Origin of the sequence: Zavarzinia marina, from assembly GCF_021568905.1 — a bacterium.
Taxonomy (GTDB): domain Bacteria; phylum Pseudomonadota; class Alphaproteobacteria; order Zavarziniales; family Zavarziniaceae; genus Zavarzinia; species Zavarzinia marina.
The window spans coordinates 161906-219273 of sequence record NZ_JAKGSB010000004.1 but is presented as its reverse complement, the minus strand read 5'-3'; the positions used below and the strand labels follow the sequence as shown (position 1 = coordinate 219273).

The 57368-nt window shown below is 67.7% G+C and carries 47 protein-coding genes and 2 tRNA genes (2 of these 49 running past the window's edge); 33 read left to right on the top strand and 16 right to left on the bottom strand.

What is annotated here, in order from left to right; translation table 11 throughout:
• The 3 genes from hflK to L2U69_RS12340 form a co-directional block, all read left to right on the top strand.
• Positions 1–598: the 3' portion of an FtsH protease activity modulator HflK gene (gene hflK / locus L2U69_RS12350; protein WP_236107311.1), read on the top strand. The gene continues 512 nt to the left of window position 1, outside the view; only the last 598 of its 1110 coding nucleotides appear in the window; the start codon falls outside the window, past its left edge; it ends in the stop codon at positions 596–598.
• Positions 598–1509 (top strand): protease modulator HflC, encoded by a 912-nt coding sequence (hflC, locus tag L2U69_RS12345; RefSeq protein WP_236107309.1) that lies wholly within the window; start codon positions 598–600, stop codon positions 1507–1509. The genes hflK and hflC overlap by 1 nt, the downstream gene beginning before the upstream one ends.
• Positions 1510–1739: 230 nt before the next feature.
• Complete coding sequence (locus L2U69_RS12340; RefSeq protein ID WP_236107307.1) at positions 1740–3275, top strand: DegQ family serine endoprotease; 1536 nt, start codon at positions 1740–1742, stop codon at positions 3273–3275.
• Between the two features lie 69 nt (positions 3276–3344).
• Here L2U69_RS12340 and L2U69_RS12335 read toward each other — a convergent pair whose 3' ends face one another.
• On the bottom strand, positions 3345–4763 hold the full coding sequence (locus L2U69_RS12335; protein ID WP_236107305.1) for a WS/DGAT/MGAT family O-acyltransferase: 1419 nt from the start codon (positions 4761–4763) through the stop codon (positions 3345–3347).
• Positions 4764–4946: 183 nt separating this feature from the next.
• Between L2U69_RS12335 and L2U69_RS12330 the strand changes: the two genes are divergently transcribed.
• From L2U69_RS12330 to L2U69_RS12305, 6 genes are all read left to right on the top strand, one after another.
• Entirely contained in the window at positions 4947–5786 is an 840-nt protein-coding gene (locus L2U69_RS12330) for a MipA/OmpV family protein (RefSeq protein WP_236107303.1), read from the top strand.
• A 16-nt stretch (positions 5787–5802) separates the two neighbouring features.
• Positions 5803–6504, top strand: coding sequence for a PAQR family membrane homeostasis protein TrhA (gene trhA, locus L2U69_RS12325; RefSeq protein WP_236107301.1), 702 nt, complete (start codon positions 5803–5805; stop codon positions 6502–6504).
• Positions 6505–6664: 160 nt separating this feature from the next.
• Positions 6665–7111, top strand: a complete 447-nt coding sequence (locus L2U69_RS12320) for a TadE/TadG family type IV pilus assembly protein (protein WP_236107299.1) — start codon at positions 6665–6667, stop codon at positions 7109–7111.
• A 44-nt stretch (positions 7112–7155) separates the two neighbouring features.
• Complete coding sequence (locus tag L2U69_RS12315; protein ID WP_236107297.1) at positions 7156–9594, top strand: pilus assembly protein TadG-related protein; 2439 nt, start codon at positions 7156–7158, stop codon at positions 9592–9594.
• Positions 9595–9659: 65 nt separating this feature from the next.
• The gene (locus tag L2U69_RS12310) at positions 9660–10136 is read left to right on the top strand and encodes a TadE/TadG family type IV pilus assembly protein (protein WP_236107294.1); all 477 of its coding nucleotides are present in this window, start codon (positions 9660–9662) and stop codon (positions 10134–10136) included.
• 117 nt (positions 10137–10253) lie between these two features.
• Complete coding sequence (locus L2U69_RS12305; protein ID WP_236107292.1) at positions 10254–12443, top strand: pilus assembly protein TadG-related protein; 2190 nt, start codon at positions 10254–10256, stop codon at positions 12441–12443.
• A 9-nt stretch (positions 12444–12452) separates the two neighbouring features.
• Here L2U69_RS12305 and L2U69_RS12300 read toward each other — a convergent pair whose 3' ends face one another.
• Positions 12453–12635, bottom strand: a complete 183-nt coding sequence (locus tag L2U69_RS12300) for a hypothetical protein (protein ID WP_236107290.1) — start codon at positions 12633–12635, stop codon at positions 12453–12455.
• Positions 12636–12736: 101 nt separating this feature from the next.
• Entirely contained in the window at positions 12737–13510 is a 774-nt protein-coding gene (locus tag L2U69_RS12295; protein WP_236107288.1) for an N-formylglutamate amidohydrolase, read from the bottom strand.
• A gap of 231 nt (positions 13511–13741) precedes the next feature.
• Here L2U69_RS12295 and L2U69_RS12290 point away from each other — a divergent pair, with 231 nt between their 5' ends.
• Complete coding sequence (locus L2U69_RS12290; protein WP_236107286.1) at positions 13742–14842, top strand: CHAP domain-containing protein; 1101 nt, start codon at positions 13742–13744, stop codon at positions 14840–14842.
• Positions 14843–15023: 181 nt separating this feature from the next.
• Positions 15024–16556 (top strand): WS/DGAT/MGAT family O-acyltransferase, encoded by a 1533-nt coding sequence (locus tag L2U69_RS12285; RefSeq protein ID WP_236107285.1) that lies wholly within the window; start codon positions 15024–15026, stop codon positions 16554–16556.
• A gap of 6 nt (positions 16557–16562) precedes the next feature.
• Here the strand turns inward: L2U69_RS12285 and L2U69_RS12280 are convergent, their stop codons facing one another.
• Positions 16563–17006: a GtrA family protein gene (locus L2U69_RS12280; RefSeq protein ID WP_236107284.1), complete on the bottom strand. Its 444-nt coding sequence runs from the start codon at positions 17004–17006 to the stop codon at positions 16563–16565.
• On the bottom strand, positions 17006–19723 hold the full coding sequence (locus L2U69_RS12275; RefSeq protein ID WP_236107282.1) for a glycosyltransferase: 2718 nt from the start codon (positions 19721–19723) through the stop codon (positions 17006–17008). The genes L2U69_RS12280 and L2U69_RS12275 overlap by 1 nt, the downstream gene beginning before the upstream one ends.
• 168 nt (positions 19724–19891) lie before the next feature.
• On the opposite strand from L2U69_RS12275, the gene L2U69_RS12270 reads away from it, so the two are divergent.
• The 5 genes from L2U69_RS12270 (at position 19892) to gabT (ending at position 25172) form a co-directional block, all read left to right on the top strand.
• Positions 19892–20797, top strand: coding sequence for a LysR substrate-binding domain-containing protein (locus tag L2U69_RS12270; RefSeq protein WP_236107280.1), 906 nt, complete (start codon positions 19892–19894; stop codon positions 20795–20797).
• Between the two features lie 119 nt (positions 20798–20916).
• A complete protein-coding gene (locus L2U69_RS12265; protein WP_236107279.1) occupies positions 20917–21792 on the top strand; it encodes a hypothetical protein in 876 nt (291 codons plus the stop codon).
• Positions 21793–21839: 47 nt separating this feature from the next.
• On the top strand, positions 21840–22724 hold the full coding sequence (locus L2U69_RS12260) for a hypothetical protein (RefSeq protein ID WP_236107277.1): 885 nt from the start codon (positions 21840–21842) through the stop codon (positions 22722–22724).
• Between the two features lie 97 nt (positions 22725–22821).
• Positions 22822–23766 (top strand): calcium/sodium antiporter, encoded by a 945-nt coding sequence (locus L2U69_RS12255; RefSeq protein ID WP_236107274.1) that lies wholly within the window; start codon positions 22822–22824, stop codon positions 23764–23766.
• Positions 23767–23882: 116 nt separating this feature from the next.
• Positions 23883–25172, top strand: a complete 1290-nt coding sequence (gabT, locus tag L2U69_RS12250) for a 4-aminobutyrate--2-oxoglutarate transaminase (protein ID WP_236107272.1) — start codon at positions 23883–23885, stop codon at positions 25170–25172.
• Between the two features lie 21 nt (positions 25173–25193).
• On the opposite strand, the gene L2U69_RS12245 is transcribed toward gabT, so the two are convergent.
• The 4 genes from L2U69_RS12245 to L2U69_RS12230 form a co-directional block, all read right to left on the bottom strand.
• Positions 25194–26444 (bottom strand): capsule biosynthesis protein, encoded by a 1251-nt coding sequence (locus L2U69_RS12245; RefSeq protein ID WP_236107271.1) that lies wholly within the window; start codon positions 26442–26444, stop codon positions 25194–25196.
• Positions 26445–26576: 132 nt separating this feature from the next.
• A tRNA-Arg gene (locus tag L2U69_RS12240) sits at positions 26577–26653 on the bottom strand.
• Positions 26654–26714: 61 nt separating this feature from the next.
• Positions 26715–27863, bottom strand: coding sequence for a hypothetical protein (locus tag L2U69_RS12235; protein ID WP_236107269.1), 1149 nt, complete (start codon positions 27861–27863; stop codon positions 26715–26717).
• Positions 27864–28158: 295 nt separating this feature from the next.
• Complete coding sequence (locus tag L2U69_RS12230; protein WP_236107268.1) at positions 28159–28911, bottom strand: Coq4 family protein; 753 nt, start codon at positions 28909–28911, stop codon at positions 28159–28161.
• 153 nt (positions 28912–29064) lie between these two features.
• On the opposite strand from L2U69_RS12230, the gene L2U69_RS12225 reads away from it, so the two are divergent.
• Positions 29065–29781 carry a TetR/AcrR family transcriptional regulator gene (locus tag L2U69_RS12225; protein ID WP_236107266.1) on the top strand — a complete coding sequence of 239 codons (717 nt, stop codon included), beginning with the start codon at positions 29065–29067 and terminating at the stop codon, positions 29779–29781.
• On the opposite strand, the gene L2U69_RS12220 is transcribed toward L2U69_RS12225, so the two are convergent.
• The 3 genes from L2U69_RS12220 to L2U69_RS12210 form a co-directional block, all read right to left on the bottom strand.
• The gene (locus tag L2U69_RS12220; protein ID WP_236107264.1) at positions 29748–30416 is read right to left on the bottom strand and encodes a class I SAM-dependent methyltransferase; all 669 of its coding nucleotides are present in this window, start codon (positions 30414–30416) and stop codon (positions 29748–29750) included. The genes L2U69_RS12225 and L2U69_RS12220 overlap by 34 nt on opposite strands.
• Positions 30417–30823: 407 nt before the next feature.
• Positions 30824–31495 (bottom strand): SDR family oxidoreductase, encoded by a 672-nt coding sequence (locus L2U69_RS12215; protein ID WP_236107263.1) that lies wholly within the window; start codon positions 31493–31495, stop codon positions 30824–30826.
• 33 nt (positions 31496–31528) lie between these two features.
• On the bottom strand, positions 31529–35110 hold the full coding sequence (locus L2U69_RS12210; protein WP_236107261.1) for a hydantoinase B/oxoprolinase family protein: 3582 nt from the start codon (positions 35108–35110) through the stop codon (positions 31529–31531).
• Between the two features lie 98 nt (positions 35111–35208).
• Here L2U69_RS12210 and L2U69_RS12205 point away from each other — a divergent pair, with 98 nt between their 5' ends.
• Positions 35209–35955, top strand: a complete 747-nt coding sequence (locus tag L2U69_RS12205; RefSeq protein WP_236107259.1) for a TerB family tellurite resistance protein — start codon at positions 35209–35211, stop codon at positions 35953–35955.
• Between the two features lie 10 nt (positions 35956–35965).
• On the opposite strand, the gene L2U69_RS12200 is transcribed toward L2U69_RS12205, so the two are convergent.
• Complete coding sequence (locus L2U69_RS12200) at positions 35966–36874, bottom strand: response regulator transcription factor (protein WP_236107257.1); 909 nt, start codon at positions 36872–36874, stop codon at positions 35966–35968.
• The gene (locus tag L2U69_RS12195) at positions 36861–40271 is read right to left on the bottom strand and encodes a hybrid sensor histidine kinase/response regulator (protein WP_236107255.1); all 3411 of its coding nucleotides are present in this window, start codon (positions 40269–40271) and stop codon (positions 36861–36863) included. The genes L2U69_RS12200 and L2U69_RS12195 overlap by 14 nt, the downstream gene beginning before the upstream one ends.
• Positions 40272–40517: 246 nt before the next feature.
• Here L2U69_RS12195 and urtA point away from each other — a divergent pair, with 246 nt between their 5' ends.
• From urtA to L2U69_RS12135, 12 genes are all read left to right on the top strand, one after another.
• Entirely contained in the window at positions 40518–41789 is a 1272-nt protein-coding gene (urtA, locus tag L2U69_RS12190; RefSeq protein WP_236107253.1) for an urea ABC transporter substrate-binding protein, read from the top strand.
• A gap of 144 nt (positions 41790–41933) precedes the next feature.
• On the top strand, positions 41934–42857 hold the full coding sequence (gene urtB, locus L2U69_RS12185; RefSeq protein WP_236107251.1) for an urea ABC transporter permease subunit UrtB: 924 nt from the start codon (positions 41934–41936) through the stop codon (positions 42855–42857).
• 5 nt (positions 42858–42862) lie between these two features.
• The gene (gene urtC, locus L2U69_RS12180) at positions 42863–43996 is read left to right on the top strand and encodes an urea ABC transporter permease subunit UrtC (protein ID WP_236107249.1); all 1134 of its coding nucleotides are present in this window, start codon (positions 42863–42865) and stop codon (positions 43994–43996) included.
• Positions 43997–44008: 12 nt separating this feature from the next.
• Positions 44009–44770, top strand: a complete 762-nt coding sequence (gene urtD / locus L2U69_RS12175; RefSeq protein WP_236107247.1) for an urea ABC transporter ATP-binding protein UrtD — start codon at positions 44009–44011, stop codon at positions 44768–44770.
• Positions 44771–44785: 15 nt separating this feature from the next.
• Positions 44786–45475: an urea ABC transporter ATP-binding subunit UrtE gene (gene urtE / locus L2U69_RS12170; RefSeq protein WP_236107245.1), complete on the top strand. Its 690-nt coding sequence runs from the start codon at positions 44786–44788 to the stop codon at positions 45473–45475.
• Between the two features lie 32 nt (positions 45476–45507).
• Positions 45508–46737, top strand: coding sequence for a formamidase (fmdA, locus tag L2U69_RS12165; protein WP_236107243.1), 1230 nt, complete (start codon positions 45508–45510; stop codon positions 46735–46737).
• A gap of 80 nt (positions 46738–46817) precedes the next feature.
• Positions 46818–47177 carry an FmdB family zinc ribbon protein gene (locus tag L2U69_RS12160; RefSeq protein ID WP_268967369.1) on the top strand — a complete coding sequence of 120 codons (360 nt, stop codon included), beginning with the start codon at positions 46818–46820 and terminating at the stop codon, positions 47175–47177.
• 88 nt (positions 47178–47265) lie between these two features.
• Positions 47266–48246 (top strand): alpha/beta fold hydrolase, encoded by a 981-nt coding sequence (locus tag L2U69_RS12155; RefSeq protein WP_236107241.1) that lies wholly within the window; start codon positions 47266–47268, stop codon positions 48244–48246.
• A 153-nt stretch (positions 48247–48399) separates the two neighbouring features.
• Positions 48400–49383, top strand: coding sequence for a hypothetical protein (locus tag L2U69_RS12150; RefSeq protein WP_236107239.1), 984 nt, complete (start codon positions 48400–48402; stop codon positions 49381–49383).
• 173 nt (positions 49384–49556) lie between these two features.
• A complete protein-coding gene (locus L2U69_RS12145) occupies positions 49557–51365 on the top strand; it encodes an SLC13 family permease (RefSeq protein WP_236107236.1) in 1809 nt (602 codons plus the stop codon).
• Between the two features lie 93 nt (positions 51366–51458).
• Positions 51459–51725: an antitoxin gene (locus tag L2U69_RS12140; protein WP_236107234.1), complete on the top strand. Its 267-nt coding sequence runs from the start codon at positions 51459–51461 to the stop codon at positions 51723–51725.
• Between the two features lies 1 nt (position 51726).
• Positions 51727–52044 carry a type II toxin-antitoxin system RelE/ParE family toxin gene (locus tag L2U69_RS12135; protein WP_236107232.1) on the top strand — a complete coding sequence of 106 codons (318 nt, stop codon included), beginning with the start codon at positions 51727–51729 and terminating at the stop codon, positions 52042–52044.
• 26 nt (positions 52045–52070) lie between these two features.
• Here the strand turns inward: L2U69_RS12135 and L2U69_RS12130 are convergent.
• Both L2U69_RS12130 and gph read right to left on the bottom strand, forming a co-directional pair.
• Positions 52071–52145: transfer RNA gene (locus L2U69_RS12130), tRNA-Val, on the bottom strand.
• Between the two features lie 21 nt (positions 52146–52166).
• Positions 52167–52892 (bottom strand): phosphoglycolate phosphatase, encoded by a 726-nt coding sequence (gene gph, locus L2U69_RS12125; protein ID WP_236107230.1) that lies wholly within the window; start codon positions 52890–52892, stop codon positions 52167–52169.
• Positions 52893–53006: 114 nt separating this feature from the next.
• Between gph and glmU the strand changes: the two genes are divergently transcribed.
• The 3 genes from glmU to L2U69_RS12110 form a co-directional block, all read left to right on the top strand.
• Positions 53007–54374, top strand: coding sequence for a bifunctional UDP-N-acetylglucosamine diphosphorylase/glucosamine-1-phosphate N-acetyltransferase GlmU (gene glmU, locus L2U69_RS12120; protein ID WP_236107228.1), 1368 nt, complete (start codon positions 53007–53009; stop codon positions 54372–54374).
• A 7-nt stretch (positions 54375–54381) separates the two neighbouring features.
• Entirely contained in the window at positions 54382–56205 is a 1824-nt protein-coding gene (glmS, locus tag L2U69_RS12115) for a glutamine--fructose-6-phosphate transaminase (isomerizing) (protein ID WP_236107225.1), read from the top strand.
• A 114-nt stretch (positions 56206–56319) separates the two neighbouring features.
• Positions 56320–57368, top strand: the 5' portion of a protein-coding gene (locus tag L2U69_RS12110; protein WP_236107223.1) for a diguanylate cyclase. It continues 739 nt past the right edge of the window; 1049 of the gene's 1788 nt are visible here — the first part of the coding sequence; its start codon is at positions 56320–56322; its stop codon lies beyond the right edge, outside the window.

The following is a 57368-nucleotide window of genomic DNA, read 5'->3' as shown; positions in this document are numbered from 1 at the left end:
CTTCAACATCGAGAACCCGGACGACACGGTGCGCGCCGTCGCCATTTCCGCCATGCGCGAGGTGATCGGCCGCTCGCGCCTGCAGGACGCCCAGACCGAGGGTCGCGAGCGCGTCGCGCGCGAAGCCCGCGAACTGATCCAGTCGGTGCTGAATGCCTATGGCGCGGGTGTCCAGATCACCCAGCTCCAGCTCCACCGGGTCGACCCGCCGGCCGCCGTGATCGAAGCCTACCGCGACGTCCAGGCCGCCCGCGCGAACCAGGAGCAGTACCGCAACGAGGCGGAAGCCTATTACAACGACAAGGTGCCCCAGGCCCGCGGCCAGGCCCAGAAGATCCTCCAGGAATCCGAAGGCTACCGCCAGCAGGTGGTGGCGGATGCCCAGGGTCAGGCGTCGCGCTTCCAGTCGGTGCTCACCGCCTATAACGCGGCCAAGGACGTCACCGTGCAGCGCATCTACATCGAGACGATGGAAGGCATCCTGCGCAACATGAACAAGATGATTCTCGATGGCGGCAATCAGACCCAGGGCGTGCTGCCCTATCTGCCGCTGCCCGAACTCGGCCGTGCGCCGGGCAACCCCGCGGGAGGCCAGTGATGAACCGTCTCGTCATCGCCGGCGTCGTCGTCGTCGCCATTCTGGTCGTCGCGCTGTCGTCCGTCTTCACCGTGTCCATGACCCAGCAGGCCATGGTCCTGCAGTTCGGCGAACCGAAGAAGATGGTCGCGGACCCCGGCCTGCACTTCAAGATCCCGTTCTTCCAGAACGTCGTCTACATCGACAAGCGCGTGCTGGTGGTCGACGCCCCGGCCGAGGAATTGATCGCGGCCGACCAGAAGCGCGTCGTCATCGACAGTTTCGCGCGCTGGCGCATCGTCGATCCGCTGAAGTACTACCAGCGCCTGCGCAACGAGGACAACGCGAGGCGCCAGCTGGCGACCTTCATCTCGTCGACCTTGCGCGACGTCGTCGGCCGCGAACCGCTGACCGCCCTGCTGATCGACCCGCGCGCCGAATCCCACGGCGGCCTCAGGGCGGAGATCATGCGCAACATCAGCCAGCTCGTCGACGCCAAGGCCAAGGAGAACGGGGTCGAGATCGTCGACGTCCGTATCCGCCGCGCCGATCTGCCGGAAGCCAACAGCCAGGCGATCTTCCAGCGCATGCGCACCGAGCGCGAGCAGGAAGCCAAGCTGATCCGCGCCACCGGCCAGGAAGCGGCCCAGAAGCGCCGCGCCGAGGCGGACCGCGAAGCGACGGTCATCATCGCCAACGCCAAGCGCGACAGCGAGATCAAGCGCGGCGAGGGCGATGCCCAGGCGATCAAGATCTTCGCCGACGCCTTCGGCAAGGATCCGGCCTTCTTCGCCTTCTATCGCTCCATGCAGGCCTATCGCGAGGCCCTGAGCGACAGGACGACCACCATGGTGCTGTCGCCCAACAGCGATTTCTTCCGCTATCTCGACAATGTGGCGGGGGCGATCTCGGGCGTGCCGGCGTCGCGGTAATCGGGGAACCGCGCGGCCGGCGCGCAGTAAGCACCGGCCGCGCGAAAAGTTCCCGCCGGTCGCGGAATGGCCTCATTTGATCCCGTGACCGTGCTATTTCGGTCACATTGCGTCCACAATCGGCGCCTAAACCCCGACCGACGGCCGCTTTCATGGCCGGTCTCGAATCTGTTGCAGGAAACGCCGTGGCGGCCCGTCGCCGTCCCGGCACAGCATGGAGCCGTCAGGTGATGGATCTCAATCAACAACGGGGCCTCCTGCCGAAGAGCGCGCTGCGCGCTCGTGCGCTGGTCCGCTCGGGAGACGATGCCGCCCTGCATCGCCGCGTGTTTCTCTTCTTCACCGCCCTCCTTCTGCTGGCGGTCATGCTCGGCAGCCAGGCGGCGCAGGCGCGCAGCGCCCCCGACAGTTTCGCCGATCTGGCCGAGAAACTGTCGCCAGCGGTGGTGAACATCTCGACCACCCAGACGGTTTCCGGCGGCGACGGCGAAGTGCCGATGCCCCAGTTCCCGCCCGGCTCGCCCTTCGAGGAATTCTTCAAGGACTTCCTGGAGCGCCAGGGCCGGGGCAACGCCGAACCGCGCAAGGTCACCTCGCTCGGCTCGGGCTTCATCATCGACGCCTCGGGCGTGATCGTGACCAACAATCACGTCATTCAGGGCGCCGAGGAAATCACGGTGACCCTGTCGGACGGTACACAGCTTCCGGCGGAACTGCGCGGTCACGACGAGAAGACCGATGTCGCGGTGCTGACGGTGAAGCCGTCCAAGCCGCTGCCCTACGTCAACTTCGGCGACAGCGACGCGATCCGTGTCGGCGACTGGGTGATGGCCATCGGCAACCCCTTCGGTCTCGGCGGCTCGGTCACGGCGGGCATCGTCTCGGCGCGTAACCGCGACATCAACGCCGGTCCCTATGACGACTTCATCCAGACCGATGCCGCGATCAACCGGGGCAATTCGGGCGGTCCGCTGTTCAACATGGATGGCGAGGTGATCGGCATCAACACCGCGATCTATTCGCCTTCCGGCGGTTCGGTGGGCATCGGCTTCTCGGTGCCGTCGGCGCTGGCGAAGCAGGTCGTCGCCCAGCTTCGGGAATTCGGCGAAACCCGGCGCGGCTGGCTCGGCGTCCGCATCCAGACGGTGACCGACGAGATCGCCGAGAGCCTGAACCTCGACAAGGCGCGCGGCGCCCTGGTCGTCGGCGTCGACGAGAAGGGCCCGGCGGCGGACGGCGGTATCGAGGTCGGCGACGTCATCCTCGGCTTCGACGGCAAGGACGTGCCCGACATGCGCAGCCTGCCCCGCGTCGTCGCGGAGACCAAGATCGGCGCCAAGGTCGACGTCGACATCTGGCGCGACGGCAAGCAGCAGACGGTCGAGATCCAGGTCGGCCAGATGGACGAGACGGCGGTCGCCGCCGCCGCCGAAGGCAGCGACAAGGGCAGCAGCAGCCCGGCCAAGGCCCAGGTCGTTCTGGGCATGAGCCTCGCGCCGCTCGGCGACGCCCAGCGCGAGCGCTTCTCCCTGCCGGACGACGTGAACGGCGTCGTCGTGGTCGATGTCGAAGGCGACAGCCAGGCGGCCGAAAAGGGCATGCGGCCGGGCGACGTGATCGTCGAGGTCGCGCAGTCCAAGGTCGAAACCCCGGCGGAAGTCAGCGACAAGATCAAGGCCGAGAAGGCGGACGGCAAGAAATCGGTGCTGTTCCTGGTCTCGCGCGAAGGCGACCTCAGCTTCGTTGCATTGCGCGTAGACAAGTAATCCGACGGATTGCGCAAAAAGGCCCGGTCGCAGCGATGCGGCCGGGCCTTTTCTCTTGTCGCGCCCGCTCTAGCCCGCCTTCTTCTTTCGCGCTTTCAGGGCGGCTTCGAGATCGGCCAGGGCGGCGGGCATCTGTTCCATCATGCGTTCGATGTCGGGAACCGCCTCGCGGTCGGCGGTCAGGCCGATCGCGACCTCGTCGCGGTAGGACATGATGGTGATGTTGAGGGCGATGCCCTCGATCGCCAGCGAGATGGGATATGAATGCACCAGCTCCGCCCCCGCCAGATAGAGCGGGAAGGGCGGGCCGGGCACGTTCGAGATGATGACGTTGTAGGGCGGGCGATGCATGTCCGCGACCTTGTAACGCGAATAGAGCCGTGCCGCCTGGGCCGCCACCAGCGGGGCCGCGAAGGCCGACCAGTCCTGCAGCATGTTGGCGGGCAGGGCCTTCAGGGCTTCCTTGGCCTGCACCGTATGGCCCTTGATCGCCTCGATCCGTTCGAGGGGATCGTCGATGTCGGTCGCCAGCGAGACGAACATGGCCGAGACCGCGTTGTTGGCCGCGTTCTCTCCCTCCGTCCGGACCGAGACCGGGCAGACCGCCAGCAGGGGTTCGGCCGGCAATTCGTTCCGCAGTTCGAGATAGCGGCGCAGCGCCCCGGCGCACATGGCGAGGATGACGTCGTTCACCGTGACGCCCACCGCGTTCTTCAGCGCCTTCACGCGGTCGAGCGAAACCTCGCCCACGGCATAGCGCCGATGCGGCGTCAGCGCCCGGTTGAAGGGGGTCTTCGGAGCCTGGAAGGGGGCGGCGGGCATGGCTTCGGTCCGGGCCAGGGCGCGGCGCCCGAAGGCGACGCCTGCGCCGACCACCTTGGGCAGGCGGCGCAGGCTGCGCAGCGGCGAGACGACGCTGTGGACCGAGGCGCGCAGCAGCACCTCGATGTCGCTCGGCGCCCGTTCCGGCACCCAGGGTCTTTCGGGCGGCGGCACCTCGCGCGGTTCGGGCCCGAAATCGAGCAGCGAGACCATGAGTTCCGTCCCCGCCATGCCGTCGATGCAGCAATGGTGGATCTTGATGTAGACCGCCACCTGGTCGTCGGGCAGGCCCTCGATGACATAGAGTTCCCAGAGCGGGCGGCTGCGGTCCAGCGGGCGCGAATGCAGGCGCGCCACCTGTTCCAGCAGCTTGTGGCGGTCGCCCGGCGGCGGCACCGCGATATGGCGCAGGTGGAAGTCCAGGTCGAAATCCGGATCCTCGATCCAGATCGGATGGTCGACGTCGAAGGGCACCTGAACCAGGCGCCGGCGATAGGTCTTGGAGAGATGCAGGCGGCCTTCCATCAGCCTGCGCACGGCCGCGAAATAGCCGCCGGGCGCCGTCGTCTCGGGGCGCTTCAGGATCCACAGCATGCCGATATGCATGTGGTTGTTCGGGGTCTCGATATAGAGGAAGGAGGCGTCGATGCCCTTCAGCCGTTCCATCAGAAGGCTCCCTGTGGGTTTGCGATGGTGTTCGGCAAAGCCACAAGCGCCGATGTCGCGCCGAACCTAGCGGCATCGGGCCTGCAACGGATCGACCGAATGGACTATCGCCCGCGCGCGGCTCGATTGCACTGGCGAGGGGGCGACGCGATGTTATCCTGTCGCCGCGACAGGGAGGTGGTCATGGGGGAACGGATGTCGTCGACATGGATCGGTATGCTGGCGGGGGCCCTGCTCGGCGCGGTGGCCGCGCTCGGGGTGACGGCCCGGGCCGATCTGGGGGACGTTTCGACCGCGTTCCTCGCGTCGGGTGACGATCTGGTGGCGCTGGGCGCGGGCTTCGCCCCCGATTACGAGGGCGCGGGCGATTCGGGCATCGTGCCCGCCGTCTATGCCCATGTCGGCCTGGGCGAGGGGCGTTTCGTCGAATTGATCGGCACCGCGCTGCGCGCCAATTTCATCGGGGCCAGCCGCTGGCAGGTCGGGCCGGTGGTGAACTACCGCCCGGGCCGCCAGGATGCCGACGACGCCACGGTGCGCGCGGTTCACGAGGTGGACGACGCCTGGGAGGCCGGCCTCGCCCTCGGCTGGCAGATCCATGACCCGGAGAATGCGCGCAACCGCCTGCGCGTCGGCCTCGATCTGCTGCAGGACGTCTCGGACGGCCATGGCGGCTTCGTCGCCGATCTCTCCGTCATCTATCGCCAGGAGGTGGCGGGGCGGCTCGATCTCGGCGTGCTGGCCGGGGTCTCCTTCGCCAGCGGCGACTATATGGCCGAGACCTTCGGTGTGACCGCGGCGGACGCGACCGCGAGCGGGCTTTCGGCCTTTCAGCCGGACGGCGGCTTCCGCGACATTCGGATCGCGCCGCTCGCCGTGCTGCATCTCTCGGAGAACTGGCGTCTCGGCGCCGTGGCCGGCTGGCGCCGGCTGATCGGCGACGCCGCCGACAGCCCCGTGGTCAAGGACCGGGGCGACGAAAACCAGTTCTATGCCTCCATGACCATGGCCTACGCCTGGTGACCCGGAGGAGGCGGGCGTGACGGCACGGACGGAGCGGGCGGCGGGCGACGGCTATGACTGGGGCCCCCGGGCCTATCGGCCGGGCGAGCTGTTGGCGGATCGCTGGATCCACCGTGTCGGCGTCGGCTTCGCCGCCGTCGGCTCGATCGTGCTGCTGGTCCTGGTGACGATCTTCGGCGACGGCGGCGCGCTGGCGGCGGTGCTGCCCTATCTGGTCGGCCTGAACGCCATGCTGCTCTGTTCCGCGGCCTATAATCTGACCCGGCCGTCGGCCCGGCGCGAATTCCTGCGCCGCTTCGACCATGCCGCCATCTTCGTCATGATCGCGGGCACCTATACGCCCTTCACCACGCGCTATCTCGAAGGTCCCTGGGCGATCGCCGTCACCGCGACGGTCTGGGGCATCGCCCTGATCGGCGTTGCCGTGAAGATCGGCTTTCCGCGCCGTTTCGAGCGGCTCTCCATCGGCGTCTACCTGGGGCTCGGCTGGTTCCTGGTGATTCCGATCCGCCAGTTCATGGACACGATCGAAGTCTCGACGGCGATCCTGATCGGCATCGGCGGCCTGTTGTTCTCGGCCGGGACCGTGTTTCACGTCTGGAACCGCCTGCTCTACCAGAACGCGATCTGGCATGGTTTCGTGCTGGCCGCGACCGCCTGCCACTACGCCGCCGTCATGCGCGCCATGGCCTTTGGTGCCGGCGCCGGCGATGCCTGACGGTACGGGGTGCAAAAACTCCCATATCGGTTGTATTAATCCGAGCCGCTCCCGGTTGTTAACGAAATTCTTTACCAATATCGGATCACATTGAGCCGGATGCGCGGTGAACCCACGATGGAGCGGGGGTAAATTGCCGCGGCAGTAATGGATGTGCCCGATGCGTGCAGTTCTTGACATGAAGACGACGAAACGAGGTGCCGGCGGGCGGGCCCTGCGCCATCTGGGCGAGCGCGGCGTCGCCATGATCGAATTCGCCTTCGCGGCGATCATCATGGTGACGATCGTCCTGGGCATCCTGACCTATGGCGAGATCCTGGCGAACTACATCCAGTTGAAATACGCGGTCGGCGAGCTTTCGCGCCAGATCGCCACCGGGACCGACGCGGGGGACAGCGCGGCGCGCTTCACCCGGGCCGAGGCTCAGGTGAAGGCGAACAGCGGCTTCGCGGACCAATGCGTGGTCTTCGAGTCGAGCGGCTTCTCCGGCCAGGTGACGGTGACCGGCACCTATGACTTCGGGCCGGAAGGCTGCCGGATGATGCCGGTCTTCCTCCTGCCGACACCGGATACGGTGACGGCCGAAAACACGTTCACCGCGCTCTAGTCCGCAAGCGCTCGGGCAGAGGCAAAGTGGAGACGACGACGGTCATGACCACGACGACGGATCATCCGACGGCCAAGGCGGCCAGCAGGCACGGGCGAGGCGAGCGCGGCGCTTCGGCGATCCTGCTCGCCGTCGGACTCTTCATGTTCATCGCCGTCACCGCGATCGTCGTCGACATCGGCTACGGATTCTATTCGAAGCAGCGGCTGCAGGACACGCTCGACCTCGCGGCCATTGCCGCCGCGCGCGAACTGACCGGTGTCGACGGCGCCGACAGCAATGCGATGACCAGCGCCACGCAGGTCCTGAACCTCAATTACGACGGCGGCGAAACCCTCCAGCTCTCGGTCTCCTGCGGCACGCCGGAGGCCGTCGGCACGGTCTTCATGTGCTTCGGCACCTATAATTCGGCGCCGGACGAGCAGGGCGCGCGGCCCGCGCTCTACGACCGCTTCACCAATGCCAGCACGGCCTGCGAGGCCTGCGATGCCGTCCGCCTCAAGGGCGAGGCGGAATCCCCCAGTTTCTTCGCCCGGGCACTCGGCATCACCTCGCTCGAGGTCGCGGCCGTCTCGACGGCGGTGAACGACAACCCGCCCCGGGCCCAGCTCACCATCCGCAACGATCTCCTGAAGCTCGACGGCGGCCTGGTGAACGACATCCTGGGGCTGCTCGGCGGCAACATCGGCCTGACCGCCATCGGCTCCGGCGGTCTCGCCGATGCCAATGTCGACCTGCTGAACGGCTCGCCGATCCCGCTCGTGGACTTCCTTCAGCAATTGATCCTGAACGAAGGCCTGAACATCGATCTCGATGCCGGCGGTTACGAGCAGGTGCTCGATACCGATCTCGGGGTGGGCGACATCCTCGGGGCGGCGGTCGACGTGCTCGGCCAGGATTCGACGGCCGGCGTGCTGCTCGACGCCATCGGCGCGCAATTGTCGGCCGGCGTCAGTTCGACCACCATCCGCCTCGCCGACATCCTCGGGGTGCAGACCGGCACGGGCACCTCCGCGCTCGACGTCGGGCTGTCCGCCTTCGATCTCCTGACCGGCACGCTGATGGCGGCAAACGGCGAGAATGCGGTCGGCGGCGAGATCAACCTCTCGACCGCGCAGCTCTCCAACCTGCTCACCGATCTCGGCAGCGAGACCGGGCTCGAGGCGCTGGACGGCATCGGCGACCTGACCGACACCGTGCTCGGCGGCGGCGCCAACATCACGCTCCGCGTCGCGGTCATCGAAAAGCCGCGGGTTTCCGCCGTCGGCGATCCGGAACGCGCGCGTGCCGCCGGGCCGAAGCCGCTGCGCGCCAATTACGGCACGTCGGCGGGCTATGCCGCGGCGGTCGATGCTTGGCTCGAGGAAGCGATCTACGTCCGCACGGCCCAGGTTCGCCTGCATATCTCGATCGATCTGCCGGTGCTCGAGAACGTGTCCGGCCTTCTGAACGCGGTGACCGGCCTCGTCAACGGCCTGCTCGGCAATCAGGTGGCGCCGGCGGTCAATTCCCTGCTGTCGCTGAACGTCGTCGGCACGCTCCAGGCGGTGGTCAATCTCGTCGCCGGGCTGCTCAACGGCGTCGTCTGCCTCCTGGCCTGCGTGGAGACCGAAACCGTCACCGCCGATGTCATCGACACCTTGATCCTCGATCGCGGTCCGAGCCAGGGGCCTGGGGTCGATGTCGTGCTCGACGTCGGCGGCGCCGAAGCCTATGTCTCCGACTACGACTGCGACGACGGCGAGAAGACCCTGACCGCGCGTGCCGCGATCACCGCCGCCAAGGCCAATGTCGGCGCCCTGCAGAACCCGGGCAGCGTCTTCAGCTCGACCGAATTCCCGATCGTCGACCCGCTGTCGCTGATCGACATCGGCACGATTCCGACCACGGTCACCCAGCGCAAGGTCTGCGGCCTGCTGCTCCTGAAGCTGACCTGCGACATCACCCAGCCGGCGACCATCAGCGGTGCCGACGATCCGTCGCTGAACGGCCTGCCCAATCCCCATCAGGGCCCGCGCGAGCCCTTCTCGATCGCGGGGGTGACTCTCGGGCTGGAGACACCGCTCCTCGCCAACGACGAGGTGGATCTGGGGGATTACACGTTCGAGGATCCGCCGAACGTCGGCGAGCCGATTCCGGACCCCGAGGGTTACCACGCCTATGCGACCCAGAACGTGGTGGACAGCCTGGGCGACAGTCTCGGCTCTCTCGACATCGAGGTCTATACCGGTGGCAGCAGCGGACTTCTCTCGGACTCGCCGCTGGCGGCCAGCCTGACGGCGATCAATCCGGTGGCCGGCGGCCTGCTGACCAGCCCGATCGAGACGCTGACGGAAACGATCCTGGGGCCCCTGGTGGACGTGCTGTCCAATCTGCTCGATCCCCTGGTGAATTCGCTGCTCGAGCTTCTCGGGCTGCAGCTCAATGCGGTGGAGGTCGGGGGCAATCTCACCTGTACCTCCGGCGGCCGTCTGGTCAACTGATGCCGCGGGAGCCCGGGCGAAGCGGAAGCCGGGCCGACCGGAAACAGCGTGCAAGGAGGCGTCACATGATGTTCGGCCGCGAAAAGGCAGCGGTGACGAAAGGAGAGCGCGGCGCGACGATCATCGAATTCGCGCTGATCTCCACCCTGATGTTCACCCTGATGTTCGCCATCCTCTCCTATGGCGAGGTTCTGGCGGACTATGTCCAGCTTCGCTACCGCGCGGGCGAGGTGGCCCGTCTCGTCTCGCTCGGCGAGGACGGCGCCGACCGCGAGCAGATCTATCTCGACGCCCAGAACGATACGCTGCGGGGCTTCATGAACATGACCGGCTGCGCCGGGGCCCTGACCTACAGCGCGCTGAGCACCACCCCCATTGTCGACGGGGAGGATCCGCCGGTCGAAGTCGGAAGCCAGATCTCCTTCACCCTGTCCTACGACTTCGACCACGGCGGCGACGGCAATTGCCGCATCATGCCGCAGGTCTTCGTGCCGCTGCCCGGCAACGTCAGCGCCACCCGCTCGTTCACCATTTCCCAATAGCGGGATTTGGACCTGCTCCGCGCCCGACGTTAACTTCTTCTCCATGTCCCGAAGGCTTCGATAGACGCCAAAGGGCGGCGATCTTCGCCGCCGGTGTCGTCGGGAGCCCGCGAGGACATGACAAGAACAGGGGGAAAGGGCGCCGGGAAAGCCGCATGCCCGAACCGCGAACAAGGGGTCGCCGCGCTCTGGCTAGTGGTGTCGCTGACCGTGATCGCCGGCATGCTGGCCATGGTGGTGGACGTCGGCTTCGGCTATTTCAACCGCCAGCGCCTGCAGGACGCGCTCGATCTCGCGGCGATCGCCGCGGTCCAGGAACTGCACGACGAGATCGGCAACCAGGCCGAGGCTCTGGCGGCGGTCCAGCGCACGCTCGATCTCAACTATCCCGATGCCGACGAGCGGCTGATCGCGTCGGCGACCTGCGACGGCGCGGCGGCCACCGGTCGGGTGGCGGTCTGTTTCGGCAGGTTCGAGGCGCGCGATTCCAAGGACAGGCTGCTGCCGACCGATCAGCGGTTCACGCCCGGGGGCACGGAAGTGGACGCCGTCCGCCTTCGCGGTCGCGGTGTGTCCGGCATCTTCTTCGCCGGCCTCTTCGGCGCCGACGGGATCGAGGTGGCGGGGACCGCGACGGCGGTGCGCGCGGGTGTGCCGGCGGCCCAGCTCACCATTTCCAGCACCCTGCTGCGCACCCATCGCGGCCTGGTCAATCAGGTGCTCGGCGTGCTCGGCGGCAACGCGGGGCTCAATCTGATCGGTGGAAACGGTATCGCCGACGCCGAGGTGAACTTCCGCGATTTTCTCGATGTGCTCGGGCCCAGCATCGGGATCGGCGCCGGCAATTACGAAGCCGTGCTGATTGCGCCGATCACGGTGGGGGATCTCCTGTCGGCCTCCGCCCTCGCGGTCGGTGCCGGCACCTCGGCGGGGGCGGACCTCGAGGCGCTGAACGGGGGCGGCGGCTTCTCGATCGACGTGCGGGGCATGACATTGCAGCTCTCGGATCTGGTCGCCGCGCAGACCGGCATGAATTCGGCCGGTCTCGACTTCGCCGTGAACCTGTTCGAATTGGTCTATTCGGCCCTGCTGGTCGCCAATTCCAATCATGCCGCCAGTGGCGCCATCACCATCGATCCGGACAGCGTCGACAATTTCCCCTTCCTGAACATCGGTGGCAGCGTCGCCGACGTCTCGATCGCCTTCACCATCATCGAGCCGCCGCAATTGTCGGCCGTCGGCAATCCGGTGGTGGCGGCCGGCCTGACGCCCGCCGGTCAGCGGGATGTGTCCGAGGGCGGCATCCACGTTCGGACGGCGCAGGTCCGCCTGCATGTCCGGATCGAAATCCCGGCGCTGACCGCGCTCTCCGACCTGATCGCCGACATGCAGGCGATGGCGGAGCCGATCGCGCCGGTGCTTGTCTCGGCGCTCGGGCTCGACGTCGTCGGTTCGGTGCAGAGCCTCGTCGATCTCCTCTCCGACATCCTGTTCATCGGCACGCGGACCGAGGCCCGCGACGTTCTCGACATCCAGTTGCTCACCCGCTCCGAGGACGACGACCGGCCGCCGGGCCTCGACGTCGTCATCGACGTCGGCGGCGCCTCCGCCTATGTCACGGATTACGAATGTCCGGAGACGGGCGGGGACAAGCGCCTCGACGTGCAGATCGCGTCCCAGGCGGCGACGGTGCGGGTGGGCCGCCTGGCGGATCCGGATGCCGTCTTCTCCTCGGTCGCGGCGCCGGTGATGGAGCCCCTGCCGCTCATCGACATCGGCTCGAGGCGCTGCACCACGACCAAGACCTGCGTCACCGGCCTCCTGTGCGGCCCGCCGGAGACATCCTGCGACGACCGCCGGGCCCTGACCGGCGGCGGCATCGCCATCCATCTGGAAAGCGAGGTGCTGGGCACGGTCTACGATCCCGACGAATTCGACGATCCGCCCGACGTCGGCACCGGTATTTCGGGCACCTGCTACAACGGCAATGCGCCGCCGCCGCCCTATTGCGAACATCCGCGCCAGAACGAGAAGAAGATCGTCGCCTCGGTGAAGTCGACCCTGTCGGGCCTGCACTTCAAGGCCTATGCCCCGGATACGCCGGTCTCGCTGCTCAAGGTCGCGATCGCCGGGACCGACGGCATCATCGACGGCACCACGACCAATCTCCAGCCCGTGCTCTCCACCATCTCGGGCATCACCGATCCGCTGGTCGCCCATCTGCTGAACGCGCTGGCGATCGGTGTCGCCAATGTCGACGTCGGCGCCAATCTCACCTGCACCACGGGCGGCCGGCTGGTGCGCTGACCGGCCGGATCAGGCGGTGATGGCGGCGTAGAGCCAGGGATCGATGGTCATCAGCGGGGCATGGGCGGGCGCTTCCCAGGAGACCGGGGCCGGGCGCGATGCCGCCGTCGTCACCGCTTCGGCCACGCCCATCAGTGTGAGGCAGCCGACGACGAGCACCCAGGTCCACCACATCATGTCGATCGTGCGCATGGCTCTCTCCTCCATCGTGCCGACAGGCGGAGAGAAAATGCTGCATCAGCGAAAAAAATTCCGCATCTGCTAAATGCTTCGATCCGGGAAGGATGGCGCCGTCAATAGCCGGCCCGCGCCAGCGCCGGCTCGACCGCGCGCCAGCATTCCGCGATGCGCGCCGCCCAGGCGGTCTGGCCGGCGGCGTCCCGCACCCCGTCGTTGCGGATCTCGATCAGCAGGTGGAGCAGGCCCCGCGCCAGGCCGTGGACGGGCATGGCGTAATCCGTGGCCTCGCCGACCGCATAGGGCAGGTTGTCGCCCGCCGTCAGCGCCGGCCAGCGCGCGGTGAAGGCGTCGAGCATGGCCCCGGCGAGGCGGCGGTCGCGCCCGTAGGTGAAGCCGATGCGCCACGGCCGGGGCGTTTCCAGGAAGGGGGTGAAGGAATGGATCGCCAGCACCACGGCCGGCGTACCGGCGCGCAGGCGCGCATCCAGGATGGCGGTGATGGCCGCGTGATAGGGCAGCAGCAGTTCCGCTTCCCGGCGCCGTCTGTCTTCCGCCGTGACCGCCTGATTGCCGGGCACGGTGACGCCGCCGGTGACCGGCGGAATCGAACCCGGGGTGCCGGCCGGGCGGTTGCAGTCGATCACGAGGCGGGAATAGCCGGCGAGGACGAGGGGCGCGTCCAGCAGCGCCGACAGGCGCCGCGCCACCTCCGCCGCGCCGATGTCCCAGCCGATGTGGTCGAGGCGCTGGACCTCGGTCAGGCCCATGTCGCCGAGAGCGCGGGGGATGCGCGGGCTGGCGTGGTCGCACAGCAGAACCACGGGCGACGATCCCTCGGCATTCACGGTTTCGACGGCGGCGGGTTCGTCGGCAGTCAGCAGCGGCATTCTCGAATTCCAACCGATCAGGGGGTATTTCGGCCACCGCGCCACATCGGCGGTGTTTCGGACCGCCAAATGACAACATGACTGCCCGATTTCCAACAATATCTGGTGTCCAGCCGTTCTCCGGGGCCGGGTGCGACCAAATCTTTCGAGGGGAAATGGCTGTGGACACGAATATTTCGGTTTGTTACACCGGCAGGGAGGGCGCGGTAAAAAAGAAGTGCAGGGGGCATCATGGTGATTCGGGCTGGTTTGATCGGGCGCGGCACTTGCGCTGCCCTTGCCCTCGTCCTGTGTGTCGCCCTCGAATCCCCCGCGCAGGCCATCGAATGCGTGCCCTACGCGCGCCAGATTTCCGGCGTCCAGATCAAGGGCGATGCCTGGACCTGGTGGGGCCAGGCGCGGCCCGCCGGCTATGAGACCGGCGGCCGTCCGCAGGCCGGCGCGGTCATGGTGTTCCGGCGCGCCCATGCCATGCGCCGCGGCCATGTCGCGGTCGTCCGCGAGATCGTCGGCCCGCGCGAAATCATCATCGATCATGCCAATTGGCAGTCGCGGCGCAGTGCCCGCAAGGGCCGTATCGACCGCGGCATCTCGGTGATCGACGTTTCGGCCCGCAACGACTGGTCCTCGGTCCGGGTCTGGTATCCGCCGATCGACGACTACGGCTCCAGTGTCTATCCGCTCTACGGCTTCATCTACGGCGACCGCGACGATCGCGCGATCGAGGTCGCGGCCGTGGCCGCCGGCGGGCGCCTGCATCTCCGCCGCGACGAGGGCCGCCGCGACGAACGCGCCGAAGCATCGGCCGACACGCGCGCCGCCGATCGCGCCGCGCCCGTGCCGGCGCCGGCGAGCGGCACGCTGCACGCCGTCGCACGGGCCGGCGAAGCGGTGCCGGGCACCCTGGACGCCCAGCTCGCCACGGCGCAGCACACTGCGGCGACCCTGCAGATCCGGGCGGGCAAGCCCGTGATGATGGGGCGCCCGGTCTATTCCGACGGCGATCCGAAACCGGCCGCCGCGGCCGAAATGCCCCATCGCCGCCAGACCGAGCAGGCGGATGTGGCGGCGCGTCCCGCCTCGACCGCCGTCGGCTCGGTGCCGGCGGTGCCGCGCCCCTCGGTGAAACCGTCGAGCGCCGTCGCGGCCGCGCCCGCGCCCGCGCCCGCGATTTCGGTCGATCGGTCGCCGGTCCGCTATGTGGCGATGAAACCCGGGATCGAAAGCCCGGTCGTGGCCGCCGCCGAAGCCGAAGCCGGAGTCGTCGAGGTCGCCTCGGCCGCCGACGCGGCCCTGCCCGCGGTTCTGCCGACCCTGAAGCCGGCGCCCTGATCCGGCTCTTCACCATCCGGAAGGCCGGGTCATTCCCGGCGGCGAAGACCGGGAATCGGCGCGCCTCGTTGATTCTACCCAGAATGGCGGGACCAGTGCCGGCGACGATGACCGCCGGCCGCTCGTCGCGTATGGTCGGTTCGTAAGGGCGTAAGACGGAGATGGGCTGGAGGACGATTCGATGCAGCAGTTGAGCGGTCTGGACCAGGGTTTCCTGGCGCTCGAGACGCCCAATTCACCGATGCATATCGCCGGCCTCTGTTTCTACGACCCTTCCACCGCCGCCGAACCCTTCTCCTTCGAGCGGATCCGCCAGGGTATCGAGGATCGCCTGCATCTGGCGCGCACCTTCCGCCAGCGTCTGGTGGAAGTCCCGATGTCCCTCGATCGGGCCTACTGGATCGAGGATCCGGATTTCGATCTCGACTATCACCTGCGCCATGTCGCGGTGCCGTCCCCGGGGGATTGGCATTCGCTGATGACCATGGCGGCGCGCATCGCCTCCTACCCCCTGGACCGCAGCCGGCCGCTCTGGGAATTCTATGTGATCGAGGGGCTGGACAATGTCGACTGGCTGCCGAAGGGCAGTTTCGCCACCCTGGTGAAGATCCACCACGCGGCGATCGACGGCGTCTCGTCGAACGACATCCTCTTCGCCCTGACCGACCTCACACCCGAAGGCCGCAACATCGAACCGCCGCGCAAGCGCTGGGTGCCGGAGCGCCTGCCGGGCGCGGGCGAACTCCTGGTGCGCACGGCCCTGACCACGGCGGTCGCGCCCTTCAAGCTGTTCGAAGGCGGCGCGCGGCTGGCCTCCAGCCTGATCGGCTCGGTCGCGCGCCTGCCGAAATACCGCGAGGATCCGCCGCCGGCTCCCTTCCAGGCGCCGCGCACGCCGCTGAACGTGCCGGTCTCGGCCCAGCGCGTGTGGGACGGCGCGATCTTCCCCCTGGATACGGTGAAGCGCATCCGCAAGGCGGTCGAAGGCGCCACGGTGAACGACGTCGTGCTGGCGGTCTGCGCCGGCGCCCTGCGGCGCTGGCTGGACAAGCATCATTCGCTGCCCGACCGGTCGCTCATCGCTTTCGCCCCGATCTCGGTCCGGAACGAGAAGGAGAAGGGGGCCCTCGGCAATCAGGTCTCGGGCATGCTGGTCTCGATCGCGACCGACATCGCCGATCCGATGGAACGCCTCGCCGCCGTCCGCCGCAACACCGAGAAGTCGAAGAGCTTCATCAATGCCGTCGGCGCCCGCGCCCTGACCGATTACACCCGCTTCGTGCCCTCGGCCACGGCCGCCATGGCGACGCGGCTCTACACCCGCATGAAGGCGGCGGAATCCCACAGCCCCATCTTCAACTGCGTGATCACGAACGTGCCGGGGCCGCAGATCCCGCTCTATACCCTCGGCAACCGGTTGGAGGCGCAGATCGGCTTCGGCCCGATCTTCGACGGCATGGGCCTGTTGCTCGCCATCTTCAGCTATGACGGCACGATCTCCATCGGCGTCAGTTCGTGCCGCCGGATCATGCCGGACGTCGCCGATTTCGTCCGTTTCCTCGAAGACTCGCTGAACGATCTCGCGGCCGCCGCCGACGCGGTGCCGGGCAAGGATGCGCCGGCGGCGGAAAAGGCCGAGGCGCCGGCCCCGCGCAAGAAGGCGCCGCGCCGCCGCGCCGGGGCGATCCCGCCGGTCGAATCCGCCGTCGGGTGAGTGTGCTCAGGCGCGCGGCCGGCGGAACACCAGCCGGCTCGCGGCAGAATAATTGAAGACGAGACCGGTCAGGGACCCGGCGATCACGGCGATCGCCGGAATGCCGCGCGCCAGATCCCACCATGTCACCAGGGCGGCATAGACCGCGTAATTGGCACCGAGGCCGAGCAATTGGCTGCTCGCGAACAGCGCCCATTGCCTCAGCAAGGGCATGCGCGAAGCGTGCCGGAAGGTGAAGGCGCGATTGGCGAAGAAGGTGAAGGTGACGGCGGCGGCGAAGGAGAACACCCGCCCGACATAGAGCCCGAGGCCGAGCGCGTAGAGCGCGGCATAGAGCGCGGCGATGTCGACCCCGGCACCCAGCACCCCGATCAGCGCGAAGCGCAGGAAGGGAGCATTCAGCAGCCGCGCGAGCGGCGAGGGAGGCGGCGGATGCCCGTCGCCGCCCATCAATGCCCGGCGCCCGGCGACTGCATGTGGTTGGCCTGGATCTGACTGGCCTGGAGAGGACCGGCGGGGAGCTGGCCGGCGGCATGCGCACCCTGCCTGGGGCCACCGGACGACAGGGGCGCGGTGCCGCTGAACGGCAGGCGGCGCAGGCCGGGCAGGGCGGAAGCCATGGACAGCACCAGGGCGGCCAGATAGGGCAGGGACTGCACCAGCATCACCGCGACCCAGACCCAGGATTCGCGATCACGCTCGCCGTAGACCACGGCGACGGCGGCGGCGGCGGCCCAGAGCAGCAGCATCAGGGTGGTCTCTTCCCTGGCGTTCAGCAGGCCCTGGATGGCGGCCGGCTTGTCGGCGCATTTGGGCGTGCGCAGGAAGGGCTTCTGCTTCTTGACGAGGCCGATGGCGAAGGCCTTGCCGACCGTATAGGTGAGCGCCAGCCCGGCCAGCGCGGCACCCGCCGCCTGCACCGGCGTGCACGGTACGCGCTTCGCGTAGAGCGAGAACGTATAGGCCAGCTTGAAGCCGAACACCGCCAGCGTCGGCACCAGGAACAGGGTGACCGGGAAGGCGAAATAATCGGGCAGCAGCAGAAGGCCGACGGTCCAGGCGAGACCCGCCAGCGTGAACAGAAGATTCATGGCGTCCGCCAGCCAGGGCGCCCAGCCCATGATGAAGTGATACTTCTGGCCGAGCGAGAGGCCGGTGCGGCGGAACGGGTTCAGCCAGGCGGCGCGCCCGCGCAGGATCTGCATGGCGCCGAAGGCCCAGCGGAAGCGCTGGCCGCGATAGGCGGCGAAACTGTCGGGCGTCAGGCCGCGGCCGAAGGGATGGTTGATATAGACCGACTTCCAGCCCGACTGCATCAGCTTCAGGCCCATCTCCGCATCCTCGCAGATGGTCCAGGTCGACCAATTGCCGACCCCGGCCATGGCGTCGCGGCGGATCAGGGTCATGGTGCCGTGCTGGATGATGGCGTCGCGCTCGTTCCTGATCGACATGCCGATGTGGAAGAAGCCGGCGTATTCCCAGTTGATCATTTCCTTGAAGGCGCTCTCGGTCCAGTCGTAGTGGTCCTGGGGGGCCTGCACGAAGCCGACCTTGGCGTCGTCGAAATAGGGAATGGTGGATTTCAGCCAGTCCGGCTCGACCAGATAGTCGCTGTCGATGACGCCGATCACCCGCGCTTCGGGCGCGGTCTGCTGGGCGGCGAAATTCAGCGCGCCGGCCTTGAAGCCCTTGCAGAGGTCGAGATGGAAGAAGCGGAAGCGGGCGCCGAGCTGGCGGCAATAATCCTGCACCGGCTGCCAGATCGCCGGGTCCTTGGTGTTGTTGTCGATCACCAGGACCTCGAGATGCGGGTAGTCGAGCCGGGCCAGACTGTCGAGGGTGCGGCGCACCATCTCGGCCGGCTCGTTGCAGATCGGCAGATGCAGCGAGACCATGGGCCAGGCGCGCTCGCGCTCGGCCGAGGCGGGCAGGCGATAGGGCGTGAAATGCCGCGTCAGGCGCCGCGCGAACAGGCCTTCCGACAATTCGAAGCCTTCCGCCAGGATCAGCGACATCAGGAACACCATGCCGAGGGAAAGCAGGCTCCAGACCGCGATCATCGGCCCGTTCAGATATTGCGTGGTGCCGTAGTGGACGGTCCAGACCGCGACATTGGCCGCGACCATGATGAGCCCCGAGAACAGGATCCTGCCCTGGGGTTTCAGATTGTCGGCGCGGCGCAGGAAGAACAGCAGCGGCAGCAGCGCGATGGCGGCGGCGATCGCCGCGAGCGACCGCCAATCGCGGACGGCGGTGACGGCGCCCGACAGGGGGAACTTGGCCGTGCGGTCGGCATCGAACAGGCCCCAATAGGCACCGACCGCGCCCTCGATCTGGCGCTTCCAGGGCTGGTCGAAGGCTTCCATCAGGGAATAGTCCCAGCCGCGCGCACGCGCCAGGGTCAGGAAATCGCGGATGAAGTCGGCCTCGTTGTCGAGGCTCGGCACCGCGCCGTCGCGCATCCGGCCGTCGGACGGCCAGCCGATTTCCGAGATCAGGATCTTCTTGTCGGGATAGGCCCGGGCAATCTGGTCGTAGCGCCGCGCGACATAGTCGATCGCCTGATCGGCCGGCACGCCTTCCCAATAGGGCAGCAGGTGGACGGCGATATAGTCGACGGATTCGACCAGTTCCGGATGGTCGAGCCAGACGTGCCACGGCTCGGCGGTCGAGACCGGCTGGTCGGTCTGGCGCTTCACGTCCTTGATCAGGCGGATCAGTTCGGGAACCGTCAGGTCGCCGCGCAGCACCGCCTCGTTGCCGACCATCAGGCGCTTCACGTTGGCATTGGCGTTGGCGATCCGGATCAGGCCGGCGATTTCGGCCGCGTTGCTTTCCTCCCGGGTGTCCAGCCAGGCGCCGGCGATCACGGTCAGGCCGTGGCGCTCGGCCAGCGCCGGAATGGCGTCCTGGCCGTTCAGGGTGGAATAGGTGCGCACGCCCTGCGCGACGGTCGCGACCGTCGCCAGATCCTCGTCGATCTGCGCGGCCGTCGGGTGTTCGCCGTCGTTGGGATTCTGGTCGGCACGGTGCGGATCGAAGGACAGCGCCTGGATGCTGCCATCCCAATCGGCCATCTGAACCGGACGGTTGAGCCAGGCCCAGAGCCCGGCATGGGCGGCAAGCAGCAGAAGAAGGACGGCGAGATTACCGGCGAGTTTGCGCATTTCATCTGATCCGAGGCAACGTCAAGGCAACAACGCCGCATCGCACCATCCGGTTCCCCAGTTATTTCATCCACTTGCGGAAAGGATCGCGGGGGCGGCATGTGGGCGTTGCATGGCGGCGGCCCGCGCTTCATGGTCGTCGCACCTGCCTTGTCCCTGGGGTGTCCCTTGTCCCGTCGCCTGCCGCCGCTCGTCGCCCTTCGCGCCTTCGAGGCGGTCGCCCGTCTGGGCGGTACGCGCCGCGCGGGGGAGGATCTGAACGTCAGCCATACGGTGATCAGCCGCCACCTCGCGAACCTCGAATCCTGGGCCGGGGTGCGCCTCGTCGCGCGCGACGGGCGCGGCCTCGTGCTGACCCCGGAGGGGCGGCGCTATCACGAGCGGATCGCCCGCGCCCTCGACCTGATCGCCGAGGCGACGGAGGAACTGTCGCCGCGCGGCGGGGCGGGGGAGATGCGCATCTTCTGCGTGCCGGGGCTTGCCGTCCGCTGGCTGGCGCGCCGCCTGTCGGGGCTGGAGGCGGCCCTGCCCGGAGTCGACATCGCGCTCCAGCCCGCCGACCGCAGCCCCGATTTCCGTGCCGGCGAGGCGGACGCCGAAATCGCCTTCGATCCGGCGCCCGCCCCGGGCGTCGCCCAATGCGACCTGCTGGCGCCCCGCTTCTTTCCGGTGGCGAGCCCGCTTTTCGTCGAGCGCCGCGGTCCCTTCCGCGCGGCCGCCGACATCGCCGCCGCCCCCCTGATCCACGAGGACAGCCGCGAGCAATGGCGCCGCTGGCTGGCGCTGGCCGGGCTCGATGCCGTGCCACCGCTCCACGGTCCCCGTCTCTGGCACGCCGACGCGGCGATCGAGGCGGCCCTGCAGGGCCAGGGCATCGCGCTTGCCAACAGCCTGCTGGTCGGCGACGACATCGCCGCCGGCCGCCTGGTCGAAGTGCTCGACAGCGACATCCGCCTCGGCACCTACCGCCTGCGCGCCCCCGCCGCCCTCTGGGAAACCCGCGACCTCACCCGCCTGCGCCGCTGGCTGACGGTGGCGGTGGGGGCATCCCCGCTGGAAGAGAGGCAGGCATGAGGGGGCTGTCTCGCATCCTGTTCCGGGGCCGTGATGGAACGACCGCGAGGTCGACGGACGGACGGCCGAAGCGCGGGCTTTCGACGCTACCTCTTTGGCATCGGCGATGGAATCCGGTGGTGGGCGCGGCCGCAATCGCGGCCGGCACCATGATCGGCATGAGTCTCGGCATTCTCGTCGCGGTGCCCGTATCCTGGTTTCTGGAATCGTCCGCGGCGGGCGCGTTTCTGCTCGGCCTCGCCCTCCTTCTCGGTCTCCTGTCTGGTTTCAAGGTGGGAGAGGCCTACGGGCGGCGGCAGACGCGCATCACCCCCTATCGGCCCGGCCGGTCTTTCTACCCGTTTCGTTTCGGACCGGGGGGCTGGCTCAGGATCTCGGTTTTCTGTCTGGCTACGGTCACGGTGATCGGCGGGACATTGACTGTGATCGCCGGATATGGCGAGCCGGAGGTCATGGTGCCGCTCGGCGCGGGGGCAGTTCTCGCCATGGTCTGGGCTCTCTGCCTGCGCCGGCCTGTCGGCGACCTGCCGTCGGTCGATCACGAGGCGACCGACTTGCTGATCCGATACGGTCTCGTCGACCACGAGGAGGTGACGGCCGCCTGTGTTGGCTATCGACGAGTTTCAGTCGAAATGTTCACGGAAATCTGGATAGCCGCCATCGTCGGCGACGAGTTGATCCTCTGCGGTATCGCTGACAGTGGCGCGATCGCGATGCGCCGGAACTTTGGCGAGATCGCGGCACTCGGCCTTCATCAAGGTTGGGACGGTTCGGTCGCGGTCGTCGCCTTCCTGCACCCGAAAGGGCCGATCTGGCGGGCGGAACTCCGCCGCCATGAAGGCGAGGAGGTGCCGCCACTCCATTTCGCCCGTCTCCTGGTCGCCGAGGTTGACCGCTGGTGGTCGTCTCAGGCGACTTGCGGCCGGGAGGCGCCCCTGTTTGCCATGTCCTGTGGTGACGATGTGATGTCGAAGGGGGAGTCCAGTCCTTCTTAACGTTTTTCCGTGACTCTGAACCGAAGACGACCATTGGGAACGGGCAGATGACGGCAAGGGATATCACGGCGCCGGCGGCGGCGGAACGGCAGGCCGGGGTTCGGGTGCTGAACCATCTCGAGGTGCAGTTCGCCGCCGGTGGGGTCCGGCTGGTGCTCGGCTTCCTGCTGTTTCTCGCCGGCATGGGCTTTCTGGCCTGGCAGCGCTGGGAAGCGCTGGTGATCGGCTGGGCCAAGCTCGCGGCGGGGGTGCCGCCGACGCTCTGGGCCGGGCTCGCCCTGCTGCCCGTCGCCGTTCTCCTGCTGATGTTCCGGCACCGGGCCTATCGCCCCGGCCGCAGTTTCCGGGCCTGGCGCACCAGCGGCGAGCGGATCCGCCTGATCGCGGCCGTGGCGATCGGCCTCGGCCTGATCGGCGGCGTGGCGGCGGCGGGGGCCGGCCTGCTGCTCGACGATCGGCGCTATTTCATCGGGGCGGGGGCCGGACTCGCCGTCGTTCTCTTCACCTTTCTCTGGGCGCGGCGCCGGGTTGCCGACGCGGCGCCGGACCCGGTGGCGGTCGATCTCATGGCCGCGCGGGGGGTCCTGAAGGGCAGGGCGGTCACCGCCACCTTCGTCACCCGTGCCAAGATAGACGGCCGACACGGCGAGGCGGTGGTGGCCCTCGCCGACGACGGTTACGCGGTCGCCCTGGGAAACGGCCCGACGATGACCGGCACCTTTCACGGCTTCGATCAGATCGCGGCGCTGGGCATCGGCGAAAGCGGCCGGCGGCAGGGCGTGCGTGCCATGGTGGTCCGCTTTCACGACGGCGGCCGCCACGTCTTCCTGTTCGACCCCTGGCGCCTGAAGACCACCGCTCTGGTGGTCGCCGCCCGTGCCTTCCTCGGCGCTTTCGATCGCTGGCTCGAGGGGACGACCGACCGCCCCTGACGGTGCGGTGCAGCAGGGGGCTTGCACGGCCGGGAAAACGCACCATGTTCCGGGGACACCGGGGGCCAGTCGGCGCTCCGGCAATGGGGGCGTGATCGTGGGTCTGGATATCGTATTCGTCGTCGGCGGCTTGCTGCTGCTGTTCTTCGGGGGGGAGTTTCTCGTTCGGGGCAGTGTCGCCATCGCCGATCGTTTCGGCATTTCGAAGCTGATCGTCGGCATGGTGATCATCGGCTTCGGAACCTCGGCGCCGGAACTCCTGGTCTCGGTCCAGGCGGCGCTCGCCGGTTCGCCCGACATCGCCGTCGGCAATGTCGTCGGCTCCAACATCTCCAACATCCTGCTGATCGTCGCCGTCGCCGCGCTGGTCGCGCCCATCGCCAATGACGACAAGGCGATCCGCCGCGATGCCGGCGCCGTCGTGGTGTTCTCGATCGCCACCGTGCTGGTCTTCATGCTGGGCGAAATCGGGCGCGTGGTCGGCATCGCCATGGTCGCGCTGCTCTTCGCCTATCTCGGCACCACCTATGTGGTCGAGCGGCGGCGCCAGGTCTCGGCCTTCACCCATGAGGCGGACGAGGCCCGGGACATTCCGATGAAGGCGCCGCTGGCGGCGGTGATCACGCTCGCCGGCCTCGCCCTGCTCGTCGTCGGGGCCCGCCTCATGGTCGACGGCGCCACCGGCATCGCCCGGGCCTTCGGCATTTCGGAAGCCGTGATCGGCCTGACCGTGGTCGCCGTCGGCACCTCGCTGCCGGAACTGGCGACGGCGGTGGTCGCCGCCATGCGCAAGCATTCGGACGTGGTGCTGGCCAATGTCGCGGGCAGCAACATCTTCAACCTGCTCTGCATCCTCGGCATCACCGCCATCATCACGCCGGTGCCGGTGGCGCCGCGCTTCGCCACGATGGACGGCCCCCTGATGATCGTGGTGGCCATGGTGCTGCTCGGCCTATTGTTCGCCTTCAGGGTCATCGGGCGCGGCGTCGGTGCCGCGCTGCTGGCCGCCTATGGCGGCTATATCGCCCTGCAAGCCATCTGAGCACCAATGCAACCGGTGCCTTTAAGGCACCAGTTGGCATGATAAAGCTGATGGTCGCGAACCCTGGATGGCCGCACACTCGGCCCTCCATCCGTCCTGCACTTCGGGGTTCCGTCATGGCCAGCAATGCCGATCTCACCGCCCGCCGCGAGGCCGCCACGCCGCGCGGCGTTTCCGTCGCCTATCCGGTCTATGCCGAAAGGGCCGAGAATGCCGAGCTGTGGGACGTCGAGGGCAAACGCTTCGTCGATTTCGCCGGCGGCATCGCCGTGCTCAACGTCGGCCACCGCCATCCCAAGGTGATCGCGGCGGTCCGCGACCAGCTCGACAAGTTCACCCATACCTGTTTCCAGGTCGCCCCCTATGAAGGCTATGTCGAACTGGCGGAGCGTCTGAACGCGCTCGCCCCGTTCAAGGGCCCGGCCAAGACCGTGTTCTTCACCACGGGCGCCGAGGCGACCGAGAACGCGGTGAAGATCTCGCGTGCCCATACCGGGCGCAGTGCCGTCATCGCCTTCACCGGCGCATTCCACGGCCGCACCATGCTGAGCATGGCCATGACCGGCAAGACCCTGCCCTACAAGAAGAAGTTCGGCCCCATGCCGAACGAGATCTATCACGTGCCGTTCCCGGTGGCGGAACATGGCGTCACGGTCCAGGATTCGCTGCGCGCCATCGAATTCCTGTTCCGCGCCGACGTCGAGCCGAGCCGCGTCGCCTGCATCATCATCGAGCCGGTGCAGGGCGAGGGTGGGTTCTACGCGGCGCCGACGGAACTCCTCGTCGCCCTGCGCAAGCTGTGCGACGAGCACGGCATCGTCCTCGTCGCCGACGAGGTGCAGACCGGCTTCGCCCGCACCGGCCGGATCTTCGGCATCGAGCATTCGGGCGTCGAGCCGGACCTGGTCACGGTCGCCAAATCGCTGGGCGGGGGCTTTCCCATCTCCGGCGTGATCGGACGGGCCGAGATCATGGACGCGGCCGATCCGGGCGGCATCGGCGGCACCTATGCCGGCTCCCCGGTCTCCTGCGCGGCGGCGCTCGCCGTTCTCGACGTGATCGCCGAGGAAAAGCTGCTCGACCGCGCCAATGCGATCGGCGAACGCATCAAGGCCCGCGTGGCGAAGGTCGCGACCCGCAACGACGTGGTCCCCGTGACCGCGATCCGCGGCCCCGGCGCCATGATCGGCTTCGACATCGTGAAGAGCCGCGGCGGCTATGAGCCGGACGCCGAGGCGACCAAGCGGGTCACCGCCGCCGCCATCGACATGGGGCTGATCCTTCTGTCCTGCGGCGTCTTCGGCAATGTGATCCGCGTCCTCGTACCGCTCACCGTCTCCGACGAGGTGCTGGACGAGGGGCTGGGCAAGCTCGAAGCCGCGCTGGCCGCCGCCCATCAGGCCTGACCGCAGGCGCCGGAAGCGGTCTCAGGCTGCTTCCGGCGCGCCTTCGAGGATCGGCAGGCTGCCTTCGATGGCGATCCAGATGCCGCGCTCGACATAGAAATTGCCGTTTACCTGGGTCCGATAGGCGACCATGTTGCGCCAGGCGTGATAGAGCCCGGCGTCGACCGGGCTCGGCTCGGTCCAGAAACTGTCGAGACCGCCCTGATGGCACAGGCCCGCGATGTTGAAGATCGCATTGCCGAGGGCGATCAGCGGCACGGAGCGGTGCAGGGCGGAAATGCCGGCGGTCGAATTCACCGTCACCGCCGCCCGGCAGCCGCCCAGCAGGGCGAAGAGATTGCCGCCGTCAATCAGCATGACCCGCCCGTCGAGGCCGGTCTCGGCCGCGAGCGCGGCGAGATCGCCGCCATGGTCGTCACGGCCATTGTCCAGCGGATGGGCCTTCACCACCAGATGCGCGTCGGCCGGCGCATGGTCGGCGAAGGAGCGCATGACCGCCGCCATGTAGTCGCGCATCGACTTGTAGGGCGAATGGTTGACGATCTGCTTGTCGACGTTCAACTGCAGCAGCAGCAGGAAATAGGGCCGGCCGGAGGCCAGCAGTTCCTCTTCCTGGGCCAGTGCCCGCGTCTTGCGCGCCTCGCGTCCCAGCAGGCGCCTGAACCACAGCCGTGCCTCCCGGCTCGGCATGTCGGGCCGGTGGTGGACATAGTGCCGGAACAGCGGCGTCAGCAGGAACATGGCGAAATAGGAGATCATCGCCCTGAGCCCCATGCGGAAGGTGCTCTGCCCGACGGGCACGCCGAAGCGCGGCGGCAGATTGCCCTCGGGCACGGCGGCGATCACGGCGGGATCGCGCGGCAGGTTCGAGCGGGCGTTGACCCCGTCCGCCTCGAGGGTGATCCAGTCGGGACGGATATAGCCCTCCTCGAAGACATGGACGCGGATCGACGGGCGCCAGGCGCGCAGGGCCTCGACCGCCGCCACATGCAGCGGCCGGCAATCGCCGATCAGCACGATGTCGGTCACTTCGTTGCGCGCGGCGAGGTCGGTCACGAAACCCGGCCAGTCGTCCGCCGTGCCGCGATAATTGACCACGCCCCGGCACGGCCAGTCGTAGAGATCGCCGCCGTTGAAATTGACCCGCAGCACCCGGTGGCCGCGCCCGCGCAGGCGCCGGCCCAGGCGCCGGAAGAACGGGCCGAGGGGGCCTTGCAGGAACAGGAAGCTGCGGGGCGTCGCCGGCAGGTCGGGGGGAGCGGGAGAGACCATGGCGGATGGTTACATGACAATGCGGCGCCGGCATGTGATGCCGGTCAATTCCGTGCTGTTCCGACCAACGACGACGTCGACCAATTCCCCGTTCCCCCACTCCGGCCCAGCCCGATACGGGGAGGCGAGAGGTGGTGTCCCCGACTGGATTCGAACCAGTGGCCCCAGGATTAGGAATCCTGTGCTCTATCCTGCTGAGCTACGGGGACACTGGCAGGTTTGTAGCGGCGCGGCGGGCCCGGCGTCAATCGCGCTGGCGCCGTCGCGGTCTCAAAGCCCGAAGGCGTTGCCCGGCAGAACCTCGCCGAACTGGCCGAGGCGGCCGCTGTTGCAGCGGTCCGAGGCGTGATAGGGGCAGGAGGCGTAATAGAAGGCGAGCTTCCTGTCGACGTCCTGGACGTGGAAGCAATCCTTGGCGCCGAAGTCGATCTTCTCCCCGAACTTGAGGCACATCAGGCCGTTTTCCAGGGTCCAGTGCCCGTCCTCGGTCACCACGCGTTCCTTCATCTCGCCGCGCTTGTCGAGCGCCTTGTAGCGGACGCGGGCGATCACCTTGCCGTCGGCCCGGACATAGGCCTGCCATTCGACGTCGAAACGCCCCTCGGCGCCGTCGCGGCTGCCCATCATGCCGGACAGCGTATTGCCGATCAGCCGGTTTGTGAGGTCGGCGGCGCCGAGGTCGGTGCCGCGCGCGGCCCTGGGCACGCCGTTGCCGAGCACGCCGCCGTCGCCCGCCAGCTCGCCGGCGGCGGCGTTCGGATCGTCGGCGCCGGCGGCGGTACCCCGGCCCTGGCCCGTGGTGACCGCGCCGCTGCCGTTGCCGGGCACCAGCAGCGCCGTGGTCGGCGTGGGCGCGGACGGTCGTGGTGGCGCCGGCGGTGTCGGCGGCGTCGGTTCGGCCCGGGCGACGGCCGGCGGCGTCGGCTTGGTCGCCGGCACCGGCGGCTTGAGCGCGACCGGCAGAGGCACGTCGGAGGGTGGCTCCGGCTCCGGTTCGGCGGCGACCATGGGCTCTTCCGGCACCGGCTCCTCGGGGGCCGGTACTTCGGTCACCGGCTCTTCGGGGATCGGCCGGGTTTCCTCGGCCGGCGTCTCGGTCACCGGCTCGGCCATGGACAGCGCGCTCGGCGGGGGCGGCTGCGGGGCTTCTTCCGCATCCTCGGCGACATCCTCGGACAGGGGGGCGGCTTCGGCCGCGGCGTCCTCGCCGTCGCCCTTGGTGCCGTCGCCCGGCACGTCGTAGACGATGTCGACGGCCAATCCGCCGGCGCCGTCCTCGAGCGCGTCGGGCAGGCGCAGAAGGAGGAGGAGCAGGACCAGAACATGCAGCAGCGCCGATGCCAGGACGGCGCGCCGGTCCGTGCTGCGTGTGCGAGACGCAGGTGCGGTAACTTCTGGTGTTGCATTCAAGGCAAACATGAGGGCATGATGCGCGGCAATTGCGGAAACGCAACCGTCGGAATCACTCGCATTCCAGGATCGTCGGGATCGGGAGCGGGTGGTCGAGAGGGGCGGAACGAGCTTTGGCGTACCCAGAACAACAAGCGGGCGCCAGGGAAGCCGGGGTCAAAAGAACCAATAACACCCCGGATGATGGTCGGTCGCACGCTGGGGAGGGTGCGGAAGGCCATCTGGGACCGAAAAGGGAAGGACCCAGGAATGGGCGGTCCGACGCAGACGGCGTCGGGCCGCTCTTTTTTTGATGTTCCGTGTTTCAGGCCGCGGCCAGATCGCCCGCATGCTCTTCCGACCCCATCAGGCCGGAGGCCAGATAGCGGGTGGGCGTGCCCACCTTCAAGCGGCGGCGCACCTCGTCCGTCGGCAGGGGCAGCAGGGCTTCCCAGTCGGCGGCCGGCAGGAAGGCGGCCTTGCGGCCGATGCGCCACGCCTGCCAGGCCATGCGCATGACCGGCTGTTCCGGCATCTCCTGGCGGAACTTGAACAGCCCGCCCAGAATGACCAGCAGAACGCCCGGATTGCCCGAGACGCCATGGGTGAAGGACAGAACGCAGACCTCGCCCATGCCGTCGCGCCCGTATTGGCCGATGATGTGGTAGAGATCGTGGGCATCGCGCATGCGCTCCCCCAGGCGGCGCTGCAGGGGATCGTTCCTGATCCGCTCGCCGTGGCCTTCCTCGCTCGCCGTGACGAGGCCGTCGGCGGTCAATTGCTCGCGCTCGACGAAGGCGAGGTACTCGCGGCCGAAACTGCCCTCGGGTAGCGACGCGAGATAGGCTCGGTCCGACAGCACGTCGCACAGGCTGCGCTCGCGTTCCAGGATCTCCCGGGTGCCCGGCATGGCGATGGCGCGGCGATAGAGCTTGGTGAAGGCGGGACCGCCCAGGGCATCGATGATGCGGAACACCTGCGCCGTGTCTTCCTTGTCGCGCAGCAGGGCGCGGAGCGCGCGGAAGGCCTCCAGCGGGCGATAGGGTCGACGTTCGTCGATCGGCGTGGTGCTGTCCATCGGTACGATTCCTCGGTATTTTTGTAGGCATGTTAGTGGTTGCTTACACAATTGTCAATTGCGTAGAGTGATCGCACCCGGGGATTCGCCCGGGGATTCGCCTGAGACGGCGGGCGACCCCGAGACGGCGGGCGATAGGGAAAGAGGTTCTGAATGTCGGAAACGGTGGGCCGGGTGCTCGAAGCGGAACGCGACGGCGACCAGCGGTCCGGCCGCAAGCGGATCCGCCGCACGTCGGAAGAGGCGCGGCGCCAGATCCTCGACGCGGCCGAGGCGCGCCTGACCAGCCTGGGGCCCGAGGGCCTGCGCCTGCAGGACATCGGCCGCGACGTCGGCATGTCCCATTCCGCCATCCTGCATCACTTCGAGAACCGCGAGGGCCTGGTGAAGGCGCTCGCCTCGCGCGCCGCCGAGCAGTTGAAGGCGGAGGTTCTGGCGGCGCTGTCGACGCCGGACGGCTCCGCCCCCGAGGCGGGCCAGGTGATCGAGAAGGTCTTCGAGATCCTGTCGGAGCGCGGCTATGCGCGGCTCGCCGCATGGTTGACCCTGGAGCCCCGGCGCGAGAACCGCCGCCATTCGCGCCAGATGATCGCGGAACTGACCCGGGTGATCCACGAACTGCGTGTCCAGCACCACGGTGACGCCGACCGCGATCCGCCGCTGGAAGAGGACACGGCCAATGTCGTCCTCCTGGTCGCGACGGTCGCTTACGGCGACGGCATCATGGGCAAGGCGCTGCGCATGGCCGCCGGGCGCGACGACACGCCGGCCGCCCGCGCCCGCTTCCGCGCCTGGTTCGGCCGCCTGATCCAGGGCCACATGGACGATTGCTTCGATCAGGCATCCGCGCGGGACGCCAGCAAGCCGTGAAAGCCGAGGGCCTGGAAGAAGGGCCTGACATCCTCGAAACCCGCTGACGCCGCCAGGCCGCGCACCCGCTCCGGCGTCACCGGCTGCCACACCCGGCGGCGCCAGTCCGCCGCCCGCGCCACCACCTCGGCCTCGACGCCGCGATCGAGCAGCCAGCGGTCGTAGCAGCCGTCCGGCAGGTCGAAGGCGGCGAAATCGGTCAGCAGCAGGGGGGCGCGCGGCGCCAGGCGCGCGGCCAGCGCCGCCATGAACCCGGCCTTGGCGCCGTCGTCGGGAATGAAGTGGAGGACGAGGGCGGAAACGGCCGCGTCATGGGGCTCCGGCGGGGCCTCGTCCAGCATCGCTTCGACGAAGGTCACGCGGTGGTCCAGGCCGGCGGCGGCGATCTTCCCGCGCGCGCTGGCCATCATCGCGGGCGAGGGCTCGACGGCGGTGAAACGCCAGCCCGGCCCGGCGGCGGCCAGTGCCAGCAATTCGGTGCCCGTGCCGCTGCCCGCCAGCAGCACGCGCGCATCCTCGGGAAAGCGGCAGCGCGCGAGGGCCGTCACCAGCTCCAGGGCGAGGGTGTAACCCGGCGCCATGCGCGCGATGCGCCCATCGTAATCTTCGGCCGCGGCATCCGAAAAGGCGGTCATGGTCTTCCTCCCGTCCTGCGTCGAACGGGTTTGGCCGCACCGGCGTGGCGGGTCAAGTCGACAAAGGACCAAGAGGAAGGCGGGAGCCCGAAATGGCATGCGCCCTAAGTGGAATGTGCCCCAAATGGAATGTGCCCCAAATGGAACGGGGCGACCCCCTGGATCGCCCCGTTTTTCACCATTCGCGCCTGTGTGACTGTGATCTGTCGCGTTGCCCTGTAGCGGGCTGATGCTCAGACAAGTCCGACGACCAGCGCCATCAGAAAGGTGAAGACGACACCGGTGAGGAAGTGGTTTGCAGTCATCCGCTCCCGTTCCTTTCTCTTCGGTGAGGTGGGAAAATGGTCTCGTAGAAACGCCGTCTTGAAAAGCCGAAATCGTCGCTGCGCCGCAACCAGGGGCGACTCTTACCAAGGCAGGGGTTTTCCGTCCAGATTCAGAAACTTGCCGCTGTCCTTTGAAGTCACGTCGGCAATTGTGCGGCGCATCGCGGCGATACTTTGTTCGATCGACAAGGGCGCCTGGGCGCCGCCCATGTCCGTCCGCACCCATCCGGGGCTGAGCGCGACGACGGTGATGCCGCGCAAGGCGAGGTCCCGGGCGAGGGAGCGCACGACCATGTTCACCCCCGCCTTGGACGAGCGATAGGCATAGGTGCCGCCGCTGCGGTTGTCGTCGATGGAGGCGAGACCGCTGGAGATGGTGACGGCGATGCCGCGCCCCCGTGCCAGGGGATCGGCCAGGGCTTCGGTCACGTAATAGGGCACCATGGTGTTCAGGCGGAAGGTCTCGATCCAGGCATCGGCGTCGATCGCGCCGAACTCCTGATCGTGGGGGCCCCAGGTGCCGGCATTGTTGATGACGACGTCCAGGCGTTCCTCGGCGAAGCGCGTGCGCAGTGTGGCGATCGCCTTGCGGTCGGTCAGTTCGACGGCATGGGCGGTGACGCCCGGCATGCGCTCCAGATCGCCGGGATCGCGGGTGACGGCATGGACCTGCCAGCCGTCGGCGGCGAAGCTCTCGACGAAGCCGCGCCCGAGGCCCCGGCTGGCGCCGGTGATCAGCACATGTCCGGTCATGCTTTCCTCCCTGTCTGGCGCCAGAGGCTGGGATCAGTCCTCCGGCGGGCCGAAGCCGCCGCCGCCCGGCGTCTCGATCGTGATCACGTCGCCGGGGCCGACCTCGACCTCGACGCAGGCGGGCAATATTTCCTCTGTGCCGTCGGCCCGCGTCAGGCGGTTGATGCCGCAGGCGCCGGGTGCGCCACCGTCGAGGCCGAAGGGCGGCACCCGCCGCCTGTCGGACAGGATGGCCGAAGTCATCGCCTCGCGGAAGCGGACGGCGCGGACCACGCCGTCGCCGCCGTGATGGCGCCCGGCCCCGCCGGAGCCGCGCCTGATGCCGAAATGCTCCACCAGCACGGGGAAGCGCCATTCCAGCACCTCGACGTCGGTCAGGCGGGAATTGGTCATATGGGTGTGGACGGCGTCGCAGCCGTCGAAATCGGGCCCCGCGCCGGCGCCACCGCAGATCGTCTCGTAATATTGGTGGCGGTCGTTGCCGAAGGTGAAATTATTCATCGTGCCCTGGGCCGCCGCCATGGCGCCCAGGGCGCCATAGAGCGCGTCGCAGATCGCCTGGCTGGTCTCGACATTGCCGGCGACCACGGCCGCCGGATAATGCGGGCGCAGCATGGAACCTTCGGCGGCCACGATGTCGATCGGCTCCAGACAGCCCTGGTTCAGGGGAATGTCGTCGTCGACCAGGGTGCGGAAGACATAGATCACGGCCGCCTTCACCACCGCGAAGGGGGCGTTGAAATTGCTGGGCAACTGGTCGGACGTGCCGGTGAAATCGACCGTGGCGCGGCGCGCGGCGCGATCGACCCTTATGGCGACGGCGATATGCGCGCCATTGTCCATCCCGACCACGAAGGCGCCGTCGTGCAGCCGGTCGATCACCCGGCGCACCGCTTCCGCCGCATTGTCCTGGACGTGGCGCATATAGGCGTGGACCGTGTCCAGGCCGTATTGGTCGACCATGGCCAGCAATTCCTGGGCGCCCTTCTCGCAGGCCGCGACCTGGGCCTTCAGGTCGCCCAGGTTCTGGACGATGTTGCGGGACGGATAGGGGCCCGAGGTCAGCAGCGCCGTCACCTCGTCCTCGAGGAAACGCCCGCCCGCCATCAGGGGGACATTGTCGATCAGCACGCCTTCCTCGGTCACGCTGGTCGAATGGGGCGGCATGGAACCCGGGGTGATGCCGCCGATGTCGGCCTGATGGCCGCGCGCCGCGACATAGAAGATCACATGGCGTCCCGCCCGGTCGAACACCGGCGCGATCACCGTGACGTCCGGCAGATGGGTGCCGCCGTTATAGGGCGCGTTCAGCATATAGGCGTCGCCCGGCCGCATATGATCGCCATGGCCGCGGATCACGGTCTCGACCGATTCCGACATGGAGCCCAGGTGCACGGGCATGTGCGGCGCATTGGCGACCAGCCCGCCCCTGGCGTCGAAGATCGCGCAGGAGAAATCGAGCCGTTCCTTGATGTTCACCGAATGGGCGGTCTTCTCCAGCGTCAGGCCCATCTGTTCGGCGATCGACATGAAGAGATTGTTGAAGACCTCCAGCATCACCGGGTCGCGCTCGGTGCCGACGGCGGCGCGCATGTCCGTTCCCCCGCCTTCGAGGAAGAGGACGCCGGTCGCGCCCATGCGGGCATGCCAGCCCGGTTCGACCACGATCGTGGAATGATCCTCGATCACGATGGCGGGGCCGGGGACGGTGTCGCCGGTCATCAGCGCGGCCCGCTCGACCACCGAAGCCTCGCGCCATTCGCCCTTGGAGAAGAAGCGCGTGGTCTCGGCAATGGGAACCGTCTCGCCCTCGGGGCGGGCGGGGCGTTCCGCGTCCTCGATCGTGGCGCCGCCGCCCGACGCCTCGATCGCCAGCGCCTCGATCACCAGGCGCCGTCCCTCGTCGATGAAGCCGAAGCGGGCACGGTGCGCGGCCTCGAAATCGGCGCGCAGCGTCGGGATCTGGCCGAAATCGACGATCAGCGCGGTGTCCGTTCCCTCGTAACGCAGGAGGACACGGCGGCTGATGGTGATCGCCTCGCGCGGGACGCCCTGGCGCAGCACCTCGCCCAGGACCTCGCGGCCGAGTTCGGTCAGGCGGCGGTAGACGGCGTCGTGGGCGGGATCGTCCAGCAGGCGTTCGACCGCTTCCTCGCGCGTCGCGGCGATGTCCGCCAGGCCCATGCCATAGGCCGACAGCAGCCCGGCCAGGGGATGCAGCATGACCCGGCGCATGCCGAGCGATTCAGCCACCAGGCAGGCATGCTGGCCGCCGGCGCCGCCGAAACATTGCAGCGTATAGGCCGTGACGTCATGACCGCGCTGGACCGAGATCTTCTTGATCGCATTGGCCATGTTCTCGACCGCGATGGCGACGAAGCCGTCCGCCAGATCCTCGGGCGATTTGGCGCTGCCGCTTTCGGCGACCTGGGCGGCCAGGGTCTCGAAGGCGGCGCGGACGGCGTCGGCGTCGAGCGGCTGATCGGCGTGCGCGCCGAAGACGGCGGGAAAGCGCGCGGGGATCAGCTTGCCCAGAAGGACGTTGGCGTCGGTCACGGTCAGGGGCCCGCCCCTGCGATAGGCGGCGGGGCCGGGATTGGCGCCCGCGCTGTCCGGCCCGACCCGAAGCCTCGAGCCGTCGAAGGCGAGGATCGAGCCGCCGCCCGCCGCGACCGTATGGATCGCCATCATCGGGGCCCGGATGCGGACACCGGCCACCAGGGTCTCGAAGGCGCGTTCGTAACCGCCGGCGAAATGGCAGACGTCGGTCGAGGTGCCGCCCATGTCGAAGCCGATGATGCGGTGCTCGTCGACCTGCGCCGCCGTCCGCGCGGCGCCGACGACGCCGCCGGCGGGGCCGGACAGGATCGCGTCCTTGCCTTGGAACAGGCGGGCATCGGTCAGGCCACCGGACGATTGCATGAACATCAGCCGACTGTCGCCCAGCGCCGCCGCGACAAGATCGACATAGCGCCGCAGGATGGGCGAGAGATAGGCATCGACGACCGTGGTGTCGCCCCGGCCGATCAGCTTCATCAGGGGGCTGGTGCCATGGCCGGTGGAAATCTGGGTGAAGCCGATCTCGCGCGCCAGCTCGGCGAGGCGGGCCTCGTGATCGGGAAAGCGATAGCCGTGCAGGAGGACCACGGCGACGGCGCGGATCCCGTCGGCGAAGGCTTCGGCGAGGGCGGTGCGGGCGCTCGTCTCATCCAGCGGAGTCAGGATCTCGCCCGTGGCGCTGACCCGCTCGTCCACTTCCGCCACGCGCTCGTGCAGCAGTTCGGGCAATTCGATATCGAGGGCGAAGATGCGCGGCCGGTTCTGATAGGCGATGCGCAGCGCATCGGCGAAGCCGCGCGTGACGAGGAGGAGGACGCGTTCGCCCTTCCGCTCCAGAAGCGCGTTGGTGGCGACGGTGGTGCCCATCTTCACGGCGCCGATCGGGGCGTCCGGCTGGCTGGCGCGCAGGCGGCGCACGCCCTCGACCGCGGCATCCTCGTATTGCTCGGGATTTTCCGACAGGAGTTTGGCGGTCACCACCTTGCCGTCGGGCCGGCGGGCCACGATGTCGGTGAAGGTGCCGCCACGGTCGATCCAGAAATCCCAGGTGCTCATATGTCCTCTTGCGCCGGAATGTCTTCTTGTGTTCTGGCGTCCGGATTCAACACCATGCGGGCGTGATGCGAGTCAACCACGGGGAACGGACGGAGAGTATGGCGATCTGGGGAAAGATCATCGGCAGCGCGGCGGGATTCGCCCTGGGCGGGCCCATCGGGGCCCTGCTCGGCGCCCTGGCGGGCCATGCCGTCGACAGTGTGACGGGGGCCGGCGTCTCGACCCAGGGTCCGAGGCCCAGCCGGGAACAGACCCGGCGGGTGGCGTTTTCCGTCGGTTTCATCGTGCTCGGCGCCAAGATGGCCAAGGCCGACGGCCGCGTGACGCGGGACGAGATCGACGCCTTCCGCCAGGTCTTCCACGTGCCCGAGAGCGAAATGGGCCATGTCGCGCGGATCTTCGACCGGGCCAAGGCCGATGCCGCCGGTTTCGAGCCCTATGCCGCCCAGATCAAGGCGATCATGGGCGACGACATGCCGGTGCTGGAGGAACTGCTGGATGCGCTGTTCCACATCGCCAAGGCCGATGCGGTGATCCATCAGGCGGAACTCGACTATCTGGAGGCGGTCGCCGCCATCTTCGGTTTCACCGACAGCGAATTCGCCGCCATCCGCGCCGGCCATCTGGGCCCCGACCGCAGCGATCCCTATACGATCCTCGGCGTTTCGCGCGAGGCGGACGACGCCGCGCTCAAGTCCGCCTACAGGAAGCTGGTGCGCGAACACCACCCCGACCTGCTGATCGCCAAGGGCATGCCCGAGGAATTCGTCGAGGTCGCGACCCAGCGCCTGGCCAAGATCAACGCCGCCTGGGACCAGATTTCCAAGGAACGCGGGATCGCCTGATTCCGCCCTCTCAGGCCTGGCGATCGCCGTCCAGGGTGCGCAGCGCCAGCATGGCGGCGGCGGTGCGGTTCTCGACGCCCAGCTTGTCGTAGATCGTCTCCAGGTGCTTGTTCACCGTGCGCGGCGAAAGCCCCAGGATCTCGGCGATGTCGCGGTTCGACTTGCCGCGCGCCAGCCACATCAGCACCTCGCCCTCGCGCGCGGTCAGGCCCAGCTTCTCGCGCAGCACCAGTTCCTGGGCCGGCTGATCCATCTCGGCCATCTGCAGCAGGAATTCGTCGGGCCCGGTGCGGCCGACGAAACCGAACTGGATCTTGCGGCCGTCCGCGCCCGGCGGCGGGGCGAAGCGCTGGGGCGTGCCTTCGGCGGTCGCCAGCGCCGCGATCCACTGCGCCGTCTCCGCCGGCAGGACCTCGCCGCCGCACCAGCCTTCCAGCAGCCGGCTCGCCTGGGGCGTCGCCCAGAGGATGCGGCCCTCGCGGTCGGCGCCGAGGAGGTAGCGCCCGGTCGCGTCCAGCGCCGCCCGCGCGCTCTGGGTCAGGCGGGCGTTCGCCAGATGGACGCGGATGCGCGCCACCAGCTCGTCGGGCGAGATCGGTTTCGTCACATAGTCGACGCCGCCGGCGCCGAAGCCCTCGACGATGTGCTCCGTCTCCGAAAGCCCGGTCATGAAGATCACCGGGACATGGGCGATCGCGGGGATGCGCTTCAGCCGGCGGCAGGTCTCGAAACCGTCCATGCCGGGCATGATGGCGTCGAGCAGGATGACGTCGGGCGTGATCTTCTCGACCAGGCCGAGGGCGGCGCTGCCGGCGACGGCGACGAGCACGGTCAGCCCCGCCTCTTCGATCGCGTCCGTCAGCATGCCGAGGGTGCCGGGCGAATCGTCGACGACGAGAACGATGTCACGTGCCGTCATGGGTTCCACCGGACGCAAGGCGGCGCAGGATGTCCATGTATTCATCTAGGGCAAATCCTCTCACCATGGACCGCAGGGTCGTCGTGAAGGCCTGGGCTTCGGGACACTGCTGGTCGATTTCGTCGAGCTTGGCCTGAATGCCGCGCACATAGCCGATTTCGCCCAGTTTGAGCAATTCCTCCAGATGCCGGCCGGACGGTATGCCCTGCCGGTCGAAGGCGATCCCGCCGCCGCCCGGGGGCGCGGACACGGCCGCCTCTTCGTGGGTCCAGGTGATCTTCAGCACCCGGCCGATGGTCTCGAACAGCCGGCGCAGATGGACCGGCTTCACGATGAAATCGTCGTGGGGATCGTCGGGATGGCTGCCGGCGCGATATTCGTTGGCATTGGCCGAGACGATGACGATGGCGGGCTGCGGGCCGGGCCGGGCGCGCAATTGCCGCGCCACCTCCCAGCCGCTCATGTCCGGCATCGAGAGATCGAGGAGGACGAGATCGGGCTGGGTCAGGCCCGCGAGTTCGAGGCAGCTCGCGCCGTCGGGCGCGCTGAACACGGTGAAGCCGACGGGCGACAGCGCCTCCTGGATCAGGTCGCGGTGCATCACTTCGTCGTCGGCGACGAGGACGGTGCGCGGCGGTCCCTCGAAGCCCGTGATCACCGGCTCGCGGCCGCGCTCGCGCGGTTCCGGCACGGCCCGGACCGAAGCCGAGAGCAGCAGGCGCACCTTGAAGGTGCTGCCCTTGCCGAAACTGGAAGTCACGGCGATCTCGCCGCCCATGATCTCGGTCAGCAATTTCGTGATCGTCAGGCCGAGGCCGGTGCCGAGGGCGGCGATGGCGTTCGGCTGGCGCCCGCGCTCGAAGGGATCGAAGATCCGGTGCAGGTCCTCGGCGTGGATGCCGATGCCGGTATCCTCGACCTCGAATTCGGCGACCGGGTTGCGATAGCGCACCCGAAGCGCGACATGGCCCTGGCGCGTGAACTTGAGGGCGTTGGACAGAAGGTTGATCAGGATCTGGCGCAGGCGCTTCTCGTCGGTATAGACGACCTGGGGCAGGTTCGGGGTGCGGTCGAAGACGAAGTCGATGCCCTTGCCCTCGGCCTGCAGGCGGAACATGCCGACGATCTGGTCCAGGAAATCGTCGAGCTGGACCTCGTCGCGGTGCAGGTGCAGGCGCCCGGCCTCGATCTTCGAGATGTCGAGGAGCCCCTCGATCAGGCCGGTCAGATGTTCGGCGCTGCGCTGGATCACCTTCACCGCGTCCTGGCGGTGGGGCGGCATGGCGGGGTCGCGGTCGAGAAGCTGGGCATAGCCGAAGATGGCGTTCAGGGGCGTGCGCAATTCGTGGCTGATGCCGACGACATAGCGGGTCTTGGCCAGATTGGCGCCCTCGGCCGCTTCCTTCGCCTTCTGCAGCTTGGCGTCGGTGATCTTGTGGGCCTCGATCTCCTGCATCAGAAGCGTGGTCTGGCGGCCCGATTCCTCCTGCGCGACATGGCGGCTCTCCTCCGCCAGGACGAAGAGCCAGGCGCCGACGCCGGTGATGATGAAGAGGATGAAGAAGATCGACCACATCAGCCCGGCGAGGCGCGGATCATGGCCGCCGACGTCGAGCGTGCTCTGGAAATAGACCAGCCACAGGGTCAGCCCGATCACGCTGGCGGCGATCGCGTGGATGCCGATGTAGTGGCCGAGGCGCGAATTCAGGCGGTCGACCACCCGCGCCGGCAGGATGGTGCCGAGCATGCCGAGCAATTGGTCCGGAATGCGCGCCTTGTCCTTGCAGCCGTCGTGGCAGCGGGCGTCCAGCGAACAGCACAGCGAACAGATGGGTCCGCCATAGGCAGGGCAATAGGCCATGTCCTCGGGCTCGAACTGATGCTCGCAGATACAGCAGGCGATGGACTTGCGGGAGCGCCAGTTGCGCCGGGGCGTGCGCGCGATGTAGTAGCGCCCGCGCGTGACGAAGGCGATCACGGGCGCCGTCGTGAAGGCGACGAAGAGGGCGAGGAAGGGGGCGAGGGCCTGCATTTCGGCCCCGAAGAAGCCGAACAGCGCGATCGAGGCGGAACCGGTGGCGATCAGCATGGAGCCGACGCCGACCGGGTTGATGTCGTAGAGATGGGCGCGCTTGAACTCGATGTGCTTGGGGCTGAGGCCCAGGGGCTTGTTCACGATCAGGTCGGAGACGATGGCGCCGACCCAGGCGATGGCGATCACCGAATAGAGCCCGAGGATGCGCTCCAGCGCGTGATAGATGCCGAGCTCCATCAGCATCAGGGCGATCGCGACGTTGAACACCAGCCAGACGACGCGGCCGGGATGGCTGTGGGTCAGGCGCGAGAAGAAGTTCGACCAGGCGATGGAGCCGGCATAGGCGTTGGTGACGTTGATCTTGAACTGGGACAGCACGACGAAGATGCCGGTGACCCCCAGCGCCACGGACGGGTCCTGGAACATGGTCCCGAAGGCGACCAGATACATCTGGGTCGGTTCCGCCGCCGAGGACAGCGCGACCCCCTGCTGGACGCAGAAGACCGCGAGGAGGGAGCCCGCCAGCATCTTCAGGACGCCGAGCACGGCCCAGCCCGGCCCCGCCGCCAGAAGGGCAGCCCACCAGCCCACCTTCTCGCGCGGGGTGGTCGGATTGGCGGGCAGGAAACGCAGGAAGTCGACCTGTTCGCCGATCTGCGCGACGAGCGAGAACACGACAGAGGCGGCAAGGCCGAAGGCGATCACGTCCAGGCCGCCGTCGGGCGGACCATGGCGCCCGGTATGGGCATGCCAGGCATCGAAGACGTCGCTGCCCGACAGCGCCAGGAAGACGAAGGGCATCAGGTGCAGGATGATCCAGAACGGCTGGGTCCACATCTGCACGCGGCTGATCCATGTGATGCCGTGGGTGACGACGGGAATCACCGCGATCGAGCAGACGATGTAACCCAGCGAAGGGGGCAGGCCGAACATCATCTCGAGCGCGAGCGCCATGATCGCCGCCTCGATCGCGAAGAAGATGAAGGTGAAGGAGGCGTAGATCAGCGACGTCAGGGTGGAGCCGATGTAACCGAAGCCAGCACCGCGTGTCAGGAGATCGATGTCGACACCATAGCGTGCGGCGTAATAGGCTATGGGGATGCCGGTGAGCGCGATCAGGGCGCCGACGACGAGAATCGCCATGGTGGCGTTGCTGAAGCCGTAGGACAGCGTGATGGTGCCGCCGATCGCCTCCAGCGCCAGGAAGGAAATGGCGCCCAGCGAGGTGTTGGCCACGCGAAAGGCCGACCAGCGCCGCGCGCCCTTGGCGGTGAAGCGAAGCGCGTAGTCTTCCAGCGTCTGGTTGGCGACCCACTGGTTATATTGGCGGCGCACCCGGACGATGCGCTGTCGTGCCGACATCCCTCTTCCCTAACGAACCGATCGGGCCCATCCGACCGTAGGCGTCATAGTTCCGTCCCGAAGCCCGAGGACGCAAGTATACGCAGACCCCTCACGGTACCCTGACGCAAGCTTGGTGCGTCATTGCTGCGCTGCATATACGCAGTTCTGCGTATGGTTGCGGTGCACAAATTCAACCGACCATCGCCCCGCAGGGACACACGTTCCTATCGGATCTGATCACGGACCACCCGACAGGAGGGGCGCATGGCAACCGACGACACCAGCAACAACAAGGGCCTTACTTCGCCGATGCGGCGCAAGCTGCTGAAGGGCATGGCGGCGGTTCCGGCCGTCGCGGCCTTCGGCGGCGGCATGGCCCGATCGAGCTTCGCGGCCGACGGCGTGAACACCACCGGCCTCGCGGTCACCGACACCGAAGTGACGGTCGGCATCCTGCACTCGGTCACCGGCACCATGGCGATCTCGGAGACGGGTTCGGTCCAGGCCGAGAAGCTGGCGATCGACCAGATCAACGCCATGGGCGGCGTTCTCGGCCGCAAGATCAAATACATCCAGGAAGACGGCGCCTCCGACTGGCCGACCTTCGCCGAGAAGGCGAAGAAGCTCCTGGTGCAGGACAAATGCGCCTCGGTCTTCGGCTGCTGGACCTCGGCTTCGCGGAAGGCGGTGCTGCCGGTGTTCGAGCAGTACAACGGCATGCTCTACTACCCGACCTTCTACGAAGGCCTGGAGCAGTCGAAGAACGTCATCTACACCGGCCAGGAAGCGACCCAGCAGATCATCGCCGGCCTCGACTGGGTGGTGAAGGAGAAGGGTGCGAAGAGCTTCTACCTGCTCGGCTCCGACTACATCTGGCCGCGCACCTCGAACAAGATCGCCAGGAAGCACATCGAGAACTTCCTGAAGCTGAAGGTCGTGGGCGAGGAATATTTCCCGCTGGGCCACACGCAGTTCAACTCCGCCATCAACAAGATCAAGCTGAAGAAGCCGGACGTGATCTACGCGATCATCGTCGGCGGCTCCAACGTCGCCTTCTACAAGCAGCTGAAGGCCGCCGGCTTCGATCTCGAGAACAAGCAGACCCTGCTGACCATCTCGGTCACCGAGGACGAAATCCTCGGCATCGGCGGCGAGAACATCGTCGGCGCCTATGCCTGCATGAAGTACTTCCAGTCGCTCGACAACGAGAACAACAAGAAGTTCGTCTCGGCCTTCAAGGAGATGTGGGGCAAGGACATCGTTATCGGTGACGTTACCCAGGCCGCCTATCTCGGCCCCTGGCTGTGGAAGCTCACGGTCGAGAAGGCGGGCTCCTTCGACATCGACAAGGTGGCCGCCGCCTCGCCGGGGATCGAATTCACGGGGGCGCCGGAAGGTTACGTCCGGATCCACGAGAACCACCACCTGTGGTCCAAGACCCGCGTCGGCCGTGCCCGCACGGACGGCCAGTACGACGTCGTCTACGAGACCGCCGACCTGGTGGAACCCAATCCGTTCCCCGAAGGCTACCAATAAGCATCAGCCTCGTGGTCCCGGCGCAGGCCGGGATCTCGATGGAATTGGCCTCGGTGCCTCTTCTCGACGAGACCCCGGCCTTCGCCGGGGTGACGGGGGGAGGGGCACCAGGCGGGTTCAACCGTCAAGCGGGGTGGCGCGGCCATGTTCGATTACACTTTTTCCGAGCTGAGCTCGATCCTGGTGATGCAAGGCTTCGCCGGGCTGATCCTGTTTTCGGTCTTCATCCTGATGGCGCTCGGGCTCGCCATCATCTTCGGCCAGATGGGCGTCATCAACATGGCGCACGGCGAGTTCATGATCCTCGGTGCCTATGTCACCTATCTGACCTCGCATCTGTTCCAGGACTTCCTGCCCTTCGCCTATCCGGCTTACTTCTTCGTCGCCATGGTGTTCGCCTTCATCGTGTCGGGGGCGCTCGGGCTGCTGGTGGAATGGGTGATGATCCGTCACCTCTATGCCCGCCCGCTCGATACGCTGCTCGCCACCTGGGGCCTCAGCCTCATCCTGCAGCAGATCTACCGCTCGACCTTCGGTGCCCGTGAAGTCGGCGTCGAACTGCCCGACTGGATGATGGGCTCGCTGGCCGTGACCGACACGGTCGAGGTGCAGGTGAACGGTCTCTTCGTCATGGCGCTGACCGCCGCGATCACCGTCGCCGTGCTCGTCCTCCTGTTCAAGTCGCGCTGGGGCCTGCAGGTCCGCGCCGTGACCACCAACCGCGTGATGTCCGGCGCCGTCGGCATCGACACGCGGCGCGTCGACCGCATGACCTTCGGCCTCGGCTGCGGGGTCGCCGGCGTCGCGGGGGCGGCCTTCACCATGATCGGCTCGACCGGTCCGACCTCCGGCCAGCTCTACATCGTCGACACCTTCCTGGTGGTCGTCTTCGGCGGCGCGCAGAGCCTGCTCGGCACCGTCGCCTCGGCCTTCACCATCTCGCAGAGCCAGTCGGCCCTCGAATTCTTCCTGTCCGGCTCCATGGCCAAGGTGATCACGCTCCTCATCGTGATCGGCCTCCTCATGCTGCGGCCGCAGGGTCTCTTCGTCCTCAAGGTGCGGAGGTAAGGTCCATGACGAACGCAAAGCTCCGATCGCTCGCCTCCAACTGGCTCGGCTTCGTCCTGCTCTCGGCCCTGCTGATCCTGGTCTTTCCCGCCGTGCTGGACGATTTCCGCCTGAATCTGGTCGGCAAATATCTGTCCTTCGGCTTCGTCGTCCTCGGGCTGGTGCTGTGCTGGGGCTATACCGGCATCCTCAGCCTGGGGCAGGGCATCTTCTTCGGCCTGGGCGGCTATTGCATCGCCATGTTCCTGAAGCTCGAAGCCTCGACCCCCGAGAACACGGCGATCCAGTCCACCCCGGGCATTCCCGACTTCATGGACTGGAACCAGCTCACCGAACTCCCCTTCTTCTGGGAGCCGTTCCATTCCTTCGCCTTCACCGTGATCGCCATCATGGCGGTGCCGGCGGCGGTCGCCTTCATCCTGGCCTACGCGATGTTCAAGCGCCGGGTCGGCGGCGTCTATTTCGCCATCATCACCCAGGCGGTCACGGCGGTTCTGACCATCCTGATCATCGGCCAGCAGGGTTACACCGGCGGCATCAACGGCATCACCGACCTGCGCACCCTGCTTGGCTGGGACATCAGGACGGACGAGGCGCACAACATCCTCTACTTCATCTGCGTCGCCCTGCTTCTCGTCTGCATCCTGCTCGGCCGCTTCGTCCTGAAGTCCAAGCTCGGCCGCATCCTGGTCGCGATCCGCGACAAAGAGGAGCGGGTGCGCTTCTCGGGTTACGACGTCGCCAACTTCAAGGTCTTCGTCTTCTGCGTGGCGGCGGCGCTGGCCGGTGTCGGCGGGGCGATGTTCACCCTGCAGGTCGGCTTCATGTCGCCCACCATCATCGGCATCGTGCCCTCGATCGAGATGGTGATCTTCTGCGCGCTGGGCGGCCGCCTGTCGCTGATCGGTGCCGTGCTCGGCGCCCTCATCGTCAATGCGGCGAAAACCACCTTCTCCGAGATGTTCCCCGAACTCTGGCTCTTCGCCATGGGCGGTCTCTTCATCGGTGTCACCCTGTTCTTCCCCCGCGGCCTCGCCGGCCTGGTGGACGACTATGTGGTGCCTTTCCTGTCCAAGGTGTTCCTCGGCGACAAGAAGACGCCGCCGCCGGAACCCGCGGTCACCAAGCTCGCGGAATAACGGGAGGACGCCATGCCCCACATCGGTCCCGTCGTCGAAAGCGACATCCTTCTGGCACTCGAGGGCGTCACGGTCTCCTTCGACGGCTTCAAGGCGGTCAACGACCTGTCGCTCTACATCCAGAAGGGCGAGCTCCGCGTGATCATCGGCCCGAACGGCGCCGGCAAGACCACGGTGCTCGATCTGATCTGCGGCCGCACCAAGGTCTCGGAAGGTTCCATCGCCTTCAAGGACACCGAGGTGACCAAGCTGAAGGAACACGAGATCGTGCGCCTCGGCATCGGCCGCAAGTTCCAGAATCCCTCGATCTACGAGGATCTGACGGTGCTCGAGAATCTGGAGATTTCCTATCCGAAGGGAAGGGGGGTGTTCGGCGCCCTCGGCTTTCGGCGCACGGCCGAGGTCGCCGACCGGATCGACGAGATCGCTGACATGATCTTCCTGAAGGAGCATCTGAACACCAAGGCGGAAATCCTCAGCCACGGCCAGAAGCAGTGGCTGGAGATCGGCATGCTGCTGATCCAGGACCCCGAGCTCCTCATGCTCGACGAGCCGGTCGCCGGCATGAGCGTCGCGGAACGCGTGAAGACCGCCGAGCTCCTGAACCGGATCATCGAGGGCCGCGCCGTGATCGTGATCGAGCACGACATGAAGTTCGTCGAATCGATCGCCCACAGGGTCACGGTGCTCCACCAGGGCAAGGTGCTGGCCGAGGGTCGCATGGACAAGATCCAGGAAGACCCGAAGGTCCGCGAAGTCTATCTCGGCCATTGAGACAGGAGAGGCAGCATGCTCGACGTTCGTGACCTCAAGGTCTGCTATGGCCAGAGCGAAGTGCTCCACGGCCTCGATTTCAAGGTTGCCCCCGGCGAGATCGTCGCCGTGGTCGGCCGCAACGGCATGGGCAAGTCGACCCTGATGAAATCGCTGGTCGGGATCCTGCCGACGGCGTCGGGCACGGTCTCGCTCGGCGATCTCGAGGTGCAGAAACTCGCCTCGCACCAGCGCGTGAAGCAGGGCATCGCCTATGTCCCGCAGGGCCGCCAGATCTTCGGCACCATGACGGTGAAGGAGAATATCGAGACCGGCCTGATCGTCTCCGGCCGGAAGGAAGTGCCCCCGGAGCTCTACGAGATATTCCCGATCCTCAAGGAATTCGCCAAGCGCCGGGGCGGCAATCTCTCGGGCGGCCAGCAGCAGCAGCTCGCCATCGCGCGGGCGCTCGCGACCGATCCGAAGATCCTGCTCCTCGACGAGCCGACCGAGGGCATCCAGCCCTCGATCATCAAGGACATGGCCAAGGTGCTGCGCCAGATCCGCGACATGACCAACCTCTGCATCGTCGTGTGCGAGCAGGTGCTGAGCTTCGTGCTCGACGTCGCGGATCGCATCCTGGTCATCGAGAACGGCCGCATCGTCCACGAGAACACCCGCGACGAGGTGGACGAGGCGACCATCAGCCGCTTCCTCGCCGTGTAATTGCTCTGGTTCTAAGCCGAAGGGAGAGTCAAATGCCCAAGACCCTGATCGAAGTGGATCTGAATTCGTCGCCCTATGAAAACGACATGGTCCACAACCGCTGGCACCCCGACATCCCGATCGTCGCCTGGGTGAAGCCGGGCGACGATTTCGTGATCGAGACCTACGACTGGACCGGCGGCTTCATCAAGAACGACGACGATGCCTCGGACGTGCGCGACGTCGACCTCACCACCGTGCACTTCCTGTCGGGCCCGATCGGCGTCGAAGGCGCGGAGCCGGGCGATCTGCTCGTCGTCGATTTCCTCGACATCGGCGCCAAGCCGGACAGTCTCTGGGGTTTCAACGGCTTCTTCTCGAAGAACAACGGCGGCGGCTTCCTGACCGAGCATTTCCCGAGCGCCCAGAAGTCGATCTGGGACTTCCACGGCATGTTCACCACCTCGCGCCATGTTCCGGGCGTGAAATATACCGGCCTGATCCACCCGGGGCTGATCGGCTGCCTGCCCGATCCGAAGCTGCTCGCGACCTGGAACAAGCGCGAGGTCGATTTCATCGCCACCGAACCCACCCGCGTGCCGCCGCTCGCCAATGCGCCCTTCGCCGGCACCGCCCACATGGGCCGCATGACCGGCGACGCCAAGGACAAGGCGGCGGCCGAGGGGGCGCGCACCGTGCCGCCGCGCGAACACGGCGGCAATTGCGACATCAAGGACCTGTCGCGCGGCTCCAAGTGCTTCTTCCCGGTCTATGTCCCGGGCGGCGGCCTCTCCATGGGCGATCTGCACTTCAGCCAGGGCGACGGCGAGATCACCTTCTGCGGCGCGATCGAGATGGCCGGCTGGCTGCACATCAAGGTCGACGTGATCAAGGACGGCATGGCCAAATACGGCATCAAGAACCCGATCTTCAAGCCGTCGCCGATGACGCCGAAATACGACGACTACGTCATCTTCGAAGGCATCTCGGTCGACGAGGCCGGCGCCCAGCACTATCTCGACGTCCATGTCGCCTATCGCCAGGCCTGCCTGAACGCCATCGAATATCTGAAGAAATTCGGCTTCTCCGGCGCCCAGGCCTATTCGATCCTCGGCACGGCACCGGTGCAGGGTCATATCTCGGGTGTCGTCGATATCCCGAACGCCTGCGCGACCCTGTGGATCCCGACGGCGATCTTCGATTTCGACATCAACCCGACCGCCGCCGGACCGACCAAATTCCTGTCCGGCGACATCGACATGCCGATCGCCTACGACGAGTGACGCCGAACGCCCCGGCCGGTCCGCCGGCCGGGGCCCGTTCCGACAGAATATGTCCCGGCCGGGACGAGGCGGAGAACCCCATGCCGCTCTACGAATACGACTGCACCGATTGTGGCCCCTTCACAGAGATGCGCCCGATGGCGGAGTCCTCTCTGCCGTGCCCCTGTCCCGAATGCGGCGATCCTTCGCCGCGCGCCTATTTCACCGCCCCCATGATGGCCTGCGTCGGCACCGACGCCAGGATCGCCATGGAGACGAACGAGAAGGCGCGGAACGCGCCGATGTCGGTCGGCGAATATGCCGCGAAGCAGGCGGCGAAGAGCCATCGCGCCGGCTGTTCCTGCTGCGTCCCCACCAGAAAGAAGAAGAGCACCACGGTGAAGACGCCGTCCGGTGCCAAGAGTTTCCCCTCGAAACGCCCCTGGATGATCAGCCACTGACGCTGGCGCGTCGAACGGGCGGCGGCGGGCTTTGCCTCCGCCGCCGCCCGATGCTAGGGAGAAGGGCATTCTCCACCCGGACCCCGGCATGTCCCGTCTCCCGTTCGCGGCTCTGGCTCCTCTGCTCATCGCCCTCGGCGTCACCGGTTGCGGCGCGACCGTGACCGGGCTCGGCGCGCCCGTCACGGTGCCGGCCCTGGCCGATGGCGCATTCCGGGCGGCCGATGGAACCGGCCTCGCGCTCCGCGCCTGGGCACCGCCCGACGGCGTTTCGGTCGAAGCGGTCGCCGTCGCGCTCCACGGTTTCAACGATTACGCCGAAGCCTTCGCCCCGGCGGCGCCGTTCTGGGCGACGCGCGGCATCGTCACCTATGCCTACGACCAGCGCGGTTTCGGCCACAGCGCCACGCGCCCGCTCTGGCCGGGCGAAGAGGCCCTGGTGGCCGATGCGGCGGCCATGGTCCGCCTCGCCCGGGCGCGGCATCCCGGCAAGCCCGTGTTCCTGATCGGCGAGAGCATGGGCGCCGCGGTCGCCCTGCTGACCCTGGCACGTCGTCCGGATCTTGCCGTCGACGGTCTGGTGCTGCTGGCCCCCGCCGTCTGGAAACGCTCGGACGTGCCCTTTCCGGGCACGCTGCTGCTCGACGTCGCCGCCTTCGCCATGCCGTGGAACACGCTCTCCGCGCCCCCCGGCCTCGGCATTCGCGCGACCGACAACAGGGAAGCCGCGGAGGCGATGCGCGACGACCCGCTGATCGGCAAGGACTCGCGCTTCGATACCCTGCAGGGGCTCGTCGCCCTGATGCAGGCGGCGGCCGAGGCGGGCGTGCCGGACGGGCCGCCGGTGCTGCTGCTCTATGGCATGAAGGACCGGATCGTGCCGGTCGAGACGCTGCGCCATTTCGTCGCCGAAGCCCGCAACGCGACGGGTTTCCGCCAGGTCTGGTACGGCCAAGGTTATCACCTGCTGCTGCGCGACCGGCACGCCACCCGTGTCTGGCGCGACATCGCGGCATTCGTCACCGATCCGGATGGACGCCTGCCGTCGGACGACCTGAATATGCCCTGATTTGGCGCTAATGGATGTCATTGGGATTTGCTTTCCAAGGCGATGCGAGCGATTCTGAAGTGACACGCTGGACCCTTGGAGGAAGCGGTCCGCGGCGCCGAAGCCAAAACGGGAAGCCAAAACGGAACGAACCGGAAAACGGAAGGGCGTGGCATGAGGGCATGGGCGAATGGCACGGAGGCCGGCGGCGCGCGCAAGCTCGCCGTCTCCAAACGCGCCGTCTCGACGCCCGTCAACCCGATATCCGCCGTCTGGGTGCCCGTCGTGCTTGCGCTGCTCGCCGCGCCCGCGCTGGAAGGCTGTTCCAAGCGTCGGCTGGCCCGGGCCGCGCCGGTTACGGTGCCCGCCACCTCAATGGCCTCGACGGCGCTGATGGAAACCACGGTGATTTCGGGCGCCGGTATTTCGGGCGCCGGTATTTCGGGGCCGGGGACCGCCGCCGCCGACGATCTCTCCGCCCATGCCGCCGAGGCGGAGGAGGGGGACGAGTCCAGCGCCTTCGCCGCCATCACCCCCGGGGCCGTCGGTCCCGGCGACCATCCGGGCCCGCATGCCGGTGCCACCGGCCTTTCGGGCGACGACCTGCCCGGCCGTCTCGCCGACATGGTCGGCGCCGGCAGCGCCCAGTCGGTCCTGGAACGGATCGCGGAGGCGGGGGACATGCGGGTGTTCTTCTCGACCAATTCGATCGACCGGGGCCTGACCGCGCATCGGGTCCAGCCCACGGGCACGTCCCGGTCGGCGGCCGTGGACGCGGTCTGCCGCCAGGCCGGCCTGTCCTGCTTCTATGCCGCCGACTTCAAGTCGCTGTCGGTCTATGATCCGCGCGAATTCGCCTCGACCGGGCCCGACATGACGGCGCTGGTCTACAATCGCAAGCAGGGCTACAGCGAGGCGCCGGCACGCAACGTCGGCGCGGCGGCGCCCGCGCGGAACGCGGCGCCGTCGAAACCGCGCAAGCCGACCGCCACCGTCGCCACCACCGCCCGGCCCAGCCCGTCGCGCAAGCCGGGCGCCAAGGCGAAGCCCGACGCCGTCCTGTCGGCGGCGAAACCCGCCGTGAAGCCGGCGGTCAAGCCGAAACCCACCGAAGCCAGCGCCGACACGCCCATGCCGGGCGTCAAGCCGAAGGTCTGAAGCCGTTTTTCATCGCGCCGGAACCCGAAGCGCCGCCGGTTGTTTAACCGTTTGATCTTCAATTCGCGGCTAGGATGGTGCCGCCCGGAAGCCCCGCCCGAATGCCGGCGGGCGCGATCCCGGACACCGTCCGCCGTGCCCGGTCGTCCGGGGTTTCGATCCGGTTGCTTGCCATGTCCCATGAAGCCGTCTTCGTCCTGGTCCTCACCGGCGTCGCCGCCGCGATGATGGCCAGCAATCGCGTCCGCTATGATTTCGTCGCCCTGACGGTCGTGATCGCCCTCATCGTCTCGGGCGTGCTGTCGACCGGCCAGGCGCTGTCGGGCTTCGGCAGTTCGGTCGTCGTCATGGTCGCCTGCCTGCTGGTGGTGGGCGAAATGCTGGACCGGACCGGCGTCGCCCGGGCCGTCGGCAGTTTCATCCTGGAACGGGGCGGCGGCAACGAGATCCGCCTCCTGGTTCTCCTGATGGTCGCGGCCGCCGTGCTCGGCAGCGCCATGAGCTCGACCGCCGTCGTCGCCATCTTCATCCCGATCATCGCGCGGATTGCCGCCGACACCGGAATCGCGCGGTCCAAGCTGCTGCTGCCCATGTCCTATGCCGCGCTGATCAGCGGCATGCTGACCCTGATCGCGACGCCGCCCAATCTGGTGGTCAGCGACGGTCTCGTCGACGACGGCTACGAACCGCTCGGCTTCTTCTCCTTCCTGCCCATCGGCATCGTCATCCTGGTGCTCGCCATCGTCTATTGCGTCTTCGTCGCGCGGCCGCTGCTGGCCCGCGCCGGCGCCGATCCGGCAGGGGCGGGCGCGGGGCGGGACCATTCCATCGCCGGTCTGAACCGGCGTTACGGCATCACGGGGCGGATGCATGTGGTCACGGTCGAGGCGTCGTCGCCCGCGATCGAGGATCTGGCGGGCTGCCGCATCCTGGCCCGGCGCCGTCCGCGCCCCGGCCAGGGCCTGGTTCCCGTCGCCTTCGCGCCCGGCATGGAACTCCGCGCGGGCGATCAACTGCTGGTCCTCGCCGATCCGGCGGCAATCGCGAGCCTGACCGCGCGGCCGGATTTTTCCCTGGCCGAAACCCTGCAGGACGTGCGCGGTGACTGGCTGCCCGCCGTCGGCGCGGCCGAGGTGATGGTCCATCCCGAAGCCCCGCTGGTCGGCCGGTCCCTCACCAACGACGAATTCCGCGACGGTTTCGGCCTCGAGCCCATGGGCCTGCTGCATGGTGCAGAACCGCCGCAGCCGGCACCGCGCAGCCTCAAGCTGCGCGCCAACGACCGCCTGATGGTCGCCGGCCCCTGGGCCATGATCGATGCCCTGATCGAGAAGACCCACGATTTCGTGCTGCTGGCCATGCCGGGCGACCGGCGCGGCGTGCCCCAGGCGGCCGAGAAATTCCTCGTCGCGCTGGCCATTCTCGGCGGCATGGTGGCGCTCAGCGTGCTGAACATCGTGCCCGTGGTGGTCGCCGTGCTGCTGGCCGCGATCGCCGCCATCCTGTGCGGTACCCTGACCCCCGAGACCGCCTATCGCGCGGTCAACTGGAGCAGCATCGTCCTCGTCGCCGGCATGCTGCCGCTCGCCGACGCGCTCGAGGGGACGGGCGGTTCCCAGGCGATCGTCGAGATGCTGTTCGACGTCGTCGGCGCGGATTCGCCCAGGGTCATGATGGCGGTCCTGTTCCTGCTGACCGCCGTCATCGGCCTGGTGCTGTCGAATACCGCGACCGCCGTGCTGCTGACCCCGATCGCCATCAATGCCGCCCAGGCCCTCGACGTCTCGCCTTACCCCTTCGCGATCACCGTGCTGATGGGCGCCTCCGCCGCCTTCTCGACCCCGGTCTCGACCCCCGTGGTCACCCTGGTGGTGGCCCCCGGCGGCTATAGTTTCGGCGATTTCCTGCGCATCGGCGTGCCCCTGACCATCCTGATAGGCATCGTCACCGTGGCCATGACGCCGCTGGTCTTCCCGTTCTGACGCCACGGTGTCTTTTGCCGGCTAGTGCCCACATTACAGCAAATGTTGTAATGTGTGTAAGTGACCCGTCCCATGAGGGCGAAAGGAACCGCCATGCCCCGCCTCTCCATCGATCTCACCACCCAGGAACACCAGCGCCTTAAGGCCGTTGCGGCACTGAACGGACAGACCATCAAGGAATTCGTCCTGAGCCGGACGCTGAAGGATGTGCCCGATGTAGCGGCGATGAGCGAGGATGAGGCGATGCAAACACTGGCGGATTTCCTGAAATCCCGTGTCGAACAGGTCAAGGCCGGTGAAACGGTCGGTATTCCGCCGGGCGATCTTCTGAAGCACGTCAAGGCCCGCGCCAAGGGCTGAGATGGCGGGCCTTGAATATGCAGGCCTCGAATATACTGAGGCGGCCCTGGCGGATCTCGCCGCCATCTGGACCTATACCAGCAACACATGGGGTGAAGAGCAGGCCGAGCACTATATCGAGGCGCTGGAAGCGGAATGCCTTGGGCTTGCCACGGGGGAAATCCGCCACAGGCCGTTCCCGGCGCTGCGGGCGTTGACCGGCTATCGCCGCTGCCGGCACCACTACATCTTTTTCGTCAGGGACGGCGTGCGGACGATCATCGTCGCCGTGCTGCACGAGCGCATGGATTTGATCGCACGGCTCGAAAGCCGGCTTTGACCGCAATGATCTGTGTGGGGATGGAATGGTGGGCGCGACAGGGATTGAACCTGTGACCCCCGCCGTGTGAAGGCGATGCTCTCCCGCTGAGCTACGCGCCCATTCCGTCGAGGCCCGGATGTTTAGTAGCGCGCGCGGTGCCTGTCAAGCACCTGTGGCATGACCTTGGTCAGATCGGCGAAATGGTCGATCACCGCGTCCGGGTCCAGTTCGTGGGCCGGCACCGGGGTATAGCCGAAGGAGACCAGCACCACCGGAACGCCGGCATCGCGCGCGGCGCGCAGGTCGGTCGAGCTGTCGCCGACCATCAGGGTGCGGGTCAGATCGCCCTCCAGCGCCTCGACCGTGGCGATCAGGTGGCGGCCGTCCGGCTTCTTCACGGGGAGACTGTCGCCGCCGAGGATCGCCCGGGCCGGGAAGAACCCGTCCAGTTCGAGGGCGATCAGCACCTGCTTCGCCAAGGCTTCGGGCTTGTTGGTGCAGACGCCGAGGCGGACGCCGCGCGCCCTGAGCCAGTTCAGGGTGGCGGCGACGCCCGGAAAGGCGACCGAACGGTCGGCGACATGGCCGGCGTAATAGCGGATGAACCATTCGACCAGGGCATCGACCTCGGTCGCGGATTTCGGCACGGCATGGGCTTCGAGCCCGCGCTCGATCAGCTTGCGGGCGCCATGGCCGACCATGTGGCGCACCTCGTCCTCCGGGATCGCGGCGAGGCCGAGGGTGGCGAGGGTGGCGTTCAGGGCGCCGGTCAGGTCCGGGGCGCTGTCGATCAATGTGCCGTCCAGGTCGAAGACGACCGTATCGGGCAGACTGGCGGTGAAGGGCAGGATTTCGCAGCTCGACATGATGGCGGCAGTGTGCGCGGGCAGCGCAAGACTTTGCAATAAAAGGTGACTGTCTTAAGGCCGGCGGCCTGTGGCACCTTGTCGCCCGCGAATCCGTCCGTGTCGAGTGATCTCATGACCGCCCCTGCCATTTCGTCGAAGACCGCCGCCGTGATCCTTGCCGCCGGCAAGGGCACGCGCATGCGCTCCGACCTGCCGAAGGTCCTGCATCCGGTGGCGGGCGTGCCCTTGATCCATCACGTCGCCGCCGCCGCCCGCGCGTCCGGCGCCGATCACCTGGTCGCCGTATTGTCGCCGGCCCTGGTCGACGTGGGCGACAGCCTGCCGGGGATCGAGATCGCGATCCAGGATCCGCCGCGCGGCACCGGGCACGCGGTCGCCGCCGCCCTGCCGCTGCTGCGCGGCCAGGAGGGCGGTGTACTGATCCTGTTCGGCGATACGCCCCTGATCGAGGCGGAAACCCTGGGCCGCCTGCGTGCCGCCCTGGATGCGCCGAATGTCGCCGTCGCCGTGCTCGGCTTCCGGCCCGACCAGCCCGGTGCCTATGGTCGCCTGGTCACCGACGGCGAAGGCGGTCTCGCCGCCATCGTCGAGGCGGCGGAGGCGAATGCCGAGCAATTGGCGATCCCCCTGTGCAACGCCGGTGTCATGGCGATCCGGGCCGAACATCTGGCGGATCTGGTCGGCGCCATCGACGACACCAACGCCAAGGGCGAATTCTATCTGACCGACGTGGTGGCCATCGCCCGCCTGCGCGGGCTTGCCGTCGCCGTGGTCGAAGGCGCGGCCGACGAGGTGCTGGGCGTCAACAGCCGGGTCGAGCTGGCCGAGGCGGAGGGCGTGATGCAGGATCGCCTGCGCCGCCGTCATATGGCGGCGGGGGTCAGTTTCGAGGATCCGGTCTCGGTCCGCCTCGCCCTCGATACCGAATTGGGGCGCGACGTCACCGTGGCCCCCCATGTCGTGTTCGGGCCGAAAGTCAAGGTGGCGGACGGCGTTCGCATCCATGCCTTCAGCCATATCGAGGGTGCGACGGTCGAGGCCGGCGCCATCGTCGGGCCCTTCGCCCGGCTGCGCCCCGGCGCCGTCGTCGGCAAGGGGGCCCATGTCGGCAATTTCGTCGAATTGAAGAATGCGGTGCTGGGCGAAGGCGCCAAGGCTAATCACCTGACCTATCTGGGCGACGCTACCGTGGGCGCCGGGGCCAATATCGGCGCGGGCACCATCACCTGCAATTACGACGGTTTCAACAAGGCGCGGACCGAGATCGGCGAAGGCGCCTTCATCGGCTCCAACACCGCCCTGGTGGCGCCGGTCAGCGTGGGTGACGGCGCGATCGTCGGCGCCGGTTCCGTGGTGGTGGAGCCGGTCGCGGCGGACGCGCTCTATCTCGAACGGGCGCGCCCGGTGCAGAAGCCGGGCTGGGCCGCGCGCTTTCGCGCCGCCATGCGCGACGCCTTGAAGTCCAAGACGAAGGAGTGAGCCATCCATGTGCGGCATCGTCGGTATCGTCGGTCGGGAAGTGGTGGCGGAACGCCTGGTGGACGGCCTGCGCCGGCTCGAATACCGGGGCTATGACAGCGCCGGTCTCGCCGGCCTGGTGGACGGCCGGATCGAGCGGCGCCGCGCCGAGGGCAAGCTCCAGGCCCTCGCCGATCTGATCGCGGCCGAGCCGCTGGGCGGCGTCACCGGGATCGGCCATACCCGCTGGGCGACCCATGGCGCGCCCAATACGGTCAATGCCCACCCCCATGCGACCGAGCATGTCGCCGTCGTCCACAACGGCATCATCGAGAATTTCCGCGAATTGAAGGACGAACTGGTCGCGCGCGGCCATGTCTTCGAAAGCGAGACCGACAGCGAGGTGGTCGCCCATCTCGTCTCCGACGGGATCGACAACGGTCTCTCGCCCCAGGACGCCGTGGCGGCGGCGCTGCGCAAGCTGCGCGGGGCCTTCGCCCTCGCCATGCTCTTCGCCGGCAGGGACGGGTTGCTGATCGGGGCGCGGCGGGGCAGCCCGCTCGCGGTCGGCTTCGGCGAGGGGGAAATGTTCCTCGGCTCCGACGCCCTGGCGCTGTCGAGCTGGACGCGCCGCGTGCTCTATCTCGAGGAAGGCGACTGGGTCGTGCTCTCGAAAGCGGGCGCCCAGGTCTTCGACCACGAGGACCGGCCCGCCGAACGTTCCATCCGCACCGTGGCGCTGTCGCCCTCCCAGATCGAGAAGGGCAATTTCCGACACTACATGCAGAAGGAAATCTTCGAGCAGCCCCAGGTGATCGGCGACGCCATCGCGACCTATCTCGATCCCGCCACGCGCCTGCCGCGCCTGCCCGAGGGCGGACCCGACTGGCGGGCGGTGTCGCGCCTGACCATCGTCGCCTGCGGCACCTCCTATTACGCCGCCCTGGTCGCCAAATATTGGTTCGAGCAGATGGCGCGCCTGCCGGCGGAGGTCGATATCGCCTCCGAATTCCGCTATCGCGAAGCGCCCCTGCCGACGGGCGGCGCCGCGCTCTTCGTCTCCCAGTCGGGGGAGACGGCGGATACGCTGGCGGCGCTGCGCTATGCAAGGTCGCAGGGTCAGTTCATCGTCGCCCTGGTCAATGTCCCCGAAAGCTCCATGGCGCGGGAGGCGGATCTGGTGCTGCCGATCCTGGCCGGGCCCGAGATCGGCGTCGCCTCGACCAAGGCCTTCACCTGCCAGTTGGCGGTGATCATGTGTCTCGTCCTCGCCGTCGCTCGGGCGCGCGGCACCCTGGACGGGGAGGAGGAGGCGCGCCTCTGCGCCGCGCTCTCCGAAGTGCCGGCGCGCGCCCTCGAAGTGCTGAACCACGACGAGAAGATCCGCGAGATCGCGGGCTGGCTGTCGGAAGCGCGCGACGTCCTCTATCTCGGCCGGGGCGTCACCTTCCCGGTGGCGCTGGAAGGCGCCCTGAAGCTGAAGGAAATCTCCTATATCCATGCCGAAGGCTATGCCGCCGGCGAATTGAAGCATGGCCCCATCGCCCTGATCGACGAACAGGTGCCGGTGATCGTGCTGGCGCCCCATGGCCCCCTGTTCGAGAAGACGGTCTCGAACATGCAGGAGGTGCTGGCGCGGGGCGGGCGCGTCGTCCTGCTGTCCGACACCAAGGGCATCGCCACCGAGGGCCGTCACGCCGCCGAGATCATCGAACTGCCGGTGGTCCATGCCTTCGTCACGCCGCTGCTCTATGCCATTCCGGTGCAATTGCTCGCCTATCACACCGCCGTCGCCAAGGGCACGGACGTCGATCAGCCGCGCAATCTGGCGAAATCCGTGACGGTCGAATAGGCTGGTTTCCTCCCGAAGCGGGGGCGAAGCCCCGACCTGCGGCGGCAGTTTCCTTCCTGACCGGCCGCGTCATCGGGCAATCTGTCCGGAACGAGGGCTGAAGAAAGGGGGCGCGTGAGAGCCATCTGCGATCCGTGGCGGCCGTGGGCGGTCGTCCTCATGGTCCTCGCCGGCGCCCTGTTCGTTTCCGTTCCGCAGGGCAGCGCGGCATCTCCGCAACCCCGAGCGATCGTCGTCGACGCCAGGGGCGGCGCCATCCCGCTTTGGCCTGGGGTCACCATGCTGACCGATCCGAGCCACGGCCTCGGCATTGCCGACGTCACCGCCCGGCGCGACGAGTTCCGCGTGCCCGATACCGCCGCGCGCAACCTGGGCCCCCGCGACGAAGCGGTATGGCTGCGCGTCGAGCTTCGCCTGAACACGCCGACGGATACCTATTGGTGGCTGGCGCTGCGCAGCACCCCGATCGACGAGGTGGATGTCTTCCTGCTGCGTGACGGGCGGCTGATATCCCGCGATTTCCGCAGCCAGGGCATCGCCTATCACAGCCAGCGGACGCCCTTCCGCTTTCCGGCGGTCGGGCTCGAGATCGGCCCGGTCGGCCAGTACGAGATCTACATCCGCCTGCGCAAATATCTCTCGCTGGCGCTCTTCGCGCCGCTCACCCTCGAACCGCTGCCGCTGCTGGTGGCCGAGGAAATGTCGACCCAGGCGGTCCAGGGCGCGCTCTTCGCCATCTGCATCTGTCTCGCCCTCTACGGCTTCGGCGCGGGGCTGCTGTCGCGGGAACCGCTCTACGGCTGGTTCGGGCTCTTCGCCCTGTCGAACGCGATGATCCCCTTCATCTACTTCGGCTTCGCCGCCCAGCACCTTTGGCCGAGTCTCAGCAATCCGCGGGGCGATTCCGTCCTCTTCTTCCTGGTGCTGATGACGGCGAGCGGACTGTTCTTCGTCGACCGGACGCTGGAGGCGGCGCGGGCCTCGCCCCGGATGTCGCTGGCCATGCGGGGCGCCGGCGTCCTTCTGATGGCGCTCTGCGCGGCCTTCGCCATCGGCGTGGTATCGCCGAACGCCATGGCGATGGTGGTTGCCGTGGTCGGGCCGTCGCCCTTCCTGCTCGCCCTGCCGGTCGCCCTGCGGCGGGCGTGGCGTGGCGATCCCGT

What these genes read in the sequence shown, in the direction of transcription:
- hflC (WP_236107309.1), top strand. Translation starts at nt 598, where the DNA reads ATGAACCGTCTCGTCATCGCCGGCGTCGTCGTCGTCGCCATTCTGGTC.
- L2U69_RS12340 (WP_236107307.1), top strand. Translation starts at nt 1,740, where the DNA reads ATGGATCTCAATCAACAACGGGGCCTCCTGCCGAAGAGCGCGCTGCGC.
- L2U69_RS12335 (WP_236107305.1), bottom strand. Translation starts at nt 4,763, where the DNA reads ATGGAACGGCTGAAGGGCATCGACGCCTCCTTCCTCTATATCGAGACC.
- L2U69_RS12330 (WP_236107303.1), top strand. Translation starts at nt 4,947, where the DNA reads ATGGGGGAACGGATGTCGTCGACATGGATCGGTATGCTGGCGGGGGCC.
- L2U69_RS12320 (WP_236107299.1), top strand. Translation starts at nt 6,665, where the DNA reads ATGCGTGCAGTTCTTGACATGAAGACGACGAAACGAGGTGCCGGCGGG.
- L2U69_RS12315 (WP_236107297.1), top strand. Translation starts at nt 7,156, where the DNA reads ATGACCACGACGACGGATCATCCGACGGCCAAGGCGGCCAGCAGGCAC.
- L2U69_RS12310 (WP_236107294.1), top strand. Translation starts at nt 9,660, where the DNA reads ATGATGTTCGGCCGCGAAAAGGCAGCGGTGACGAAAGGAGAGCGCGGC.
- L2U69_RS12305 (WP_236107292.1), top strand. Translation starts at nt 10,254, where the DNA reads ATGACAAGAACAGGGGGAAAGGGCGCCGGGAAAGCCGCATGCCCGAAC.
- L2U69_RS12300 (WP_236107290.1), bottom strand. Translation starts at nt 12,635, where the DNA reads ATGCGCACGATCGACATGATGTGGTGGACCTGGGTGCTCGTCGTCGGC.
- L2U69_RS12295 (WP_236107288.1), bottom strand. Translation starts at nt 13,510, where the DNA reads ATGCCGCTGCTGACTGCCGACGAACCCGCCGCCGTCGAAACCGTGAAT.
- L2U69_RS12290 (WP_236107286.1), top strand. Translation starts at nt 13,742, where the DNA reads ATGGTGATTCGGGCTGGTTTGATCGGGCGCGGCACTTGCGCTGCCCTT.
- L2U69_RS12285 (WP_236107285.1), top strand. Translation starts at nt 15,024, where the DNA reads ATGCAGCAGTTGAGCGGTCTGGACCAGGGTTTCCTGGCGCTCGAGACG.
- L2U69_RS12280 (WP_236107284.1), bottom strand. Translation starts at nt 17,006, where the DNA reads ATGGGCGGCGACGGGCATCCGCCGCCTCCCTCGCCGCTCGCGCGGCTG.
- L2U69_RS12275 (WP_236107282.1), bottom strand. Translation starts at nt 19,723, where the DNA reads ATGCGCAAACTCGCCGGTAATCTCGCCGTCCTTCTTCTGCTGCTTGCC.
- L2U69_RS12260 (WP_236107277.1), top strand. Translation starts at nt 21,840, where the DNA reads ATGACGGCAAGGGATATCACGGCGCCGGCGGCGGCGGAACGGCAGGCC.
- gabT (WP_236107272.1), top strand. Translation starts at nt 23,883, where the DNA reads ATGGCCAGCAATGCCGATCTCACCGCCCGCCGCGAGGCCGCCACGCCG.
- L2U69_RS12245 (WP_236107271.1), bottom strand. Translation starts at nt 26,444, where the DNA reads ATGGTCTCTCCCGCTCCCCCCGACCTGCCGGCGACGCCCCGCAGCTTC.
- L2U69_RS12235 (WP_236107269.1), bottom strand. Translation starts at nt 27,863, where the DNA reads ATGTTTGCCTTGAATGCAACACCAGAAGTTACCGCACCTGCGTCTCGC.
- L2U69_RS12230 (WP_236107268.1), bottom strand. Translation starts at nt 28,911, where the DNA reads ATGGACAGCACCACGCCGATCGACGAACGTCGACCCTATCGCCCGCTG.
- L2U69_RS12225 (WP_236107266.1), top strand. Translation starts at nt 29,065, where the DNA reads ATGTCGGAAACGGTGGGCCGGGTGCTCGAAGCGGAACGCGACGGCGAC.
- L2U69_RS12220 (WP_236107264.1), bottom strand. Translation starts at nt 30,416, where the DNA reads ATGACCGCCTTTTCGGATGCCGCGGCCGAAGATTACGATGGGCGCATC.
- L2U69_RS12215 (WP_236107263.1), bottom strand. Translation starts at nt 31,495, where the DNA reads ATGACCGGACATGTGCTGATCACCGGCGCCAGCCGGGGCCTCGGGCGC.
- L2U69_RS12210 (WP_236107261.1), bottom strand. Translation starts at nt 35,110, where the DNA reads ATGAGCACCTGGGATTTCTGGATCGACCGTGGCGGCACCTTCACCGAC.
- L2U69_RS12205 (WP_236107259.1), top strand. Translation starts at nt 35,209, where the DNA reads ATGGCGATCTGGGGAAAGATCATCGGCAGCGCGGCGGGATTCGCCCTG.
- L2U69_RS12200 (WP_236107257.1), bottom strand. Translation starts at nt 36,874, where the DNA reads ATGACGGCACGTGACATCGTTCTCGTCGTCGACGATTCGCCCGGCACC.
- L2U69_RS12195 (WP_236107255.1), bottom strand. Translation starts at nt 40,271, where the DNA reads ATGTCGGCACGACAGCGCATCGTCCGGGTGCGCCGCCAATATAACCAG.
- urtA (WP_236107253.1), top strand. Translation starts at nt 40,518, where the DNA reads ATGGCAACCGACGACACCAGCAACAACAAGGGCCTTACTTCGCCGATG.
- urtB (WP_236107251.1), top strand. Translation starts at nt 41,934, where the DNA reads ATGTTCGATTACACTTTTTCCGAGCTGAGCTCGATCCTGGTGATGCAA.
- urtC (WP_236107249.1), top strand. Translation starts at nt 42,863, where the DNA reads ATGACGAACGCAAAGCTCCGATCGCTCGCCTCCAACTGGCTCGGCTTC.
- urtD (WP_236107247.1), top strand. Translation starts at nt 44,009, where the DNA reads ATGCCCCACATCGGTCCCGTCGTCGAAAGCGACATCCTTCTGGCACTC.
- urtE (WP_236107245.1), top strand. Translation starts at nt 44,786, where the DNA reads ATGCTCGACGTTCGTGACCTCAAGGTCTGCTATGGCCAGAGCGAAGTG.
- fmdA (WP_236107243.1), top strand. Translation starts at nt 45,508, where the DNA reads ATGCCCAAGACCCTGATCGAAGTGGATCTGAATTCGTCGCCCTATGAA.
- L2U69_RS12160 (WP_268967369.1), top strand. Translation starts at nt 46,818, where the DNA reads ATGCCGCTCTACGAATACGACTGCACCGATTGTGGCCCCTTCACAGAG.
- L2U69_RS12155 (WP_236107241.1), top strand. Translation starts at nt 47,266, where the DNA reads ATGTCCCGTCTCCCGTTCGCGGCTCTGGCTCCTCTGCTCATCGCCCTC.
- L2U69_RS12150 (WP_236107239.1), top strand. Translation starts at nt 48,400, where the DNA reads ATGAGGGCATGGGCGAATGGCACGGAGGCCGGCGGCGCGCGCAAGCTC.
- L2U69_RS12145 (WP_236107236.1), top strand. Translation starts at nt 49,557, where the DNA reads ATGTCCCATGAAGCCGTCTTCGTCCTGGTCCTCACCGGCGTCGCCGCC.
- L2U69_RS12140 (WP_236107234.1), top strand. Translation starts at nt 51,459, where the DNA reads ATGCCCCGCCTCTCCATCGATCTCACCACCCAGGAACACCAGCGCCTT.
- L2U69_RS12135 (WP_236107232.1), top strand. Translation starts at nt 51,727, where the DNA reads ATGGCGGGCCTTGAATATGCAGGCCTCGAATATACTGAGGCGGCCCTG.
- gph (WP_236107230.1), bottom strand. Translation starts at nt 52,892, where the DNA reads ATGTCGAGCTGCGAAATCCTGCCCTTCACCGCCAGTCTGCCCGATACG.
- glmU (WP_236107228.1), top strand. Translation starts at nt 53,007, where the DNA reads ATGACCGCCCCTGCCATTTCGTCGAAGACCGCCGCCGTGATCCTTGCC.
- glmS (WP_236107225.1), top strand. Translation starts at nt 54,382, where the DNA reads ATGTGCGGCATCGTCGGTATCGTCGGTCGGGAAGTGGTGGCGGAACGC.